This window comes from Amycolatopsis pithecellobii (assembly GCF_009707865.1).
Taxonomy (GTDB): Bacteria; Actinomycetota; Actinomycetes; order Mycobacteriales; family Pseudonocardiaceae; genus Amycolatopsis_E; species Amycolatopsis_E pithecellobii.
In genome coordinates this window covers 56617-113437 of the sequence record NZ_WMBA01000013.1, presented here as the reverse complement: position 1 = coordinate 113437, position 56821 = coordinate 56617, and the positions used below count along the sequence as shown (strand labels likewise).

The 56821-nt window shown below is 69.2% G+C and carries 51 protein-coding genes (2 of these 51 running past the window's edge); 15 read left to right on the top strand and 36 right to left on the bottom strand.

The annotated features are described in order from the left end of the window. The 3 genes from GKO32_RS11620 to GKO32_RS11610 form a co-directional block, all read left to right on the top strand. On the top strand, positions 1 to 664 hold the 3' portion of the coding sequence (locus GKO32_RS11620) for a cyclase family protein (protein WP_154756836.1). The gene continues 107 nt to the left of window position 1, outside the view; 664 of the gene's 771 nt are visible here — the last part of the coding sequence; its start codon lies beyond the left edge, outside the window; its stop codon occupies positions 662 to 664. Between the two features lie 16 nt (positions 665 to 680). After that, positions 681 to 1505 carry a beta-keto acid cleavage family enzyme gene (locus GKO32_RS11615; RefSeq protein ID WP_154756835.1) on the top strand — a complete coding sequence of 275 codons (825 nt, stop codon included), beginning with the start codon at positions 681 to 683 and terminating at the stop codon, positions 1503 to 1505. Positions 1506 to 1628: 123 nt separating this feature from the next. After that, positions 1629 to 2144 carry a putative immunity protein gene (locus GKO32_RS11610; protein WP_154756834.1) on the top strand — a complete coding sequence of 172 codons (516 nt, stop codon included), beginning with the start codon at positions 1629 to 1631 and terminating at the stop codon, positions 2142 to 2144. A 126-nt stretch (positions 2145 to 2270) separates the two neighbouring features. On the opposite strand, the gene GKO32_RS11605 is transcribed toward GKO32_RS11610, so the two are convergent. Further along, positions 2271 to 2897, bottom strand: a complete 627-nt coding sequence (locus tag GKO32_RS11605; protein WP_154756833.1) for a hypothetical protein — start codon at positions 2895 to 2897, stop codon at positions 2271 to 2273. A gap of 278 nt (positions 2898 to 3175) precedes the next feature. On the opposite strand from GKO32_RS11605, the gene GKO32_RS11600 reads away from it, so the two are divergent. Continuing rightward, positions 3176 to 5572 carry an HAD-IC family P-type ATPase gene (locus tag GKO32_RS11600; RefSeq protein ID WP_154756832.1) on the top strand — a complete coding sequence of 799 codons (2397 nt, stop codon included), beginning with the start codon at positions 3176 to 3178 and terminating at the stop codon, positions 5570 to 5572. A gap of 52 nt (positions 5573 to 5624) precedes the next feature. Here the strand turns inward: GKO32_RS11600 and GKO32_RS11595 are convergent, their stop codons facing one another. The 8 genes from GKO32_RS11595 to GKO32_RS11560 form a co-directional block, all read right to left on the bottom strand. Beyond that, the gene (locus GKO32_RS11595; RefSeq protein WP_154756831.1) at positions 5625 to 6455 is read right to left on the bottom strand and encodes a universal stress protein; all 831 of its coding nucleotides are present in this window, start codon (positions 6453 to 6455) and stop codon (positions 5625 to 5627) included. After that, entirely contained in the window at positions 6442 to 7425 is a 984-nt protein-coding gene (locus tag GKO32_RS11590) for an Acg family FMN-binding oxidoreductase (RefSeq protein WP_154756830.1), read from the bottom strand. The genes GKO32_RS11595 and GKO32_RS11590 overlap by 14 nt, the downstream gene beginning before the upstream one ends. A gap of 162 nt (positions 7426 to 7587) precedes the next feature. Next, positions 7588 to 7902, bottom strand: coding sequence for a cupin domain-containing protein (locus tag GKO32_RS11585; RefSeq protein WP_154756829.1), 315 nt, complete (start codon positions 7900 to 7902; stop codon positions 7588 to 7590). A gap of 23 nt (positions 7903 to 7925) precedes the next feature. Next, positions 7926 to 8654: a respiratory nitrate reductase subunit gamma gene (narI, locus tag GKO32_RS11580; protein WP_154756828.1), complete on the bottom strand. Its 729-nt coding sequence runs from the start codon at positions 8652 to 8654 to the stop codon at positions 7926 to 7928. Next, positions 8651 to 9253: a nitrate reductase molybdenum cofactor assembly chaperone gene (narJ, locus tag GKO32_RS11575; RefSeq protein WP_154756827.1), complete on the bottom strand. Its 603-nt coding sequence runs from the start codon at positions 9251 to 9253 to the stop codon at positions 8651 to 8653. The genes narI and narJ overlap by 4 nt, the downstream gene beginning before the upstream one ends. After that, on the bottom strand, positions 9250 to 10932 hold the full coding sequence (narH, locus tag GKO32_RS11570; RefSeq protein WP_312867806.1) for a nitrate reductase subunit beta: 1683 nt from the start codon (positions 10930 to 10932) through the stop codon (positions 9250 to 9252). The genes narJ and narH overlap by 4 nt, the downstream gene beginning before the upstream one ends. Before the next feature lie 145 nt (positions 10933 to 11077). Further along, complete coding sequence (locus GKO32_RS11565; protein ID WP_376765946.1) at positions 11078 to 14788, bottom strand: nitrate reductase subunit alpha; 3711 nt, start codon at positions 14786 to 14788, stop codon at positions 11078 to 11080. A gap of 114 nt (positions 14789 to 14902) precedes the next feature. After that, the gene (locus GKO32_RS11560; protein WP_246243486.1) at positions 14903 to 16132 is read right to left on the bottom strand and encodes an MFS transporter; all 1230 of its coding nucleotides are present in this window, start codon (positions 16130 to 16132) and stop codon (positions 14903 to 14905) included. Between the two features lie 174 nt (positions 16133 to 16306). On the opposite strand from GKO32_RS11560, the gene GKO32_RS11555 reads away from it, so the two are divergent. Continuing rightward, positions 16307 to 16696 carry a DUF302 domain-containing protein gene (locus tag GKO32_RS11555; protein WP_154756825.1) on the top strand — a complete coding sequence of 130 codons (390 nt, stop codon included), beginning with the start codon at positions 16307 to 16309 and terminating at the stop codon, positions 16694 to 16696. 84 nt (positions 16697 to 16780) lie between these two features. Here GKO32_RS11555 and GKO32_RS11550 read toward each other — a convergent pair whose 3' ends face one another. Continuing rightward, a complete protein-coding gene (locus GKO32_RS11550; protein ID WP_154756824.1) occupies positions 16781 to 17875 on the bottom strand; it encodes an acyltransferase family protein in 1095 nt (364 codons plus the stop codon). 37 nt (positions 17876 to 17912) lie between these two features. Here GKO32_RS11550 and GKO32_RS11545 point away from each other — a divergent pair, with 37 nt between their 5' ends. Both GKO32_RS11545 and GKO32_RS11540 read left to right on the top strand, forming a co-directional pair. After that, positions 17913 to 18659 (top strand): CPBP family intramembrane glutamic endopeptidase, encoded by a 747-nt coding sequence (locus GKO32_RS11545; protein WP_154756859.1) that lies wholly within the window; start codon positions 17913 to 17915, stop codon positions 18657 to 18659. A gap of 102 nt (positions 18660 to 18761) precedes the next feature. Continuing rightward, positions 18762 to 19751 carry an Acg family FMN-binding oxidoreductase gene (locus GKO32_RS11540; protein WP_154756823.1) on the top strand — a complete coding sequence of 330 codons (990 nt, stop codon included), beginning with the start codon at positions 18762 to 18764 and terminating at the stop codon, positions 19749 to 19751. 2 nt (positions 19752 to 19753) lie between these two features. Here the strand turns inward: GKO32_RS11540 and GKO32_RS11535 are convergent, their stop codons facing one another. Next, entirely contained in the window at positions 19754 to 20401 is a 648-nt protein-coding gene (locus GKO32_RS11535) for a CBS domain-containing protein (protein ID WP_166459495.1), read from the bottom strand. A 159-nt stretch (positions 20402 to 20560) separates the two neighbouring features. On the opposite strand from GKO32_RS11535, the gene ftsH reads away from it, so the two are divergent. After that, the gene (gene ftsH, locus GKO32_RS11530; protein ID WP_154756822.1) at positions 20561 to 22447 is read left to right on the top strand and encodes an ATP-dependent zinc metalloprotease FtsH; all 1887 of its coding nucleotides are present in this window, start codon (positions 20561 to 20563) and stop codon (positions 22445 to 22447) included. Positions 22448 to 22593: 146 nt separating this feature from the next. Continuing rightward, positions 22594 to 24012: a wax ester/triacylglycerol synthase family O-acyltransferase gene (locus GKO32_RS11525; protein WP_154756821.1), complete on the top strand. Its 1419-nt coding sequence runs from the start codon at positions 22594 to 22596 to the stop codon at positions 24010 to 24012. Here the strand turns inward: GKO32_RS11525 and GKO32_RS11520 are convergent. Beyond that, positions 24009 to 26264 carry a heavy metal translocating P-type ATPase gene (locus GKO32_RS11520; RefSeq protein WP_154756820.1) on the bottom strand — a complete coding sequence of 752 codons (2256 nt, stop codon included), beginning with the start codon at positions 26262 to 26264 and terminating at the stop codon, positions 24009 to 24011. The genes GKO32_RS11525 and GKO32_RS11520 overlap by 4 nt on opposite strands. Beyond that, a complete protein-coding gene (locus GKO32_RS39725) occupies positions 26261 to 26383 on the bottom strand; it encodes a hypothetical protein (RefSeq protein WP_281353818.1) in 123 nt (40 codons plus the stop codon). The genes GKO32_RS11520 and GKO32_RS39725 overlap by 4 nt, the downstream gene beginning before the upstream one ends. A gap of 155 nt (positions 26384 to 26538) precedes the next feature. Between GKO32_RS39725 and phoU the strand changes: the two genes are divergently transcribed. Then, entirely contained in the window at positions 26539 to 27192 is a 654-nt protein-coding gene (gene phoU, locus GKO32_RS11515) for a phosphate signaling complex protein PhoU (protein ID WP_154756819.1), read from the top strand. A gap of 138 nt (positions 27193 to 27330) precedes the next feature. On the opposite strand, the gene GKO32_RS11510 is transcribed toward phoU, so the two are convergent. From GKO32_RS11510 to GKO32_RS11450, 14 genes are all read right to left on the bottom strand, one after another. Then, positions 27331 to 28095, bottom strand: coding sequence for a slipin family protein (locus GKO32_RS11510; protein ID WP_154756818.1), 765 nt, complete (start codon positions 28093 to 28095; stop codon positions 27331 to 27333). A 151-nt stretch (positions 28096 to 28246) separates the two neighbouring features. Continuing rightward, positions 28247 to 28924, bottom strand: coding sequence for a CBS domain-containing protein (locus tag GKO32_RS11505; RefSeq protein WP_154756817.1), 678 nt, complete (start codon positions 28922 to 28924; stop codon positions 28247 to 28249). 4 nt (positions 28925 to 28928) lie between these two features. Next, positions 28929 to 29195, bottom strand: coding sequence for a DUF1876 domain-containing protein (locus tag GKO32_RS11500; protein WP_154756816.1), 267 nt, complete (start codon positions 29193 to 29195; stop codon positions 28929 to 28931). Positions 29196 to 29519: 324 nt separating this feature from the next. Further along, on the bottom strand, positions 29520 to 29789 hold the full coding sequence (locus GKO32_RS11495; RefSeq protein ID WP_154756815.1) for a DUF1918 domain-containing protein: 270 nt from the start codon (positions 29787 to 29789) through the stop codon (positions 29520 to 29522). Between the two features lie 15 nt (positions 29790 to 29804). Beyond that, positions 29805 to 30668, bottom strand: a complete 864-nt coding sequence (locus GKO32_RS11490; protein WP_154756814.1) for a universal stress protein — start codon at positions 30666 to 30668, stop codon at positions 29805 to 29807. Next, complete coding sequence (locus GKO32_RS11485) at positions 30665 to 31258, bottom strand: CBS domain-containing protein (protein ID WP_312867805.1); 594 nt, start codon at positions 31256 to 31258, stop codon at positions 30665 to 30667. Before GKO32_RS11485 ends, GKO32_RS11490 begins: the two co-directional genes overlap by 4 nt. 20 nt (positions 31259 to 31278) lie before the next feature. Continuing rightward, complete coding sequence (locus GKO32_RS11480) at positions 31279 to 31863, bottom strand: Rv1733c family protein (protein WP_154756813.1); 585 nt, start codon at positions 31861 to 31863, stop codon at positions 31279 to 31281. A gap of 173 nt (positions 31864 to 32036) precedes the next feature. Continuing rightward, positions 32037 to 32195: a hypothetical protein gene (locus tag GKO32_RS37950; RefSeq protein ID WP_166459494.1), complete on the bottom strand. Its 159-nt coding sequence runs from the start codon at positions 32193 to 32195 to the stop codon at positions 32037 to 32039. Further along, on the bottom strand, positions 32192 to 33208 hold the full coding sequence (locus tag GKO32_RS11475; protein WP_154756812.1) for an Acg family FMN-binding oxidoreductase: 1017 nt from the start codon (positions 33206 to 33208) through the stop codon (positions 32192 to 32194). The genes GKO32_RS37950 and GKO32_RS11475 overlap by 4 nt, the downstream gene beginning before the upstream one ends. Before the next feature lie 121 nt (positions 33209 to 33329). Further along, positions 33330 to 35966 (bottom strand): bifunctional acetate--CoA ligase family protein/GNAT family N-acetyltransferase, encoded by a 2637-nt coding sequence (locus tag GKO32_RS11470; protein WP_154756811.1) that lies wholly within the window; start codon positions 35964 to 35966, stop codon positions 33330 to 33332. A gap of 24 nt (positions 35967 to 35990) precedes the next feature. Continuing rightward, positions 35991 to 36347 (bottom strand): adenine nucleotide alpha hydrolase family protein, encoded by a 357-nt coding sequence (locus tag GKO32_RS11465; RefSeq protein WP_154756810.1) that lies wholly within the window; start codon positions 36345 to 36347, stop codon positions 35991 to 35993. A gap of 104 nt (positions 36348 to 36451) precedes the next feature. Next, the gene (gene ppsA / locus GKO32_RS11460; protein ID WP_154756809.1) at positions 36452 to 38704 is read right to left on the bottom strand and encodes a phosphoenolpyruvate synthase; all 2253 of its coding nucleotides are present in this window, start codon (positions 38702 to 38704) and stop codon (positions 36452 to 36454) included. Continuing rightward, positions 38701 to 38973: a hypothetical protein gene (locus GKO32_RS11455; protein WP_154756808.1), complete on the bottom strand. Its 273-nt coding sequence runs from the start codon at positions 38971 to 38973 to the stop codon at positions 38701 to 38703. The genes ppsA and GKO32_RS11455 overlap by 4 nt, the downstream gene beginning before the upstream one ends. Positions 38974 to 39083: 110 nt before the next feature. Next, positions 39084 to 39491 (bottom strand): Hsp20/alpha crystallin family protein, encoded by a 408-nt coding sequence (locus GKO32_RS11450; RefSeq protein ID WP_154756807.1) that lies wholly within the window; start codon positions 39489 to 39491, stop codon positions 39084 to 39086. 235 nt (positions 39492 to 39726) lie between these two features. Between GKO32_RS11450 and GKO32_RS11445 the strand changes: the two genes are divergently transcribed. Both GKO32_RS11445 and GKO32_RS11440 read left to right on the top strand, forming a co-directional pair. Continuing rightward, on the top strand, positions 39727 to 40308 hold the full coding sequence (locus GKO32_RS11445; RefSeq protein WP_154756806.1) for a DoxX family membrane protein: 582 nt from the start codon (positions 39727 to 39729) through the stop codon (positions 40306 to 40308). Between the two features lie 110 nt (positions 40309 to 40418). After that, the gene (locus GKO32_RS11440; RefSeq protein ID WP_154756805.1) at positions 40419 to 41474 is read left to right on the top strand and encodes an NAD(P)-dependent alcohol dehydrogenase; all 1056 of its coding nucleotides are present in this window, start codon (positions 40419 to 40421) and stop codon (positions 41472 to 41474) included. Positions 41475 to 41504: 30 nt separating this feature from the next. Here the strand turns inward: GKO32_RS11440 and GKO32_RS11435 are convergent, their stop codons facing one another. Next, positions 41505 to 41669 (bottom strand): hypothetical protein, encoded by a 165-nt coding sequence (locus tag GKO32_RS11435; RefSeq protein WP_154756804.1) that lies wholly within the window; start codon positions 41667 to 41669, stop codon positions 41505 to 41507. A 175-nt stretch (positions 41670 to 41844) separates the two neighbouring features. On the opposite strand from GKO32_RS11435, the gene GKO32_RS11430 reads away from it, so the two are divergent. Next, positions 41845 to 42444, top strand: a complete 600-nt coding sequence (locus GKO32_RS11430) for a hypothetical protein (protein ID WP_154756803.1) — start codon at positions 41845 to 41847, stop codon at positions 42442 to 42444. 53 nt (positions 42445 to 42497) lie between these two features. Here the strand turns inward: GKO32_RS11430 and GKO32_RS11425 are convergent, their stop codons facing one another. The 4 genes from GKO32_RS11425 to GKO32_RS11410 form a co-directional block, all read right to left on the bottom strand. After that, positions 42498 to 44054: an FAD-dependent monooxygenase gene (locus GKO32_RS11425; RefSeq protein ID WP_154756802.1), complete on the bottom strand. Its 1557-nt coding sequence runs from the start codon at positions 44052 to 44054 to the stop codon at positions 42498 to 42500. Next, the gene (locus tag GKO32_RS11420; protein WP_154756801.1) at positions 44027 to 44608 is read right to left on the bottom strand and encodes a hypothetical protein; all 582 of its coding nucleotides are present in this window, start codon (positions 44606 to 44608) and stop codon (positions 44027 to 44029) included. Before GKO32_RS11420 ends, GKO32_RS11425 begins: the two co-directional genes overlap by 28 nt. Before the next feature lie 271 nt (positions 44609 to 44879). Further along, complete coding sequence (locus GKO32_RS11415; protein ID WP_154756800.1) at positions 44880 to 45872, bottom strand: aldo/keto reductase; 993 nt, start codon at positions 45870 to 45872, stop codon at positions 44880 to 44882. A 348-nt stretch (positions 45873 to 46220) separates the two neighbouring features. Further along, complete coding sequence (locus GKO32_RS11410; protein ID WP_154756799.1) at positions 46221 to 49181, bottom strand: AfsR/SARP family transcriptional regulator; 2961 nt, start codon at positions 49179 to 49181, stop codon at positions 46221 to 46223. A gap of 167 nt (positions 49182 to 49348) precedes the next feature. Between GKO32_RS11410 and GKO32_RS11405 the strand changes: the two genes are divergently transcribed. Beyond that, positions 49349 to 50695, top strand: a complete 1347-nt coding sequence (locus GKO32_RS11405) for an outer membrane protein assembly factor BamB family protein (protein ID WP_166459493.1) — start codon at positions 49349 to 49351, stop codon at positions 50693 to 50695. Positions 50696 to 50715: 20 nt separating this feature from the next. After that, positions 50716 to 51267, top strand: coding sequence for a DUF3558 family protein (locus tag GKO32_RS11400; RefSeq protein WP_154756797.1), 552 nt, complete (start codon positions 50716 to 50718; stop codon positions 51265 to 51267). Here GKO32_RS11400 and GKO32_RS11395 read toward each other — a convergent pair. From GKO32_RS11395 to GKO32_RS11380, 4 genes are all read right to left on the bottom strand, one after another. Then, on the bottom strand, positions 51251 to 53452 hold the full coding sequence (locus tag GKO32_RS11395; protein WP_154756796.1) for a protein kinase domain-containing protein: 2202 nt from the start codon (positions 53450 to 53452) through the stop codon (positions 51251 to 51253). The genes GKO32_RS11400 and GKO32_RS11395 overlap by 17 nt on opposite strands. A gap of 135 nt (positions 53453 to 53587) precedes the next feature. Continuing rightward, positions 53588 to 54793, bottom strand: coding sequence for a CaiB/BaiF CoA transferase family protein (locus GKO32_RS11390; protein ID WP_154756795.1), 1206 nt, complete (start codon positions 54791 to 54793; stop codon positions 53588 to 53590). Further along, positions 54790 to 55698 carry a hydroxymethylglutaryl-CoA lyase gene (locus GKO32_RS11385; protein ID WP_154756794.1) on the bottom strand — a complete coding sequence of 303 codons (909 nt, stop codon included), beginning with the start codon at positions 55696 to 55698 and terminating at the stop codon, positions 54790 to 54792. The genes GKO32_RS11390 and GKO32_RS11385 overlap by 4 nt, the downstream gene beginning before the upstream one ends. 47 nt (positions 55699 to 55745) lie before the next feature. Beyond that, on the bottom strand, positions 55746 to 56821 hold the 3' portion of the coding sequence (locus GKO32_RS11380; protein ID WP_154756793.1) for an MFS transporter. It continues 298 nt past the right edge of the window; only the last 1076 of its 1374 coding nucleotides appear in the window; its start codon lies beyond the right edge, outside the window — the gene reads right to left on this strand; its stop codon occupies positions 55746 to 55748.

The following is a 56821-nucleotide window of genomic DNA, read 5'->3' as shown; positions in this document are numbered from 1 at the left end:
GGAGGTGATCTCCTACTTTCCGGGCGCCACGGTGGATGACCTGCCGGACGGCGAAGGCTGGGCGATCGAGCGAGTGCGGATCACCACGCACAACGGCACCCACCTCGACGCGCCCTATCATTTCTCGTCCACTATGGACGGTGGTGCGCGGGCGATCACCATCGACGAGGTGCCATTGGACTGGTGCCTGCGACCCGCGGTGAAGCTCGACTTCCGGCACCTACCGGACGGCTACGTGGCCACGCCGGCCGATGTCGAGGCAGAGCTGAACCGCATCGGGCACGAGCTGCGGCCGCTGGAAATCGTGGTCGTCAACACCGCAGCCGGGACCCGCTACGGGCAGGACGACTATGTCTCCTCGGGGTGCGGCATGGGCCGGGAGGCGACCCTCTACCTGCTGGAACGAGGGATCAGGCTGACGGGCACGGACGCCTGGAGCTGGGACGCACCGTTCGTCCACACCGCGCGGCGCTACGCCACCGACCGCGATCCGTCGGTCATCTGGGAAGGACATCGGGCGGGACGCGACATCGGCTACTGCCATCTCGAGAAGCTGCACGGCCTGGAAACCCTGCCTGCCGACGGGTTCCGGATCGCGTGTTTCCCGGTGAAGATCCACGCCGCGTCCGCGGGCTGGACGCGGGCCGTCGCCATTTTCGACTAGCTGAAGGTAGGAAACCATGAGCGTCGTGATCACCGTGGCCCCGACCGGACCGATCGCCACGAAAGCCGACAACCCGCATTTGCCCACCAGGCCCGAAGAAATCGCGGACGCCGTCGCCGCGGCCTATCAGGCGGGGGCTGCGGTGGCGCATATCCACGTGCGTGACGCCGAAGGGCGGCCGACCGCCGACCTGTCGATCGCGCGACGCGCGATGGAACTCATCGCGGAGCGGTGCCCGATTCTCATCCAGCTGTCCACGGGCGTGGGGTTGTCGGTGCCGTTCGAGGAGCGCGCCGCTCTCGTCGAGCTGCGCCCCCGGATGGCGACGCTGAACCCGTGCAGTATGAGCTTCGGCACCGGCGAGTTCCGCAACCCACCTGTGGAGGTCCGGCGGCTCGCGGCGCGCATGAAGGACCTGGGAGTCAAGCCAGAGCTGGAGATCTACGACACCGGACACCTCGACGCTTGCCTGCGGTTGCGCGACGAAGGACTGCTTGGCCACGGACCCCTCCAGTTCTCCCTCGTGCTCGGCGTTGCCGGCGGCATGGCCGCCACACCCGAGAACCTGATCACCATGGTCCGCCGGCTGCCCGAAGGGGCGGTATGGCAGGTCATCGCGATCGGCCGAGCGAACCTCAGGCTCACCGCCATGGGCCTGGCACTGGGCGGCAACGCCCGGGCGGGCCTCGAGGACACGCTGTACCTGCGCAAAGGCGAGCTCAGCCCGGGAAACCTCCCGCTGGTCCGGCGCACCGTCCAGCTCGCGCGCGACCTGGACCTGACAACAGCCGGGGTCGAGGAAACCGAGAAACTGCTCCAGCTTCCCCTTGCGGGGAATTGACGCTGTCGCCGAAGTCGCGCCGTCAGTGACCGCGAAGGGTCTCGAACGGTGAGGGGATCTCCCGGGTCAGGGACGACGCTACGGTTGAAGATCCGGCCCGCACCTGAAAAGGAGCGCCCAACTATGATCCTCCCGAAGGTTCGGGACCCTCGCTTCATCACCCTTCGTCGCGGTGGGACCCTCACTGATTCGGATCATCATCTCCTCGCTCTTTGGGCGGCGTCTTGCGCGGAGCACGTCCTCCACCTGTTCGAGTCGGTTCAGCCTGAAGATCCACGACCGCGTGAAGCGATCGAGCACGCCCGCGCGTGGGTGCGTGGTGAGGTCACGATGATGCAGGCTCGTGCGGCGGGCGGCCACGCAATGGGTGCGGCCAGACACCTGCGTGGGGCAGCAAGGCATGCCGCATACGCTGCTGGCCAAGCGGGCGCCGTGGCACACGTCGCCGCGCACGAACTCGGTGCGGCCGCGTATGCGATCAAGGCCGCATGTGCTGCTGCGCCGGAAGGCGAGAGCGATGCCGCAGCGCGACTCGAGTGCCGGTGGCAGCGTGACCAACTCCCGGAGGCGATTCGCGAACTCGTGCTCGACGACCAGCGGTTGCGCAATGAAATCTGTTGGTCGGTGTTCGACTGCTGAGCGGACCTGCGGCCAAGTCTCGCCACAGGGCTACGGGGCGAAAGGTTCACTCACCGGCCGGACTCGTGCCCATACCCTATGCGGGTATCCAGTATGGGAACTGTCCGGCGGGCGGCCGGTGTGCTGTCACCGATCCGAGGCGGCCCGGACGGTCTCGACCGGACCGGGTGTCGCGTCAGCGGTCCCTGCCACGCGCTCGACAGCCAGCCTCCGCGCGGTTCGGTGGTAGGTCGTTACGGTGTCGGCGAACGCTGCGACGAACGCTTCGTCGGGAGAGTCGAGCATGGCCCGGATCAGGACCGGTACACGTACGCGGTCGTGCGTACGGAACCAGAGATCAGTTGCGCGCAGCCAATAGCGTCGCCACCAGCCGCCGGATTCCCACCACGCGATCCGGCTGCGGGCGCGACGGGCCGCCCAGTGCAGGCCCGCTTCGTCCGGCCGCGCTGCGAGCCCATGCCGCGCCAGGACCGCCACCAGCTCCGCGGTGATCAGCGGGTGGCGCTTGTTTGTGCCGATCACTTCGGGAATCCAAGGCACCAGCCGGCGACGCGAATCGTCCCCGATCTGGTCGTTGATGAGGCGGGCAGCCTCGGCCAGCATCGGATGCGTACAGTCCGGGTGATCACTCCAGCGCTCCCCCGCGAGCACCGACGCGACCTCCATGAAACAGCCACCCGTCCCGGGCGCGAAATGGCGGCCACGGCCGAGCACCGGGATTCCGTCGGGCAGCAGCGTCTTGTCACGGCCCACGACGATTCACCTCTTCCCGCGTCGACGTCCTGGTCAGCAGCCGGGCTACCTCGTCATCGCCGACCATGCTCCTCGCCCGCGGACGGCGGGCGCAAGACGCTTGCCCGTCCTGGGCGGCGACTGGGGACCTTCGTCCCGGACCGGCAGTGACATCCGGCCGCATCGGATACCGAACCGTGTCTGTGTACTGGTCCCCGAAACGCGAACCGCCACCGCCTGGCTCGATGAGCTCGATCGGGAAATCGCAGGAGGAGCGCATTCGGTGAATCGGCAACCGTATGGCTGAGTATGTCGAGGCCGCGACCGACGACGAACGCATTGCCGCGGACGATCAGCGCGGGCTGAGCACGGCCGAAGTCGCCGCACGAGTCGAGCAGGGCCGCGTCAACGATGTCCCGGCGCGCGCGAGCCGCAGCGCGTGGGAGATCGTGCGCTCGAACGTGTTCACCCGGATCAACGCGATCTTCGCGGTACTCGCCGTGATCATCTTCAGCACCGGCTACCTGCTTGACGGGCTGTTCGCGGTGTTGATCGTGGCGAACAGCGTCGTCGGCATCGTGCAGGAGCTGCGCGCGAAGCGCACACTGGACCGGCTTGCGATCGTCAGCCAGGCCCGCCCGCGGGTTCGCCGCGACGGCAGGACCGCCGAGCTGGACCCCGCCAAAATCGTCGCCGACGACGTGATCGAGATAGGTCAAGGCGACCAGATCATCGTCGATGGACAGGTGCTGACCGTGGGCTCGCTGGAGGTGGACGAATCACTGCTGACCGGCGAGTCGGACTCCGTCCTGAAGCACCCCGGGGACCCGATGCTGTCCGGCAGTTTCGTGGTCGCCGGCGCGGGCACGTACCGGGCGACCAGGGTCGGGCGCGAAGCGTACGCGGCCCGGCTGGCCCAAGAAGCCAGCCGGTTCACGCTGGTCAACTCGGAGCTGCGCAACGGGATCAACACCATCCTCAAGGTCATCACCTACCTCATGGTCCCGGCCGGGGCGCTGTCGATCTACAACCAGCTCTCCGGCGACCAGCCGCTGCCGGATGCGTTGCGTGGCATGGTCGCTGCGCTGGTGCCGATGGTGCCGGAGGGCCTGATCCTGATGACCTCGATCGCCTTCGCGGTCGGGGTCATCAGGTTGGGCAGGCGCCAGTGCCTGGTCAACGAACTGCCCGCGATCGAGGGACTCGCCCGGGTCGACGTGGTGTGCGCCGACAAGACCGGCACGCTGACCGAGAACACCCTCCGGCTGTCCACGATCCGCCCTTTCGGCGACGCCGCCGAGTCCGGCCTGGCGCTGGCCGCGCTCGCGGCCACGGATCCACGCCCGAACCCCAGCCTCCAGGCCATCGCCCGCGGCACCCCCGAAAACCCGGCCTGGCACGCCGACCAGGTCGTCCCGTTCTCCTCAGCACGCAAGTGGAGCGGCGCGCATTTCGCCGAACACGGCAGCTGGGTGCTTGGCGCTCCCGACGTGCTACTCGCCGAAGGCAGGCCGGAACGCGCCGAGGCCGAAGGTCTCGCCGACGCCGGGCTGCGGGTACTCCTGCTGGGCCGTGCCCGGGCACTCGAACCTCTGCGCGCCGTCGCCCCGGCCGCGCTCATCGTGCTCGAACAGCGGATCCGCGACGACGCACAATCCACTGTGGACTACTTCGGCAGCGAGCAGGTAGCGGTGAAGGTGATCTCCGGCGACAACGCCGCGTCGGTCGGCGCCGTCGCCCGCTCCCTCACGCTGCCGGGAGCGGGCACCCCGCTGGACGCGCGCACGCTGCCCGAGGACCGCGAAGAACTGGCCACGGTCATGGAAAAAGCGACGGTCTTCGGGCGCGTCACGCCGGACCAGAAGCGCACCATGGTTGCCGCGCTGCGGTCGCGCGGGCACACCGTGGCGATGACCGGGGACGGGGTCAACGACGTGCTCGCGCTCAAGGACGCCGATATCGGGGTCGCGATGGGATCGGGCAGTCCCGCGAGCCGCTCCGTCGCGCAGATTGTGTTGCTCGACAACGCGTTCGCCACGCTCCCCCAGGTCGTGGCCGAAGGCAGGCGGGTGATCGGCAACATCGAACGGGTCGCCACCCTGTTCCTCACCAAGACCGTCTACTCCGTCCTGCTTGCGCTGATGGTCGGCGTACCCGGGCTGATCGGCTTCGACGCGCTGCCCTACCCTTTCCTGCCCCGGCACGTCACGATCACCGGCTGGTTCACCATCGGGCTGCCCGCGTTCGTGCTCTCCCTGGCCCCCAACGCCGAGCGCGCCCGCCCGGGATTCGTCGGCCGGGTCCTGCGCCTGTCCGTGCCGGCAGGAATCGTCATCGCCGCGGCGTGCTTCACCTCCTACGTTCTCGTCTACCCCGGCACCGGCGGCCAGACTGCGCAGGTACAAGCCAGCACCACCGCCCTGATCACCCTGATCAGCATGGCCCTGTGGGTGCTCGGCATCGTGGCGCGCCCGTACACCTGGTGGAAGGCCGGCCTGATCACGGTGATGACCGCCACGTCGGTGCTGATGTTCGTGCTCCCGCTGCCCCAGCGGCTGTTCCTGCTCGACCCGTCTCAGGTAGGCCACACGCTGACTGCCTTCGCGGTCTCCGCGGCGGGCATCGTGCTACTGGAGATCGTATGGTGGGTCGCCCCTCGCGTTCTCGGGCCACGCTGGGCCGGGCCCCATCGTTGAGGGCCTTCTCCTCGCGGAGCGACGACGCGCACGTTGGAGTACTGGCGAGGGTTCAGGCGATCCGGGGCCGGACGATCAGCAGCGGGCACTGCGCGTGGTGAACCAGTGCGTGACCGACGGAGCCCAGCATCAGCCCGGGGAATCCGCCACGCCCGCGGCTGCCGATCACGATGAGCTGGGCCTGCTCCGTCCAGTGCAGCAACTGCTGCCGTGGCCGGTCCCGCGCCACGACCCGGTCGACCGGCACGTCGGGGTACTTTTCCGCCCAGCCCGCCAGGCATTCGGCGAGCATCCGCCACGGCTCGTCGCCCGTGTCGCGCCAGGCGTGCACCGCCACCAGCGGCACGTTCCGCCAAGACGCCTCCTCGAACGCGACGCCGAGCGCGCTTTCGCTGTCCGGGCTGCCATCCACACCGGCCACCACTGGCGACGCCGCATCCATCTCGCGGCCGCGAACCACCAGCACGGGGCAGTGTGCGTGACCGGCGACGGCGACGGCGGTCGATCCCGCGAGCATGCCGGCGAAACCACCGCTGCCCGAGGCACCGACAACGACCGTCCGCGCGGTGCGCGACAGCTCGATCAGCATCGGGGACGGCAGTTCGTTCGGCATTTCCGAGGTCACCACCACATCGCCTGCCACGGCGTGCGCCGTCTCGGCGGCGTCACGCAGCAGCTCGTGGCCGGCATGCACAAAGTCGGCGTAGACCTGCCGGGGCACGGACAGCCCGGCACCGCAGACGCCTCCCGGGGGCGCGAAAGCGAAAACGACATGCAGTCGGAGGTTGCGCAGCGCCGCTTCCCCCGCGGCCCATCGAAGCGCGCGGGTGGCCTGCTCCGATCCGTCCACGCCCACCACGATCGCGTCGTCAGCGCTTGTCATGAGCTCCCCCCACGTTCACGGTCGCGCCCCACCAACCGTCCTTTTCGGACAGTCCAGCCACGGTCGGCACCGGCGGCGTGGCGGTGACGGGGTAGCCGAGCCGGAGGATTGCCTGCGGGTGGCCGGGCAGGTCCAGGTGTTCGATCAGCCCGGCGCGGACCTCGTTCAGGTGCAGGGGCTGGGTCAGCACCGAGCCCGCCAGGCCGTGGTTGACGGCGTTGAGCCAGACTTGTTGCAGCGCAGTCCCGGCACGCAGCTGGTCGCGGCGCGTGTCATCCGGAGTGAACACCACCAGCAGGCCCTCCGCGAGGAGCCGCTCGGTCAGCGTGACGGTGTCGGGCAGGTGGCTGTCGGCGCGCACCAGGCCGCTCCAGGGCAGCGTGGTCACCGCAGGCAGCGGTTCGCGGAACTGCGCTGACCAGGCTTGCAGTTCGCGCTGGTAGGCATGGTCGGCACGCAGTACCCGCGCGGCATAGCCGAGCAGTTCGGCGAGCGCGGTGGCTTGAGCCGCACCATGCACGACACGCACCTCGGCGCCGTCGGCAGCTGCGCTCGCAGCCAGCATCGCCAGATTGTGCTCCCCGATTCGGTGCAGGCTGAACGGCGCGCGGTAGCTGCGGCGCCGGAAGATTGCGGAATACAGGTCGACGTCGGCGGCAGTGGCTCTGCGGCGGCCGTCCGCGAGGACACGGGCGACCAGGTCAGGACGATCGGGGTCGGGCAGCAGCGTGGTCTGCGCGTCCCAGCCCAGGGTTCGGACCGCCAGGTCGAGGTTGGCCAGCGCGGCACCGCAGGAGATCACCCGGTCGCGGCCGGCCGGATCGTGCTTCGGCAGCCAGGACTCGAACCGCTCGTAGAGATCCGCGGCGTCCCGCTCCGCTTGCAGGACCCACGGTTGCGTGTTGTGAACGGAGGGGGCGCGGCTGACCGCGCGGGCAAGTACGTCCACCTCACCATGTGACCAGATCATCGCACGCCCTTTTCCTCGATAGCGTGCTTCCCACAATCGGCCGGCTACCAAGCGGCGGGTAGAGAACGGCGTCCCCGCTTCGGAGGTCTTTCGGCCACCCCGGCAAAGCGGACATCGCCGGTTCTTCGTTGTGGATCTGAGCAAAGAAAGGCCCTGCCCTGATCACCTCAGGGCGACGGTGAGCAGGACCGCGCTGTCGACGACCGCGTCCAGGCCGTGCCGTTGCGGTGGGAGCGGCAGAAGCTCGCCGGTATCCAGGAGCCATTCACGGTCGTCGGTGTGCACGCGGACCCGGCCGGTCAACACGTGCAGCGTCGCGGCGGCAGGGGCGTCGTGCTCGGCGACCTGGGCACCCGCCGCGAGGGCGATGACCGTGGCGCGCATCGACGTGCTGGAGGCGATCGTCCGGGCAGCGCGCTGTGAGTGGTGGTCGCGGGCTTGTTCGAGCAGTTCCGCGGCCAGGGCACTCAGTGGCATAACCGCGTGGTGACCGGTTTCCTTCATGGCACTTGCTCCCATCCGCGCCGGGGCGCTCGCGCACCGAGCCGGGTGTCGCGGGTGCGGTACACGATGTAGGGCCGGGTCAGGTAGCCCAGCGGCATCGAGAACACATGGACGAGCCGGCTGAACGGCCAGAACGCGAACAGCACCCAGGCGGCGAGGACATGGGCCTGGAAGCCCCACGGGGCGGCCTTGATCAGCGCACTGTCGGGCTGGAAATAGAAGATCGAACGGAACCACGGCGCGACGGTTTCCCGGTAGTCATGGGGATGGCCGGTGAGGTTTCCGAGGACCGTCGTGCCCAGTCCGAGAGCGATGGTGCCGATCAACAGCACATACATGATCTTGTCGTTGCGGGTGGTGGCGGAGAAGACAGGGCCGACGGTGCGGCGGCGGTAAATCAGGATCGCCGCGCCGCCCAGCGTGCCTACTCCCGCGATCGTGCCGAGCGTGACGGCACCGATGTGGTAGGCGGTTTCGCTGATGCCGATGGCCCCGGTCCACGATTTCGGGATCAGCAGGCCACCGATGTGCCCGAGGGCGACGACGAGGATGCCGAAGTGGAACAGCGGGCTGCCCAGCCGCAGCAGCCGGCTTTCGTACAGCTGCGAGGAGCGGGTGGTCCAGCCGAACTTGTCGTAGCGGTATCGCCAGAAGTGGCCGGCGATGAAGATCGCGATCGACACATACGGCACGGCGACCCACAGCAGGGCGTCCACGATGGTCATCGCAGTCCTCCGAACGGCTGGAGCCCCACTTCTTCCTCGGGCGGCCCCTGCGCGATCAGGCGAGCGAGGACGTCCTCGTCGCTGCCGCGCAACCGCGGCAACGTGGCGGAGATCGAGTCGAGCACCGAGGCCCACGGTGAGTTCGTCTCGTGCAGACCGAGCCGCAGCAGTTCGAGCCCGGCGCGGTGCTCGCTCAGCAGGCGCAGCCCCAGGCCCGGGTGTCCGGCCGCGAATTCGAGCACGACGGCGAGGTGGTCGGGCAACTCCTCCGAGGACAGAACGAGCCCTTCGGCCCGGTAGGCATGGGTGAACCGCAGCAGCGCCATGCCGCGTTTGCGCGTGTCGCCGTAGGTGTAGTAGGTGAGGTACAGGCTGCCGCGCTTGCGGTGGTCGAACGTGGCGACGTAATCGGCGGCCAGATCGGGCAGCGGGGTGCGCTCGACGTGGTCGAGAATCTGCGCCAGCGGATCGCCGACCGGGCCGGGCACGGCGCGGGTGACCTCGCGCAGCAGCGAAAGCCTGTCGAGAAGTGCGGCGCTCGGATAGTCCAGCAGCAGCGACTGAGCCTGCCAGGCCATCGTGTGCTCGGAAGCGGTCATGGCTTGGGCTCCGTGCCGTGCTCGCCGGAGTCGCGCGGTGGTGGGAAGAGGCCGTCGGGCCTGCCTTTGCCATCCCAGTTGAGCAGGTTGACGCGGCTGCCCTTGTCCACGGGGGCGGCGATGGTGTCCGCGGTCTGCCGGTCGCGCAGCATACGGTAGTTCTCGACGGCGAGCGGCGGGATGCCACCCGACGCTTCGCCGAAGGGGCCGGAGCCGACCATGCCGGGCCCGCCCTCGTAGTCGAGGCTGCATTCGGTGGCCAGTTCCTCCAGGCCGTGGGCCTGTTCCGCATGTGCTGGCGGGATGACGTACCGCTCGTCGTACTTGGCCAGCGCCAGCAGCCGGTACATGTTATAGACCGCTTCACTGCTCAGGCCGGCCCTGGCGGGAATCTCCTCGCATGGCTCCCGGCCGAGGTTGATGTCCCGCATGAAGGACCGCATCGCCGCCAGCCGCCGCAGGACGGCCTCGACCGGTGCGACGTCGCCGGCGGTGAACAGTTGGGCCAGGTACTCGACGGGAATACGCAGCGCCTCGATCGCGGCGAAGAGATTGCCGTGGTCCTCGGCGTCGTGCCCGGTGTCCCGCACCACGTCCACGACAGGCGAGAGCGGCGGGATATACCAGACCATCGGCATCGTGCGGTATTCCGGATGCAGGGGCAGCGCCACGCGGTAGGTGTTGATCAGTGCGTACACCGGCGAGCGCTGGGCCGCGTCGATCCAGTCGCGCGGGATCCCGGCATGTTCGGCTTCGCGGATGACCGCCGGATCGTGCGGGTCGAGAAAGACCTGCCGCTGTGCTTCATACAGGTCCCTTTCGTCTCTTGTGGACGCCGCCGCGAGGACCTTGTCCGCGTCGTAGAGCATGAGCCCGATGTAGCGCAGACGGCCCACACAGGTTTCCGCGCACACCGTCGGGATGCCGACCTCGACGCGCGGGAAGCAGAACGTGCACTTCTCGGCCTTGCCGGTGCGGTGGTTGAAGTACACCTTCTTGTAGGGGCAGCCGGTCACGCACATGCGCCAGCCGCGGCAGCGGTCCTGGTCGACCAGCACGATGCCGTCCTCACTGCGCTTGTACAGCGCGCCGGACGGGCACGAGGCGACGCAGGAGGGGTTGAGGCAATGCTCGCAAATCCGCGGGAGGTAGAACATGAAGGTGCGCTCGAACTCGAACCGCACCTTGTCGGCGATGTCACGCAGCAGCGGGTCCTTCTCGCCGTGGTCCGGGGCACCACCGAGGTCGTCGTCCCAGTTGGCCGACCAGGATATCTTCGTGTCCTTGCCGGAGATCAGCGAGCGGGGCCTGGCGACTGGCGTGTGCTCCTGCACGGGGGCGCTGGTGAGCGTCTCGTAGTCGTAGGTCCAGGGTTCGTAGTAGTCGTCGATGCCGGGCATCTTGGGGTTGGCGAAAATGGTCAGCAACTTGCGCAGCCGCCCGCCGGCCCTCAGCGCCAGCCGTCCACGCTTGTTCAGTATCCAGCCGCCGCGCCACCGTTGCTGATCCTCATACCTGCGCGGATATCCTTGTCCGGGACGGGTTTCGACGTTGTTGAACCACACGTACTCGACGCCGCTGCGGTTGGTCCAGGCCTGTTTGCACGTGACCGAACAGGTGTGGCAGCCGATGCACTTGTCGAGGTTCATCACCATCGCCATCTGCGCCATCACCCGCACTGTGCCGCCTCACTCCCCCGCCTCTCCGCGTTTTTTCCGTCGTTGCGTAACGAGTAATCTGCGGTTCGGAGCGCTCCGTGGTTCAGTACCGTCACGGTCCCCTTGGGTGCGGTGGGGTGCCGGGTACTTGATGAGATTCTTTCCATCAGTACTCAACCTCCTGCGAGCGGCGGCGGATGACGGTGACCTCGTCGCGCTGGTTGCCCGTCGGGCCGAGGTAGTTGAACGCGAACGAAAGCTGGGCGTAGGCGCCGATCAGGTGGCTGGGTTTGATGAGCAGCCGGGTCAGCGAGTTGTGGATCCCCCCACGCCGGCCGGAGGTCTCACTACGCGGGACGTCGATGAGCCGGTCTTGCGCGTGGTACATGTACACCGTGCCTTCGGGCATCCGGTGGGAGACCACGGCCCGCGCCACGACTACACCGTTGCGGTTGACCGCCTCGATCCAGTCGTTGTCCGAAACCCCGACCTTCAATGCGTCCTGTTTGGACATCCAGATCGTGGGGCCGCCCCGGGACAGGCTGAGCATGAACAGGTTGTCCTGGTACTCGGAATGGATCGACCACTTCGAGTGCGGAGTCAGATAACGGACCGTCACCCCGAGTTCGCCCCGGTCGCCGACCGCCGGTTCACCGAAGAGCTCATCCATCCGCAGCGGCGGGCGGAACACCGGCAACGTCTCCCCCAGTTCGGCCATCCAGTCGTGGTCCAGGAAGAAGTGCTGCCTGCCGGTCAGCGTGTGCCAGGGCTTACGCCGTTCGACGTTGATGACGAACGGCGAGTAGCGGCGGCCCCCGGCCTCCGATCCGGACCATTCGGGTGAGGTGATGACCGGGGTCGGCGCCGCCTGCGTGTCGGCGAAGGTGATCTGCTTTCCTTCGTGTTCGGCGGCCAAGTCCGCCAGCGGCAGGCCGGTGCGCTGTTCCAGCGTACGGAAACCTTGCGTGGCCAGATGTCCGTTCGTGGTGCCGGACAGCGCCAGAATCGCTTCGCACGCGTGGCGATCGCTGACCAGCGATGGACGGCCGGCCGCGGGTCCACCGCGAACGATGCCGTTCTTGTGGCGCAGGTACTCCACACCCGGACTCAGGTCGAACGTGACGCCTTTGGTGGTGGCGCCCAGCGAATCGGCCAGCGGGCCGAGCGCGGCCATCTTCGCGGCCACAGCCGGATAGTCGCGCTCCACGACGACGAGCTTGGGCATCGTCTTGCCCGGCACCGGCTCGCACTCCCCGGCCTTCCAGTCGGCGACCCGGCCGTGCGGGGTGGCCAGTTCGTCCGGGCTGTCGTGCAGCAACGGCGCCGCGACCACGTCCTTGCGGACGCCGAGGTGGGTTTCGGCCAGGCGGCTGAAAGCATGCGCGATGGTGTGGAAGGCGTCCCAGTCCGTGCGGGTCTGCCACGGCGGAGCGATGGCCGGATTGAACGAATGCACGAAGGGGTGCATGTCGGTGCTCGACAAGTCGTACTTCTCGTACCAGGTCGCCGCCGGCAGCACGATGTCGGAGTAGATCGTGGTGCTGGTCATCCGGAAGTCCATCGTCAGTAACAGATCCAGCTTCCCGGTCGGCGCCTCCTCCCGCCACACGACTTCTCGCGGCCGGGCGCCGGGCGGCGCCTCCTGGGCGCGCACCGACGAGTCGGTCCCGAGCAGGTGCTTGAGGAAGTATTCGTTGCCCTTGGCCGAGGAACCAAGCAGATTCGCCCGCCACACGGTCAGCACCCGGGGGAAGTTCTCCGGCGCGTCCGGGTCCTCCCCGGCGAACCGCAGCCGCCCGGCCCGCAGCTCGGACACCACGTGGTCGCCGACCGGCGTTTCGCCGGCCTCGTCCGCGAGGTCCAGCGGGTTGCGATCGAAGGTCGGGTAGGACGGCATCCAGCCCAGCCGCGACGACAGCGCGAGCAGGTCGGCGGTGGTCTTACCCGCCATGCGTCCCGTCGCCGCGGCGAAACGGTCCGCATCGAGCGGAGCGAGATGGGGGTCCCCCCGGCTGGAGGCCGGGGGAGGGTCGTAGCGGAACTGGTCGGTGTGCAGATACCAATAGGCCGTCTGGATCATCTGCCGCGCGGGCCGCTGCCAGTCCGCCGCGGTGGCCAGCAGCGAGTATCCGGCGAGGGGGCGCACCTTCTCCTGCCCCACGTAATGCGCCCAGCCACCCCCGTTGACCCCCTGGCAGCCCGTCAATGTCGTCAGCACGAGGAAAGCGCGGTAGATCGTGTCCGAGTGAAACCAGTGGTTGGTACCGGCCCCCATGATGATCATCGACCGGCCCTGGGATTCTTCGGCGTTGGCGGCGAACTCACGCCCGATCCGGGCCGCCGCGGCCGCCGGGACACCGGTGATCGCTTCCTGCCACGCAGGGGTATACGGCTCGGCGGCATCGTCGTAATCCGTGGGCCACGACCCGGGAAGCCCCTCACGCCATACCCCGTACTGGGCCAGCACCAGGTCGAACACCGTCGTCACCAGGTGGTCGCCGAGCCTGCGCACCGGCACCCCGCGACGCAGCACCGCGGCCGAGCCGTCCGGGGTGTCGAAACGCGGCAGCTCCACCTCGACCGCATCGCCACCCGTCGCCGACAGCAGCGGGTCGACGCCGCCCAGGTCGAGGTTCCATCGGCCCGCGCCCTGCTCGCCGTATCGGAAGCCCACGGAACCACCAGGCACCACCGGCTGATCGGTCACCGCATCGAAAAGCACCGGCTTGAACGCGGCGTTCTCGGCCTCCTCCCCCAGATCCTCCGCCGTGACGAACTTCCCCGGTACACAGCGGTCTCCGTGGCGCTCGACGTGCACCAGGAACGGCAGGTCCGTGAAGCGCTTCACGTAATCGAGGAAGTAGGGCACCTGGCGGCGCACGAAGAACTCGGTCAGGACGACGTGGCCCATCGCCATCGCCAGCGCACCGTCGGTACCGGGCTGCGCCGCAAGCCATTCGTCCGCGAACTTCACGTTGTCGGCGTAGTCCGGCGATACCGCGACGACCTTCTGCCCGCGGTAGCGCGCCTCGACCATCCAGTGGGCATCCGGGGTGCGGGTCACCGGCAGGTTCGAACCCCACATGATCAGGTATCCGGCGTCCCACCAGTCGCCCGACTCGGGAACATCGGTCTGGTCGCCGAACACTTGCGGCGAGGCGACCGGAAGATCGGCATACCAGTCGTAGAACGACAGCATGGCGCCTCCCAGCAGCGAGTAGAAGCGCGCACCCGCGGCGTGCGACACCATCGACATCGCCGGGATCGGCGAGAACCCGGCCAGCCGATCCGGGCCGTACTCGCGAATGGTGTGCACATGCGCGGCGGCGATCATCTCCACCGCCTCGTCCCAGCCGGCCCGGACCAGGCCGCCCTTGCCGCGCGCAGTCTTGTATCGCCGTGCGCGCTCCGGGTCCGACACGATCTGCGCCCACGCCGCCACCGGATCCCCGGTGCGCCGCCGCGCCTCCCGGAACATCTCCAGCAGCACACCTCGCACATAGGGGTAGCGCACCCTGGTGGGCGAGTACGTGTACCACGAAAAGGCCGCGCCACGAGGACAGCCACGCGGCTCGTACTCCGGCCGATCCGGCCCTACCGACGGATAGTCCGTCTGCTGGGACTCCCAGGTAATGATCCCGTCTTTGACGTAGACCTTCCACGAGCAGGATCCGGTGCAGTTCACCCCGTGAGTCGAGCGGACGACCTTGTCATGGCTCCAGCGATCCCGGTAGAACTCGTCCGCCTGCCGCCCGCCCTTCCGGTGCAACGCCCGCCGATCCGGCGATACCTCATCCCGGGTGAAGAATCTTCGCGTGCCCACGAGGGCGTCCGCCAGGGGAGAGTCCATCCCCGGCTGTCGCGTCATGTCAGCCATCGCGCTGTCCCTCCGCCACCAGATGTGATCGCGAGAGCGGCTACGACGTTAACAGCCCAGGCCGGCACCCGCAGGGCCCTACGGCTCACGACTGGCAGCCGCAGTACTCGCACATCACACGACTCCCTCGCGCACCCGGGTCACGTGCCGGACACCGGTCACCGTGAACAGCATCGCCGCCGCAGCCACGAGCGCGAGCGCCGCCAGGCCAAGCGCGTAGGACGAGAACGCGCTGTAGAGGGCGCCCATGACCAGCGGCGGCACAAACCCGCCGAGCCCGCCGGCCGCGCCCACGACCCCCGTGACCGAACCGACCTTGTCCGCCGGCGCAAGCAGCGCCACCAGCGCGAACACGGCACCGCTGGCCGCGCCCAGCGCCGCCGCCATTGCCAGGAACGCCACCGTCGCCCATGGCATCAACGCGGGTGTGCCCGCCTGCACCGCGGCTCCGGCAGTAACCACGGCCAATGCCCCGGCCAGTACCCGGACGGGCCCGAACCGGTCCGAAAGCCAGCCACCTACTGGCCGCAGCAGCACCGCCAACAGCACGAACCCGGCCATCCGGTTCGCCGCATCCGTCTGTGCCAGCCCATAGGCCGTCTTCAGGTATGCCGGCAGGTACACCGAAAACGCGACGTATCCACCGAATGCGACGGCATATAACGCCGACGCCTGCCAGGTAATCGGCAACTGCGCCACAGCGCGCAGACGCCGGCCCAGTGAATACCGGGGAACCGCGCGACCGGGCGCGTCCCGCAACACGAGCGCCGCCACGACCGCATACAGCGCGAGCACTACCGCTGTCACCACGAAGGGCGCCGCGAAGGTCCATGCCTTGACCAGGTTCACCGTGGTCAAGGCACTGATCGCGGTACCTCCCATGCCCGCGCCGAAGATCCCGATCGCCAGCCCACGACGCCGCGGCGGGAACCACGCGGACACGAACGGCACCCCGACCGCGAACGCCGTACCACCCATGCCCAGCACGAACCCACCGACCAGCAACGACGCCAGCGACGAATGGCCTACCAGACCGAGATAGAGCACCGGCACGATCGTCGTTGCCGAGATCACCGGGAACATCACGCGTCCCCCGTACCGGTCGCTCAATGCGCCCACCGGGATCCGCCCCACCGAGCCGACCACGACGGGAACCGCGACCACCAAAGCCTGGGAAAACGCGTCAAGTGCCAGCGCATCCTTCAACAGCGGCCCCAGCGGGCTCAGCAGCGCCCACGCCCAGAAATTCACCGCGAACCCCACCGTCGCCAGCGCCAGCATCACGCCACGCTGCCGCGCACGCTCCCGAGTCGCAGCCACCTCAGCCGCTGGCCGTGTCAGCATCGATATGCCACCTACTCGTCCGCCGCTGTCCGAGCGATCATTACCACCACGAGGGTCCCCGCGGACGGGCTCCGCGGACAGGGGAGCAACGGCCCTTCAAGATGGACTTTCGTCCATCATGTGCGAAGTTCGGGTTGTCACCAGCAGATTCCCGCCAGAGGAAGGGATTATTCGATGAATATCGGTATCACGGTGCGCTTGAACCTGCCCTTCGAGGAGACGGTCGGGCGCATCCGCGCGGCACTCAAGGAGCAGGGATTCGGTGTGCTGACCGAGATCGACGTGCAGGCCACGTTGCGCGAAAAACTCGGCGAGCAGATGGAGCGCTACCTCATCCTCGGCGCGTGCAGCCCGCCGCTCGCGCACCGTGCCCTCGGCGTCGACCGCCGGATCGGGCTGCTCCTGCCATGCAACGTCGTCGTGCGTGAAGACGACGACGCCACATTGGTGGAGGCGCTCGACCCGGAGATCATGGTGGAGGCCACCGGCGAACCTGGATTTGCTCCGGTCGCCGAGGAGGCAGCCGCCCGGCTGCGCAAGGCGTTGGACATGCTCGGCTCCTGAAGCCGGGAAGTCGATCAGACCTTGGATGCCGTGGAGGCGGGCCGCCACGCTGCCTCAGCAGATTCGGCGGTGGACCGAGTGCGGCTATTTCGGTGCCCCGGTGCGCCGGGTCCACCGCCGTCCGAAGATCGCGATTACCGGGATGGTGAACAGCAGCGGCCCCAGTACCGCCAGCGGGCGTTCGGCCCACCAGATCCAGTCCGGCGCCCGGTCGTCGGAGATGTGCCGGTCGTACGCGAAGTACACGACCGCCCGCGCGAGAGCCATGCCGGTGGTGTGAAACAGGAACAGCGGCAGGGCGAACCGGGTGAGCACGCCGGTCGCGCGCTGCCAGCGCGGCCGGGTCAACCTGCGCTCGACCGCCGGGCGCAGGACTTCGGCGACGCCGATCTGGAAGGTCAGCAGCGCCACGATGACGAACGTCGGCGGCGCCATGTTCGACAGGCGCTGACCCGGTACTCCCACCATCGAGCCGGGATACAGCCCGGAGAACACCAGGCCCATCAATGCGAACAGGCCCGCCCACAGCAACGCGAGGTCCACCCGCCGCGGCGCGTCAACGATCCGGCGGTAGAAGAACCCGGCCTGATACGCCAGGCCCCACACAGCCGCCATGTTGATCCAGCCCACCCACTCGTAGCCGTAACGCAGCCGCAGCACGTCGACGAGCATCGCGATCCCGCCGAGCCATACCAGCACGAGCACGTCGAATCGTTCGTGCAGCCACGACATCACCGGCAGCAGGACCAGCAAACCGAGATAGACCGCGAGGAACCACAGTGGACTGATGATCAGCAACACGGTGCTGCGGATCCAGCGCGGATCGAAGACCGTCGCAAGCACAAGCCCCAGCACGGCCCAGGTCAGGATCAGCCCGCAGGCAGGCAACAGCAGCTGTTTCACGTGACGCCAGACGTAGTGCCGCATCCGGTCACCACGCGCACGGGCCTGGTGCCAGGACGCCAGATGCACGTATCCGCCGACATAGAAGAACACCGGCAGCACCTGCAGCAACCACGTGAAGATCCACAGTCCACTGAAGAAACCCAGCGGGTTCGTGGGCTGCGGGCCGGCCGGCGTCCAATACAGGATGGTGAACGCCCAGTGCCACACCACGACGACAAGCAGGCTCACCGCGCGCAGGAAGTCCACATACGGTTCGCGCTCGGTGATCGTCATCGCCGCTTTCCCTTTCCGCGGGCACAATGGCGTCACGATGTCCCTCGCCACCATTGCTCTGCCACGGCCGGAAGTCCTCAGTTTCCGGCGTCGTGCCCTCGCTGTGCTCGCTGCGGTGCTGCTGCTCGCCGCGGCGACCGTGCTGGCCAACCGGGTTCTTCCCGGCTGGGCCTATCCCGTCTGCGGCACCGTCACCGCCGTCGCATTGCTGACCCTCGCGCGGCTCTCCGGCCTGCGCTGGGCCGAAATCGGTCTGGACCGCCGGCACGCCCGCCGCGCACTGCGGTTCGGACTCGGCGGTTTCGCGGTGGTGCTGATCGCTTTCGGTGCGGCTATTGCGATTCCGCCGCTGCGCGTGCTGTTCCACGACGGCCGGATCGGCTCGCCCGGATTCGGTCAGCTGCTCCTGCTCGCTCTCGTGCGGATTCCGTTGGGCACCGTGCTGCTGGAGGAGATCGCGTTCCGGGGCGTGCTTCCGGCGCTGCTGGGCGCGGGCGAGCGCTGGCGCTGGTGGCCCGTGCTCGGCGCGTCCGCGTTGTTCGGGCTGTGGCATCTGCTGCCGTCGCTCGCCCTGACCGAGAACGCGGCCGTGGGCGCGACATTCGGCGGCTTCCCACTGCCGGTCGTGTCGCTGCTGGCGATGCTTGCCGCCGCCGGCGCCGGCGTGTTCCTGTGCTGGTGGCGCTACACCGGTCGCGGCCTCCTCGCACCGATGCTGGTGCACCTGGCCACCAATTCGGGCGGGCTAATGCTGGCGTGGGCGCTGGTCGCGCAACCGCACTAGAACGAAGGTCCCTGGTGTTCGGGTATTCCGGCTCTGCTCACGGTGACCACCCGAGTGCCAGATTCGGGGTCGTCAACCAACGCTTCGCAAGGCAGGTTTGCCATGGACCGTGGACTCCCCGACGACCTCACCGTCGATGCGGCGGTCGCGCTCGCCGTCCGGGCGCCGTCGGTGCACAACTCGCAGCCATGGCGGTGGCGCATCGGTGATCGCACGGTGCACCTCTACGCCGATCCGGGCCGCCACCTGACCGAAACCGATCCTGACGGGCGGGATCTGCTGATGAGCTGCGGCGCGGCACTGCACCACCTGCGCGTCGGGTTCGCCGCACTGGGCTGGCGGGCGCAGGTACACCGGCTGCCCAACCCGGCCGAGCCGGATCATCTGGCGGCGGTCGAACTGCACCGGCATGAGCCGGCGCCGGAGGAGATCGAGCTCGCCGCGGCGATTCCGCGGCGCCGGACCGACCGGCGACGGCACAGCTCGTGGCCCGTACCGGCCGAGCACATCGAGCTGATGGCTCGCCGGGCGGCGCACGAGGGAACCCTGCTGCGCCGCGCCGACGGGACAGCGCGCTACCACCTCGCTCGCGCGATCTTCGAAGCCGCCCGCCAGCACGCCGCCGACCCGGCCTACCGCACCGAACTGGCGGCTTGGAGCGGCAGGCGTGCCTCGTCCGAAGGGGTGCCCAGCCGTAACGCTCCGGCACCCGATCCCACCCCGGGCGCACTACCCGGCCGCCCGTTCGCCGACCCCCGACTGACGCAGCCCGAGGGTGCCCGCGGCGAGGACGACGAGACCGTGCTGATCGTCCTCGGCACCACATCGGACGACCGGATGTCCCGCCTGCGCGCCGGGGAGGCGACCAGCGCCGCTCTGCTCACCGCGACCGCACTCGGCCTGGCCAGCTGCCCGCTCACCGAACCACTCGAGATCGCCGGTACGCGGGAGACCGTGCGCGACAAGGTCAGCGAGGGCACGTATCCACAGATGGTGCTGCGCATCGGGTGGGCACCGATCAACGCCGACCCGCTGCCGGCGACCCCGCGCCGCGACCTGGCCGATGTGCTGGAACCACTCGGCCTTTCCTGAACCTAGGCGCGCTCGTCGTCCCAGACGTAGTCGAGGCGGTTGCAGATATCGACGACGCCGGGCACGAGTGCGGCCAGCTCACCGGCGGCGGTCACCGCACTGCGGCGTTCGAGCCGGCCGAGCAAGGTCACCACGCCGCTCGCGACGGTGACGCTGTAGCAGCCGGGATCCGCGAGCAGCGCGCGTTCGAACACCTCGCTGCGGATCTCCTCGCACAGGTCTTGGTCCGGGCGCAGAAACACACCGAGCAGGTCTCGGCGCGCGACGACGCCAACGAGCTTTCCCTCGTCCAGGACGAACAGCCGGCGCATGCCCCCGCGCACGAGCTCGCGCGCAACGTCCGGAAGCGGCGTGCCGATGTCGACGGTCCAGACCGGCGCCGTCATCAGGTCCCGGGCCCGCAAAGCGTCTGCCTTGTGTGCCCGTTTCCGGGAGAACCGGGACGGCCGGTGCGGAGCACCGACGTATTCCTCTTTGGGGAGCAGATCGGCCTCCGATACGACGCCCCGAAGCGTCCCCTCGGCGTCCACGACCGGCACGGCACTGATCGCTTCGCGAGTCAGCAGCGCGGCGATGTCCTTGAACTCCGTGACCGGCGCGACCGTGCACAAGTCCCGGGTCATCACGGCACCGACGGTGAGCGTGCGCATAACCACCTCCTGAGTTTCGTCCCGGCCGACGCTAGAGCGGGCACGGCCGGTCGAGCAGGGCCTTCGGGCATCGCCGCTGAGGACTTTTGACGGTCGCGACCACCGTCGCGCGCACAGTTGTCTGTAGCCAGTTGCCCAGGTGCGGGAAGGACGCTCGTCATGTCACGTACGGCGAAACCAGGGCCGCCGCCGGATCCGGTGCCCAAGCCCGAGCCGCCGAAACCGCCGGGCTGGCGTGCCTGGCTCATGCCGCTGGCGCTGCTGGCCACGATGGCGCTGCTGTTCCTGCCCACCATCCTGTCCGGCACGACCAGCACCGCGGCGGTGTCCTACAGCGACCTCCTGACCAAAGTGGACGCCGGACAGGTCAAGTCGGTGGAGATCGATGACAAGGGCTCGCTGACCGGCACCTTGCGGGACGGCTCCGAGTTCACCAGCCAGGTCCCCACGGCGCTGGGCGACGCCCAGCTGGACCAGCAGCTGCGCGCCAAGAACGTGCAGATCACCGGGAAAGTCAGCTCGTCGGGCACGTCGTGGTCGAGCATCCTGATCTTCCTGCTCCCCGTGGTGCTGATCATCGGATTCCTCGCCTGGACCGGCCGCAACGCCCAGCGCTCACTGGCCGGCGGCCTCGGCGGGTTCGGGCGCTCGAAAGCCAAGATCATCGAAGCCGAACGACCGACCACCCGGTTCGCCGATGTGGCCGGCTACGAAGGCGTCAAGCGCGAGGTCATGGAGGTCGTGGACTTCCTGCGCGACCCGGGCCGCTATGCCGCCGCCGGCGCGAAGGGGCCGCGCGGGGTCATCATGGTCGGCCCGCCGGGCACCGGAAAGACACTGCTGGCCCGCGCAGTGGCCGGAGAGGCCAGTGTGCCGTTCCTGTCGGTGACCGGATCGGCGTTCGTCGAGATGTTCGTCGGTGTCGGCGCCTCGCGCGTGCGGGACCTGTTCACCGAGGCCCGCGACCGCGCGCCGTCGATCATTTTCATCGACGAGATCGACGCGGTGGGCAGCCGCCGCGGGCCGGGTAACGCCGGTGGCAACGACGAGCGCGAGCAGACGCTGAACCAGTTGTTGTCCGAACTGGACGGCTTCGACCAGAGCAGCGGGATCGTCGTGCTCGCCGCCACGAACCGGCCCGAGACACTCGACGCCGCACTGCTGCGGCCCGGTCGCTTCGACCGCCAGGTTACGGTGCCCCTGCCGAACCAGGCCGAACGCGAGGCGATCCTCGAGGTCCACACGGCGGGCAAACACCTCGCACCAGACGTCGACCTGGTGCGGATTTCCCGTGCCACGCCTGGATTCTCGGGCGCGGACCTGGCCAACCTCGGCAACGAGGGCGCGATCAACGCCGTCCGCGACGACCGCACCACGATCACCGCCGCCGACCTCGACGCCGCCAGGGACCGAATACTGCTCGGCCGCCGCGAAACCTCCAACGCACTGCTGCCCGAGGAACGCCACTCGGTGGCGGTGCACGAATCCGGGCACGCGCTCATGGCCGCACTGTGCGAGCACGCCGACCCCGTGGACCGGGTCACCATCCTTCCCGCCGGCCTGGCGCTCGGCGCCACCGAACAATTACCCGAAGCCGAGCGGCACCTCTACAGCGAGGCATACCTGCGCGACATGCTCGCCGTCCGGCTCGGCGGCCGCGCCGCCGAACTCGTCGTGTTCGGCCAAGGATCCACCGGCGCCGCCAACGACCTCTCCGGCGCCACCGAAGTCGCCACCAAGATGGTCACCGAGTTCGGGCTCTCCCCCGCGCTCGGCCCGGTCGGCTACCCGGCGGCCGAGCCCGCCTACCTGCCGGGAACACCCGCCGCCGCGGCACACCGCTACTCCGAGGCGACACAGCGGCTGGTGGACCAGGAGGTTGCCCGTCTGCTGCGGGAGGCCGAGGAACACGCGGTGCGGACACTCGGCGAGCACCGCGACGCACTGGACCGGCTGGCCGGCCAGCTGATGGAGCTCGAAACCGTCGACGGGAGCCTCGTCAAGGCCGCCCTCCGCGCCGAAATCGTGCACGTCCCGGCCCACTGAAGACGCCGGCAAGGAGACCCGCCATGCGTATCGCGTTGAGAGTCGCCACCGCGGCCGTCGTGCTTAGCCCGGGCGCCGCCGAGGCGTCCGGCCGGCCGCTCCCGGTGCCGGGCGGCGTGGTCGACATCGCGCACTGAGGAGGACCGATGGAACGGCTGAGTCCACTCGATGCCGCGTTCCTGGAGATCGAGGACGAGGATCCGGCTGCCGCGCTCGCGATCGGCTCGATCGCGGTCGTCCGTGGTCCCGTGCCCGCGCACGACGAGTTGGTCGCCGCGTTCACCGCGCTGCTGCCGTTGGTTCCCCGCTGGCGGCAGAAGGTCCGGCACGTGCCCTTCGACCTCGGCCCGCCCGTCTGGGTCGACGCCACGACATTCGATCCCGCCCGTCATTTCCACCGCCTCGCGTTGCCTGCACCAGGTGACGAGGACGCGTTGTGCGACCTGATCGCGCTGATCATGTCCGAACGTCTGGACCGCAGCCGGCCGCTCTGGGAATGCTGGGTGGTCGAGGGGCTCGAGGGCGGCCGCTGGGCGATCGTGTCGAAAGTGCACCACTGCATGACGGATGGCGTCTCGGGTAATCGCCTGCACGACGTGTTCTTCCGGGAGCACGAGACCGCGCCGCCACCCGGCGAACCCGAACCCGAGCCCAGCGCCGCACAGCTGCTGATGCGGTCACTGCGCGGGCTGGTGACCGGTCCGCTTAGCGAGCTGGGGCTCATGGCGGGCGGTCTGCTCGCGCCCCGCAAACTGGCCCGGCGTGCCGCCGAGGCGGTGCGTGGCCTCGGTGCGCTGGCGCCGGCGCTCATCCCGGTCACCCCATCGTCCCTGTCCGGCCCGATCGGCAGGCAACGGCGATACGAGCTCGCGCACGTGTCCCTTCCGGAGATCGTCGCGATCGCCAAGACCTTCGGTGTGACGGTGAACGATGTCGTGCTCGCGGCCATGAGCGGCGCGTTCCGCGAGGTGCTGCTCACCCGTGGGGAGAAACCCGCACCCGACACGCTCCGGGCCCTCGTGCCGGTGTCGGTCCGGGCCGGCGCCGGAGCGACCACAATGGACAACCAGATATCGCTGATGCTGCCGCTGCTGCCGGTGGACCTTGCCGATCCGATGCGGCGGCTGGTGGCGGTGCACGAGCGGGTCGCCGAGCTCAAGGGGCGCAAGGAGGCGCAGGCGGGGCTCGCGGTCACCACGTCGGCGCAGCACGGGCCGTTCGCGCCGATCGCGTGGGCGGTGCGGGCCGGGGCGAAGCTGCCACAGCGCAGCATTGTCACCGTCGCCACGAACGTGCCCGGACCGCGGCACCGGCTCGCCGTGCTGAGCCGGGAGATCGAGGAACTCTACCCCTACGTGCCGATCGCATTGCGGCTTCGCACCGGCGTCGCCGTGCTCAGCTACGGCGAGCGCATGTCGTTCGGCGTGACCGCGGATCTCGACAGCGCGCCGCAGGCGCACCTGCTCGCCGACACCATCGAACGCGACATCGCGTGGCTCGCCGAGCAGGTCAGGTTGCAGGCGGTCAAGCGGAACTCGGTGCCGTCAGCAGTCCCGGACTCTTAGCCGGTGGCGAGGGTGAAGTACGCCTCTTCCTCCTGCGCGAAATGCAGGGTCAGGATCGCGTCGAGACCGTAGAGGGTCGCCCGGAGATCGTCGACCTGGTCCGGCTGGATGGTGTCCGGGGACTCGCTCAGATGCCTGCCGAGACGGCGGATCAGTCGCTGGATCTCGGCATGTTCCCGGCTCATCGTGACCGTCCCTTCCGCACTGCCCAGCACGACACCGAGCGCCGGGTACAGTTCGGTCTCTTCCGCCAGTTCGTGGGGCAGCACGCGTTCGGTCAGCAGCCGGTACGCGCGCCGGACCGCGGCGTCGGCGGCCAGGCTCGCCCCACCCGTGAGCGCGTCAGCGGCCTGCCGCACCGCGGCACGCGCGGGCATGAGTTCCTCATGCTCGCGAGAGAAACGCCGCAGGAGCGGATCCACGCTCGACGATGGCCGGTGGCGACGGAGCGCACGCAGCGCGTTGAGGATCACCGCGACATCGATCGCCTCCTGCACCACCGCGCCGATCACCGGAACCAGCCACCCCAGCGCCGCAGCCGTCATCGCGCACAGCGACAGCACCGTGCCGATCCCGGCGCTCTGCACGGCGATGCGGTGCGCACGGCGGGCGATCTCGACCGCATCGGCGAGCCGGTCGATCCGGTCGTCCAGGATCACCGCGTCACCCGCCTGTGCCGCCGCGGTCGACCCCCGCGATCCCAGCGCGATACCCACGTCGGCGGCCGCGAGGGCCGGCGCGTCGTTGACCCCGTCGCCCACCATCACCGTGACGTCACTCCGCTGTTCAGCGCGCACCCGTTCGATCTTGTCCGCCGGGGTGGCCTCGGCCTGCACCTCGTCGACCCCGATCAGGTCCGCGACCTCGGTGGCGTTGTCGACCCGGTCGCCGGTCAGCAGCACCACCTTGCGAAGCCCGGAGGCACGCAGGCGCCGCATCGTGCGGGAGGCGTCCGCACGGATCCGGTCCCGCACCAGCAACGCCGCGATCGGCCTGCCCTCGCGCTGTACCCAGACGATCGACGCGAGATCCAGCCGGCCCCGCCGCGTGGCGCCGGCGACCCAGTCCGGCACGACAGCGCCGGCAGACAGCCGGCCCACGCGCACCTCGCGGCCGTCGACAACACCCGTCGCGCCGCGCCCCGGTTCCTCACCGACCGACCCGGCACCAGGCAGAGTGATCCGGGCCCGGCGTGCCGCGCGCAGGACAGCGCCGGCGAGCACATGCGGCGAATACTGCTCCACGGCGGCGGCCGCGGCGAGCGCGTCTTCCACCGTCGTTCCCGGTGCGCACAGCACGTCGAAGACCTCCGGCCTGCCCTCGGTGACGGTGCCGGTCTTGTCCATCGCCAGGGTGCGGGCGCGGCCCAGCAGTTCGAGTGCGGCACCGCCCTTGACGACGACGCCCGAGCGCGAGGTACGGGACATCCCGCCGGTCACCGCGACCGGGACGGCAAGCAGCAGCGGGCAGGGGGTGGCGGTCACCAGCACGGCGACGGCCCGGTCCGGGTCGCCCGTCAAGGCCCAGGCGACGCCCGCGATCAGGAGTGCGGCGGGCAAGAACCAGGCCGCGATGCGGTCGGCCAGCCGCGCGACCGGCGCACTGCCCGCGGCGGCCTGCTCAGCCAGACGCACCACACCGGCGTACGTGCTGGCCTCGGCCGTGGCAGTGGCTTCCACATCCAGCGCGGCTCCCATGTTGACCACGCCGCTGCGCACCCGTTCCCCCGCATGCCGTTCGACGGCCGCGGACTCCCCGGTCAGCGCCGATTCGTCGAACTGGCCCTCGCCGATCAACAGCCCGTCCACGGGCACGATCTCGCCGGGCAGCACCACAATCCGGTCACCCGCGCCCACCTGCCCCACCTCGACGGCCTCGATCCGGCCGTCGCTGTACACGTGGGCCTTGCTGGGCGCCCGTTCGAGCAGCGCCGACAAGTCGCGTCCGGCGCGACGCTGCGCGGCCGCCTCCAGCAGCCGCCCGGTCGCGACCATGACCGCGATGATCGCGCCCGCGAGGAACTCGCCCACCGCAAGCGTGCTCGCCAGGGCAAGGACCGCCAGCAGATCGGCACCCCAGCGGTGACGACGCAAATCCGCGACAACCCACACCAGGGTCGGCACCAGGGCCGTGACGTCCGCGACGGCCCACAGGACGTGAGCGGCGAACGCCGCAAATGGCCACGCTGCCCCGCCCGCCGCCAGCAACAGCGTCACCGCCACCAGCAGCAGCGACTCCCGCGGCCACCTCATGATGCGCGGACGCGCACGTCGCCGACGTCGATCACCCCGGTCATCAGCCCGACCGCGCCCGCCAGCACCGGACGGCGCCGGGCCACGACATGCGCACCACGCCAGTCGATCCTGCTCATGATCCCACTTTTGCGCTCTCCCACGAGCAAAGACAGGGCACGATGTCCCCACCGGGTACGACGTTTGCGGCACCGGCTCCGGTGACCAAAGTCCCTGTGGTGGAGCGCAAGGCCCGTCCTACGTTGTGCTCGATCCGAGGACGAGGAGATGGGCCATGCGCACCGCATACCACCAGGAACTCGCATATTTCCAGGACCGGCTCGGCGATCTCGCCCAGCTCGCGGAGACCGCGATCCAGGAGGCGACGAAAGCCCTGCTGGACAACGACATCGAGGCGGCACGGGGACTGACCGCGCAAGGCGAGACGATCGCCCGGCTGCACCGCCTCGTCGACGCCGACGCCGTGACACTGATCGCGCGGCAGCAACCGGTCGCCTCCGACCTGCGCATGATCGTCGCGGGCCTGCGCATGAGCGGGGACCTGGACCGCATGGGCGCGCTGGCCCGGCACATCGCGGAAATCGTCGAACGGCGCCATCCCACCCCCGCGGTGCCGGAAGCCCTGCGCTCCACCATCGCCGAGATGGGCGAACTGGCGCAACGAATGGCAGCGAAGACCCGCGAGGCGTTGGCGAACCAGGACCCGGCCGCCGCCCGCAAACTCGATGCGCAGGACAATGCGATGGACCGCCTCACGACCGCACTCGAGCCATTGATCCTTGCGTGCGAGCCGCCGGTGACCCTCACCGAAGCGATGGACCTCGCCCTCCTCGGCCGGTTCTATGAGCGATTCGCCGACCACACGGTCGCGCTCGCCACACGCGTCGCCTATCTGACTGGCGCGCCACAAGAGGACCTCAGTGTCTGAGGCACGGCCTCGCCGAGGGCACAGTCACCTTCGCCCGCGCACCACGCCCGGCGCCGGGCAAAGACGTGGACGCGACCATCGTCATGGGGATCAACGACGGCTCGCTCACCGACCTGACAGCCGGTGGCGCCTTGGTGCTCATTCAGCCGCATACGCCGCCGGCACGATCCCATCCGCCCGCGCGCCCGTCTCCCGGTCCACGAAGGAGTTCAAGGCGCGGAAACTGTCCATCAGCTGTGCGGGGAACACGATCGTCGAGTTCCGCTCGATGGCGATCTCCCCCAGCACCTGCAAATTCCGCAGCTGCAACGCAACCGGGTGCCGCTGGATGACGTCGGCCGCCTCGGCGAGCTTCCCGGCCGACAACGCCTCACCCTCCGCCGCGATGATCTTGCCGCGCTTCTCCCGCTCAGCCTCGGCCTCCCGTGCCATCGCCCGCTGCATCGACTGCGGCAGCTCGATGTCCTTCAGCTCCACCAACTCGACGAGCACTCCCCACCGTTCGGTGGTGATGTCGAGGATATCCTTGATCGACTCGTTCAGCTTTTCCGTCTCCGACAGCACATCGTCGAGATTCGACCTGCCCACGACGTTGCGCACGGTGGTCTGCGCGATCTGGCTGATTGCGTCCTCCACGTTCTCGATCGCGACGATCGACTGGATCGGGTCCACCCGGCGGAAATACGCCACCGCGGCCACTCCGATCGACACGTTGTCCTTGGTGATGACCTGCTGGGACGGGATCGGCATGGTCACCGTCCGCAGGCTCACCTTCCGCATCCGGTCGGCCAACGGGATCATGAACTGGATACCGGGCTCCCGCACCGGACGGATCTGCCCGAACCGAAACACCACGCCACGCTGGTACTGGCGAACGATCGCCACGCCAAGACTGCTCACCATTGCCTCCCTTGGTTGTCTCGGTGCTGATCGTGGGCAAGCGGGGATATCGCCGACAGGGCACGAGGGCATTCATCCGAGTGGCCAAAGGCCACCCGCATGCGGGCGTTGCGCACTACGCCGCGCGGCGCCGGTCAGCTCCGGCACCGCGGGGTCACCAGCCCAGAATGCCGCGGTTGTCCGCCTCGGCGGGCTTGAGGTGCGTGTCGTCGAACGCGAACGTCAAACGGTCGACCACGTCGACGACACCGGGGACTCGGCGCGTCAGCGAGACGGCCAGGCGCACAGAGCTTTTGCGGTCCAGCTCGCCGGTCAGCGTCACCACGCCGTTCTCGACCGAGACCGCCGCCTCCGCCTGCTTCCCGGATACCAGCAGTATCTCCTCGAACACGTCCAGCACGATCTCCGCGCGCAGCGCCTCGTCCCCGCGGGCGAACAAGGCGACGAGGTCCGCGCGGCTGACGATGCCGACGAGCTTGCCGTGGCGATCGATCACGGGAAAGCGCTTCACACGTTCGTTCGTCATCCGGCGTGCGCCCTCCACAATGGATTTGCCGGCCTCGATAGTGCGCGCAGGCTTGGTCATGACCTGCTCAGCCGTCCGCGCGGCGTAACGCGCCTTATCCCGGCGCGACCAACGGCCGGGCGGGACCTCCTTCGGCAGGAGGTCGGCCTCGGATACCACGCCGACCACGGTGCACTCGTCATCCACGACCGGAACGGCGCTGACCCGATGTTCGGCCAGAATGGTCGCGACCTCCTTGACCGGCGTCGTCCGGTGCACGGAACGGACATCGGTGGTCATCACATCCTGGATCTGTAAGGGTTTCATCGCTTCACCGTTCCAAGTGGGCTTCCCGGTGGGTGATGGCCTCGATGTCTTCGGCTGTCGCGTCGAGCAGCCGGTGCGCCAAGTCGGCCAGCGCGCGTGACACGGCAAGTTCGTCGCCGATCTCGGGTACGTCGGCGTCGCGCGGGTTCAAGCGCGCGACGCCGGTGCCGACGAACCCCGTCTCGTCCGGGTTGTGCAACCGGGCCTGCGCACGGGTGCGATTCTCGTGTTCGTCGATGAAAATCTCGACTCGCCACTGCTTCTCACGCATGATCTGCCTCCTCTGGTGTCACAGGGTTTGCGTCCCCACCCGCAAATCGGTCTCGACCTCTACCCCGGCGGCAGCCTCCCGGGCCGCCCAACCCACAACGCCCACCAGAATCAGGTGCCGCGCCCCCGTATCAACCATGAAACGAGCATGCTGCGAAGCCGCGGCGTTCGGGCAGGGCCTCGCGTCCCCCACCGGCAGGGACCAAGGACCTCGTCATCGGGCGCGGTCCCGGATTGGTAACGAACGGCACGGTCTTCGTGGTCACGGCCACCGGAAGCCGGCCCCGGCCGGCGTGCACCCCGACGACGAGGCTCTTCGTGGTCTTCAGGGTTTCCTCCTCGACCCCACGATTTCGTGCTGGATGGCCTGGAACCGGATGCGCTGCCGCGCCTCGGCGGCGGCGAGTTCGTCCGGGGTGAGCACCTGGGCGTCGGTGCCCGGGAAGAAGGTCGAAACACGGTCGTCCTGCATCCAGTGGACGACGTAAGGTGGCGCGCCCTCGGGCGAACCCACTTCCATGATCCGGCCTCGTTGTTCGGCACCGCCGACCGTACGACTCTTGACGACGATCCAGTCGCCTGCATGTGCCCGCATCGCGCGCTCCTTTGCCTACCGGCGGATGACCAGCACGGGGCAGCCCGCGTGCTGGATGAGTGCCTGGCTCGTCGAACCCAGCAGCAGGCCGGTGAATCCGCCGCGGCCCCGGCTGCCGACGACGACCATCCGGGCCCGTCTGCTCCACTCGAGCAAGCGCTGTCGCGGGCTGTCCTGCTCCACCACGGGCCGGACCTCGACGTCGGGGAACTTCTCCTGCCAGCCCGCGAGCGCCTCGGCCAGCACGCGGGTCTCCGCCTGCCGTACCGGCTCGACGTCGAACGGCGCCAACGCCCCGGCGAAAATCCGCGCCGCATTCAGATCCGCCCACACGTGCAACGCGACCAGGGGTGCGCCGTGCACCGACGCCTCCTCGAAAGCCAGCGCCAGCACCGCTTCCGAGGCGGGCCCACCGTCCACTCCGGCCACGACCGGCGCCTCGCCGCCGCGCTCCTCGCCGCGGATCACGGCGACCGGACACCGGGCATGCGTGGCGAGCGCCGTGACGACAGACCCGACGACAAGGTCGCCGAGCACACCGCGCCCTGCCGAACCGACGACCATCATCCGCGTGCCTTCGGACCGGCGCAGCAGCAGCGGCACCGCAGCCTCGTAAACGGACTCCTGCTCGGTCACCAGCCGCGGATGCCGGCGCTCGGCGCCCTCGACGGCCGCCCGCACGATGCTCTCCGACTCGCGGCGGTGCGGATCCAGCCAGTCGCCGGGCGGCTTCGTCTCGCCGTCGAAGGCCCCGGGAATACCGAATGCGTTCACGATGTGCAGAGGGGCGTGCCGCAGTGCGGCTTCAGCGGCCGCCCATGCGGCGGCCCGGAGCGACTGCCTGCTCCCGTCGACGCCGACCACGATCGGGGTGTTCATGCCTGCTCTTCCTGGTGTTCGATCTCGCCGACGTAGCACCGCGCACTGATCACGCCCGGCACCCCTTCCGCAAGCAGGACCGCGGCCTCACGGTCGGCTTCGCTGTCGAACCGGTCCACGATCGTCACCGCACCGTCGTGCACATCCACCAGCCACCGGTCTTTGCTGCCGAACACGGCGAGCCGGGTTTGCACGTCGTAGGCGAGCACCTGGTCCGGCCTTGCGAGCACCCGCAGGAAATCCCGCCGTGTCACCACGCCGGCGAGCCGGCCCCGGTCGATCACGGGGAGGCAGCGGAGGTGCTCATCGATCATCAGCCGAGCCAGCACTGCCGCGTTGTCGTTGACATCGACCGACCTCGCCGGGGCCGTCATGACTTCGTCGACCGTGCGGGCCACTCGGTGCGGCTCGCCGGGGAAGCGGTCGGCCACGAAATCGGCCTCGGTCACGATCCCCACCACCCGGTCATCCTCGTCCACCACCGGCAGCGCGGTGAACCCACGCTGTGCCAACGTGTGCTCAACGGCCTTGACCGGCTCACCGGGATGCGTGACCACCGCCGGTGAGCTCATGATGTCGCGCGCCCTCACGATGTCCTCCTCGTCTTTGGTCAGGAATGGCTGTGCCCGATGCGCAGCGCCATCCACTCGCGCTCCCACTGCTGCCGCCTTCGGCGATCCAGCAACGCCCGCGCCACACCGAAAGCACCGCCGGCAAGCGCGGCGAAACCCAGCCAGGTCACCACTCCGGTCGAGACGCCCACCGTGAGCGCATCGCCTGGCTGCGGTGGCGGCGCCACCGCGTTGCCCGCCCGGTCCAGCCAGATCGGGACCCGGGTGCCCTTCGCGGCGCCGCGGTCGGTTGGCGCCAGGCCCGTGCGTTCGGTGCCGTCGGGGAGCCACCAGGTCGCCTCGGCAGCCGCCAGGCTGTTCGTCGGAACGCCTTGCGGTGTCACGATTTGCGGAGGCGCGTCCGCCAGCAGCACGGCGGTCGCGGGGTGCCGCTCGGCGACCGCTGAGTCGGCGACCGCACGCTGCGCCTGATAGGTGTGGGAACCCAGCGCCCAGGCGAAGGGAACCGCCAGGACGATCAACAGCACCGCCAGGACGAGCAGGGCGTTCTCCAGCCGATCGACCGACCGCACGAGCGGATTCCGGCCCAGCTGAGCCAGCCGCCACCATCGCTGTCCGTTCACGTCACCGCCCCCTTCCGGTTTCGAGCCTTCCCCGCGACGCGCACCGGGCGAAGGGTCCTTCGGCCTTTCCGGGAATGCCCGAGGCCCCGTTCTGGTCGGGGTTTCCCACGGCCTTCGCCTCGATGGCCGCGCCCCGTGGTGTCCGCGGACACCGAGCTGGGGACTTGACCCGCCTACTGTTTCACCCTCCGGCGGCCGCGCGAGGCGATCGCGCCGATCAGGTCGATGGCGAGGCACACGAACAACGCGACACCCCAGTTGTTCCACGGACCCCACGCCGCGACGTCGGGCGTGTGGTAGATCAGCCAGACAATCAGCCAGATCACGGTCATCGATCCTCGCCTCCGTCCATCCCGGACGTGGGCACCGACCCGCACTCGGTCCGGCGCGTCACGGCCTCCGCGGGCCTGCGCCCGGTCGGCGGACTGGGATAGCCGTACCCCAGGCGCAGCATGGCCTGCGGGTAGGTGTGCCCGCCCACCAGCTCGCGCAGGGCTGTTCTGGTCGCGGGCATCTCGATCGGCTGTGACAGGAACGAGGCGCTCACGCCCATGGACGCGGCCGTCAGCAGAACCCGCTGCAGCGCCTGGCCGGTCCGCACGTGCGCCAGCGGTGTGTCCGTGAAGGACCCGAGGACCACCACCAGCGGCTCGGGCTCGTACGGCCGCTCCATGCGTTGCCGCGGATTCCCGTACTGGCGCAGCGACAGCAACGTTCCGGCCGGCGGCCGCGGACCACCGGCATGCACCGGCACTCCCTCGTCGCTTTCGTGGCTGTCGGTGGTCCAACTGCTCAACTCGTCTTGAAAGGCCGGGTCCTCGCTCTGCAGGTGCTCGGCCCGCCGCAGCAGCGCCGCCGCCTCGTCGAGCGATGCGGGTTCGTTCAGCAGGACCAAGTCGGCGCCCTCCTTCCGCGCCGCCTGGATCAGCGCTTCCCGCACTCCAGGCGGAACCGCCTGGTCGGCGAAGGGGCGGCGGTTGCTGCGCCGCCGGACGATCGCGCGGGCCAACTCCGCATCAACCGGCGTCGGCCGGTACAGGGCGCCGGCCTGCACGACCGCGAGACACTCCGGCGCCGCCCGATCCGGAAGCAGATGAACGACCGGTCGCCGTCCGGCGGCGCGCAACGCGACCCGCATGTTCAGGATCGCCGCGCCGCACGACAGGCGCGCTTCCCGGCCCTCCGGGTCGACGATCGCGAGCACCCGCCGGGGATCGAGGAACACCGCGACCCGATCCCCGTCGACCTCGAAATACCACGGCTGAGTGTTGTGCGGCGACGGCGCCCATACCGCCGCTTCCAGCGCCGTCACAAGGGGACCCCGGGCGAGACCAGTACCGGACATCGCAACACTCCTCACGGTTCACCAGTGCACGATTCCCGCCACGGCCACACTCCCCAGAGAGGATGACGTCCCCGCCCCACGGGACTTCGGTCCTCGGCGCATTCGTACTTGGTGAACCTCCTCAGGTCCGCAGTCGCCGCAGAAACGGGTCGGCGGGTGTGCGGGGTTCGATGCGGATGCGCGCGTCGAGCGCAAGGCATCCGCTCCCAGTCACCACGAGCGGGTTGAGGTCCAGTTCCGCGACCTCCGGCAACAGCTCCGCGAGCCGGCTCACCCGCAGGAGCACCTCCCGCACCGCGGTCCGGTCGAGATCTCCGAACAGCATCGCCGACGACCGCAACCCATCCAGCAACCGGTCGGCGTCGGTGCCGGTCAGCGGGGCGAGCCGAGCTGCCCGGTCGGCGACCAGATCCGTGTCCGTGCCGCCGAGCCCGAACACGACCAGCGAGCCGAACACCGCGTCGGAGCTGATGCCCACGAGCAGCTCCCGGCCGCGCGCGGCCATCGGTTGCAGGACCGCGCCATGCCACGCGGCGCCGAACTTCCGACGCCACTCGCGGACGACCTCCCGCACCGTGGCCTCGTCGGTGACGTCGAGGACAACGCCGCCCTGGGCGCTCTTGTGCACCACGCCCTCGACATCGGCCTTCAGTACCACCGGCGGCTGCAGGGTCCCGAGGACGGCGACAGCCTCGTCCTCGTCCACCGCGTACCGGGTCTCGACGGTTGGAACACCGAAGCAGCGCAACAGTTCCGCGACCTCCAGGGGCGCGAGCCAGCGGCGACCGCGTGCGAGGCACCGGCGCACCAGCGCCTCCGCACGAGATGCGTCCACAGTGGCCGGCTCCGGAGCCGGATCGTCCGGCGCCGCCCGCCACCGGGCGTACCGGGTCACGTTGCCGAGCGCCGCTGCGGCGTCGGCCGGATCCGCATAGCTTGCCGTCGCAGGTCCCTGCTCGTCCGGGAGCGGTTCGACGTGGCCGAGCTGCCCGAGGCGGACGGCCAGCACCGGTTTGCCCGAGCCGCGAGCCCGCCGCGGCACGGCGACCGTCGGGTCGCCGAGCGCTGTCGGCACCGTCGCGGCGAGCACGGCGTCCACGCCCGGGTCGGCGAGGACGGCGTCGAGGCAGGCGCCGAACGTCTCCGCGTCCACGCCGGCAGTGGTGTCGATGGGGTTGCGCAGCGAGGCCTGGCCGGGCAGCAGCGCACGCAGCGCGGCCTCGGTTTCGTCTCGCACGTCGGGCAGGGTCAATCCGTGGCGGGCGCAGGCATCCGCGGCAAGGACCCCAGCGCCACCCGCGTTGCTGACGACGGCAACCCGGTTGCCGGCGGGCAGCGGCTGCCAGGACAGCGCCGCCACCGTCTCGACCAACTCGCTGACGGTGTCGACGGCGATGACCCCGGCCTGCTCGTAGAGCGCGTCCCTGGTGACCGCCGGCGTGGCCGCGGCCGAGGTGTGCGACGCGGCCGCGCGCTGGGCCACTTCGGTGCCGCCGGTGCGGATCGCGACAACCGGCTTGGTCCGCGCCAGCGAGCGGGCCAGCCGCCCGAACTTGCGCGGGTTGCCGAACGACTCCAGGTACAGCACCGCGATTTCGGTCGCCGTATCACGCTGCCACCACAGCAGCAGGTCGTTGCCACTGACGTCGTACTTGTCGCCGGTGGACACCAGACTCGACACGCCGATCCCCAGCCGCCGCAACGATTCCAGCAACGCGATGCCGAACCCGCCGGACTGAGTCACCACGCCCACCGGCCCCGCCGGAACCGTACCGGGCACGAACGTCGCGTTCAGTGCCGCGCCCGGATTCGCCACGCCGACGCAGTTCGGCCCGACCAGCCGCATCCCGTAGGTCCGGGCGGCGGCCACGACACGCGGGCCAAGCTCGCTGCCGGTCAGCCCGGCCGAGATCACCACCACCGCGCGCACACCGCGTTTCCCGCACTCCTCGACCGTCTCGGGCACCGCCCCGGCGGGCACGCACACGACCGCCAGCTCGGGACACTGCGGTAACTCCAGCACCGAAGCGGCACAAGGCACCCCAGAAATCTCGGTGGCGTGCGGATTCACCGCGAACAACGGCCCGGCAAACCCGCCGTCGAGCAGATTGCGCAACACCGCATGCCCGACCGAGCCGGCTCGGCGGCTTGCCCCGATCACCGCGACCGAGGCCGGCCGCAACACCGCCCGCAGGCTCGCCACATCCGCAACCCGTTCCCGCTCGGCGAGCGCCGACCAGTAATCCTCTCCCGGTTCCAGCACCAGCACGAACTGCCGCTCCGGCCCATCCGGCGTCATCCGGTATGGCAACCCCAGGTCGGCGAAGACGCGGACCATCTTGCTGTTCCCGGCCAGCACCTCCCCGGTGAACCGGCGGATGCCCTGGGCGCGCGCCAGCGACACGAGGTGCTCCAGCAACACCGTCCCGACGCCGTGCGCCTGGGCACGACCGTCCACCGCAAGCGCCACCTCCGCCTCGGTCGGATCCGCGGACACCTCGAAATGCGCCACCCCGACCAGACGGTTCTGGCGGAAAGCGCCGACGGCCCCGTGCCGCGGCCCCGGCTCGCCCGCGATGCGCGCGCTGAGCTGGTCGAGCCGGCCCGGTGCGCCAAAGAAACGCAGGTAGCGATCGTGTTCGTCCAGGCCCTGATGCAGGGCGAGCACGGCGGCGGTGTCCGATGGACGCAATGGCCGGACGAGGACGACCTCACCGTCGGCCAGTACCACGCTCGAACCGGGCTGAGTACGTTCCATGGGGCCTCTCTCGGTCTTCCCGGCTCAGGCCCAGGTCCAGTTGCGGACTTCGGGAAGGTCTTCGCCGTGTTCGCGGATCCAGTGGTGGTGTCGTTGCCGGGTTCCGGCCATGACCTGACGGACACCGCCGCCACGTCCGGAGGGGCCGAGCACGATCATGCGCGCCCGCCTCGATTCCTCGACCAGCAACGGGATCGGCGGAAACCGCTCGCGCACGGTCTGCACCCCGGCCCCTGCGGCAACAACCTCCTGCGCCACCCCCGCGGCCCGCGCCAGATCTTCGTGCGCTGCCGCCTCGAGCACCTCGAACGCGTCGGCCGGAAAGGGCAGCCCGGGACCATGGAAGCCGAAGGCCGCGTCATAGCCAGGGAAGTCCGTCATGATGCCTCTCTTCCCACCGCAGGGAACGCTGGAGAAGTCCCACCGGGAAGACAGCAGCCGAGCGTCCCGAGGTTCGAGGACTTCCGGCCCGCACCCCAACGCTGTCACGTGTGCTGGTGCGCGTGTTCGAGCAGCAGGCGACGTTCGGAGGAGGCGATGACCGCGCGAGCGGGGCCGACGGCGTCGGGGTTGACCGAGATCGAGGTGATGCCCAGGCGCACCAGGTGATCGGCGAACTCCGGCCGGTTGGACGGCGCCTGCCCGCACAGCGACGACGGGATGCCCAGCGACCGTGCCTTGCGCACGATCGTGCCGATCGCGTCAAGGACGGCCGGATCGGCCTCATCGAACAACTCCGCGCACTCGGCCGAGTCCCGGTCGACGCCGAGCATCAATTGGGTGAGGTCGTTACTGCCGATGGAAACCCCGTCGATACCCAGCCCCACATACTCGGGCAGCCAGTACATCACCGACGGCACCTCGGCCATGACCCACCGGTGCAGTCCGCGCTGCCGCCCGAGCGGGCTCTGCTCGACCAACCGCAGGCACTCCTCCAGCTCCCACTTCGTGCGCACAAACGGGATCATCAGATGCAGGTTCGGCGTCTGCTCCCGCACCCGCGCCAGCACCTCGAGCTCGAGCGCGAACAGGTCGGGCTGCCGGATGTACCGGTAGCAGCCGCGGTAGCCGATCATCGGGTTGTCCTCGTGCGGCTCATAGTCCGCGCCGCCGGTCAGGCCGCGGAACTCGTTGCTGCGCAAGTCGGTCGCCCGGTAGACCACGGGCCGCGGCGCGAATGGCCCGGTGATGCGTAACAGATTCTCCGTCATCGCGTCTACAAAGGACTTCTGCTCGCCATGAGCAAGCAGGTCCCGCGGGTGCCGCCCGCCCAGCGCCTCGGTCAGCATGAACTCCGCCCGCAGCAGCCCCACGCCATCGACCGGCAGGGCGGCCGCGTGCTCGGCCTGCTCGGGCATCGCGAGGTTGACGTAAAGCCGCGTCGCGATCGGCTCCAGCGCGACCTGGCCCGGCGTGGCGATCGGCTCGGTGCGGGTCGCCGTGGCCTTGGCGCCGAGCGTGATCTCACCAGCGCCCCCGTCAACGGTGACGATTTGACCGTTGCGCAGGACACTGGTGGCGTGCTCGGTCCCGACGACGCACGGCACGCCCAGCTCACGCGCGACGATCGCGGCGTGGCAGGTCATCCCGCCGCCGTCGGTGACCAGCGCCGCGGCACGCCGGATCGTGGGCACCCAGTCAGGGTTGGTCATCGGCGCGACCAGTACCTCGCCGGGCCGCAGCTGCTTGCCCTGCTGCGGTGCGGTCAGCACGCGCACGGCACCGCTCGCTGTTCCCGGAGAAGCGGCGAGGCCCTGCAGGAGCGACTTCTTGTCCGAAGTGGACTCGGTCAGGGTGGTGACAGGCCGGGTCTGCACCAGGAAGATCGCACCGTCCGGGTCGATCGCCCATTCCATGTCCTGCGGGCGCCCATAATGCTCCTCAACTCGCACTGCCAGCAGCGCCAGCTCCCGCACGGTTGTGGTGTCCAGCACGCGGCGCCGCGCAGCCTGCGGCGGCAGCTCGATCCGCTCATCCCCGCCCTCGCCGCGCACGATCTTGTACTTCTGCTCGCCGATCCGCGCCGACTCCACGTGGAGGCTTTTCTTGTCCACCACATAGGAATCCGGCTCCACCGCGCCGGACACCAGCGTTTCCCCCTGCCCGAACACCGCCTCCACGACCAGGCGTGCCCGGTCCGCGGTACGCGGATCGGCGGTGAAGATCACACCGGCCCGGTCGGCCTCGACCATCCGCTGCACCACCACCGCGATCGCCGGCTCGCCCGTGAAACCCCGCTCCGCGCGGTAGGCGACCACCCGCGGGGAAAACGCCGAAGCCCAGCAACCGAGCAGTGCCTCCACCACCGCGTCGTCGCCCCGAATGTTGGTGAACGTGGCATTCATCCCGGCGAAAGACGCGTCCGCGCTGTCCTCGCCCGTAGCCGACGAGCGCACGGCAACCCGGGTGTCCGGGCCCAGGCGGCGGTAGGCGGCCAGCACCTCCGCCCGGACCTCCGGGGCGAGCTTCGCCGTCCGTACCAAATCCCGCATTCGCGCGCAATTCCCGGCGAGCGTGTCCGGGTCGTCCGCGGCGGCCAGAGTCTCGGCATGCAACCGCGCGAGTTGCTCCCGCACCCCCGCGAAGTCCATACCTGCCCAGTAGGCATCGCGAAGGACGACAAAACCCGGCGGCACCGGAAACCCGGCGGCCGTCATCTCCCCCAGGTTCGCACCCTTGCCCCCAGCGGCGACCTCGTCGGCCGCTTGGATCTCCGTCAGGTCCTTGACGACGGTCATGCTGTGCCTCCCGTGGGTGCGAGGTTCGTCGCGGCGACGGCGACTTCGACGAGTGGTGGAACGCGCAGCGTGTTGTGCACGGCGCAACGGCGTGCGTGGCAACGGTTACGTGCTGCTCGGGGTCTGCCTACTTTTGGCCGGATTAGTAACTCGACCGGCGTGGGGCCGATGCCGCCGTCGTCGCCGGGCTGGTCTACCAGCACGACATGATCGCGGGTCTCGACCCGGAACTCGTCGCCCGCCCGATGGGTGACCGAAACCGTTGCCATCATGCACTCCCTCGTTCCGGCGCCCAGTCTTTCGACGTCACACCCCCGTTTCGAGAGCCTGAAGTCACCACCGGCCGAGGCCGCCGCCTCGACCGGGTCACTGTCCGGCGCTACTTCTTGCCGATTTCGATCTCGACGTGCTTGCCGGGCTTGGTCTCCCGATAAGGCACGGTGACCTCGAGGATCCCGTCGCGGTAGTTCGCGGTGATCTTCTCGGTGTCGGCGCCCGCAGGCAGCGACACGGTCCGGCGGAACGAGCCGTAGTGGAACTCACTGCGGCCCTTCTCTTCTGTCTTTCCCTCGCGTTGTGCCGAGATGGTGAGCAGCCCACCCTCGGCCATGACATGGATGTTCTTCTCGGGGTCGAACCCGGGGAGCTCCGCACGCACCGTGTACTTGCCGCCTTCCGCGGACTCCTCGATGCGGACCAGGTTGTGCTCGGCAAAGGGCCACGCCGCATCCAGCCACTCCGTCAGACCCGGAAACATGCTCCTGGTACGAGGAATCAAGGACGACATAGCCACTCTCCTCTCGTGTGGAAAATGCTGACAACACCCAGCAAACCGCCGGCACTCATAGTTTCGACGCGGTAATCCGACCCCTGATCCGGTGACCAACGGCCTTCCACGGTCATGCTTCGTGCTCACGGCGGGCATACGTCCCCAGGGCAGAGGACTTTGTCCCCCAGACGCTTCGCGTTGCAGGACAACAGACTCAAGACCGAATCAGGAACCACTGGGAAAAGGAGACGCCATGTCCATCCGTCAAGAACCGAGACTGGCCACGCCGGCACAGATCCCCGTCGCGCACGGGGCCCACATGACCACCTCCGGCGCCAGGGCGGTCGCCATCCTGCGCATCGCTACCGCTTTCCTGTTCCTGTGGGCGTTTCTGGACAAGACGTTCGGACTCGGCTACTCGACCACCAGCCAGGCCGCGTGGATCAACGGCGGTTCACCGACCCAGGGGTTCCTCAGCACCGTGCACGCCGGGCCGATGGCCGCCACCCTGCGCTCCTGGGCCGGCGCACCCTGGGCGGACTGGCTGTTCATGATCGGTCTCGTCGCCATCGGGCTCGCCGTGCTGCTGGGCGTGGTCCTGCGGATTTCGGCTGTCGCCGGGACGCTCATGATGGCGTTGATGTGGATCGCGGAATGGCCGCTGGCCAAGGCGAACGACGCCGGACAGGCGACGCATTCGACCAACCCGATCGTCGACTACCACTTCATGTACGCACTTGTGCTGATCGTGCTGGCCTTCGTCTTCGCCGGTGACACCTGGGGCCTGGGCAGGCAGTGGGCCCGGCTGGTGCGCCACAACCCCTGGCTGCTCTGAGCGTTATGAACGAGTACTGACTTCCGCCTCGACGACAATGGCCTTTGGCCCCTGACCGACCCGTCGCGGTAGCCGCGAACATGGAGGTGGCCAACGACGGAAGGACACCGATGAAAGCCCTGCGCCTGACCCAGTGGAAAAGCGAGCCGGTGCTCACCGACGTGCCGGAACCACACCCCGGACCCGGCGAAGCCGTCGTGCGGATCGGTGGCGCCGGTGCCTGTCACTCCGATCTGCATCTGATGCACGATTTCGGCCCGGGTCAGCTCCCGTGGGGACCGCCGTTCACGCTCGGCCACGAAAACGCGGGCTGGATCCACGAACTCGGCCCCGGCACAAGCGGCCTCGAGATCGGCCAGGCCGTGGCCGTCTACGGTCCGTGGGGTTGTGGCACCTGCGCCCGCTGCCGGCTCGGCATCGAAACCTACTGCGAAAACCCCGCCCAGGCGCCGGTGCCCAGCGGGGGTGGCGGGCTCGGCCTCGACGGTGGCGCGGCCGAACTGATGCTCGTGCCGAGCACCCGCCACCTGGTCCCGCTGCCCGACGGCCTGGACCCCGCGACGGCGGCGCCGCTGACAGACGCGGCCCTCACGCCGTATCACGCCATCCGTCGCTCCTGGCCCAAACTCGCCCCCGGCACCACAGCCGTCGTCATCGGCATCGGCGGCCTCGGCCACCTCGCCGTGCAGATCCTGCGCGCCACCACCGCGACCCGCATCGTCGCGGTCGACACCCGCAAAGACGCGCTCACCCTCGCCGAGGAATCGGGCGCCGACCATGCTTTGCCTGCCGAGGCCGAGACCAGCCAGAAGATCCGCGACCTCACCGGGGGCAAGGGCGCCGACGCCATATTCGATTGCGTCGGCAACGACCGCACGCTGGCCCTCGCCGCGGAAAGCGCCCGCACGCTCGGGGATCTCACCATCATCGGCCTCGGTGGCGGCACCCTCCCCATCGGATTCTTCACGCTGCCCTACGAATTGTCGGTCCAGACCACCTACTGGGGCAGTCGCCCGGAGCTGATCGAGGTCCTCGACCTCGCCGCCCGCGGACACCTCCGCGCCGCCACCACCACGTTCCCCCTCGATGAGGCGATCGAGGCCTACCACAGGCTGGAAGCGGGCGACCTCACCGGTCGCGCCGTCATCGTTCCCAGCCGGATGTGAAGCCCTGTTCGCGAAAGGGCCGCAGATCGCTCACTTGTCTTTGTCGTCCTCGACCCGTTGATCGTCGCGTGCCCGGGACAACAGGTACTGCTTGATGGCACGCTCAGCGAGCTGCTCTGCGGTGTGCGACGAAACGCGCTCTGCCGCCGACTCACGCGCCTCCCGTGCCGCCCGGGCGTTCTCCCGATCGTTCATGGCACTCTCCTGTCCATTGTGGATCATCAAGCCCCTCCAGCCTCCCGCCTCACCCGGGCGTGGCGACAGAGCCGAATGTCAGCCGGAGTCCGGGGACCTTCGGCTCTTTCCCTCACGGTCGCCACGAGCGACGGTCGGAGAAACGGGGAAACGCGACAGGAAGGCGGTGCTGCACATGACCACCACCGAAACCCGCGGCGAGTTGCTCATCGACCAGCTCGCCCCGCACCACAACGTCATGCAAACCCGGCACCTCGTGGTGGCCGCGCCGGTCGCACGCGCCTACCGCGCGCTGCGAGAGATCGATTTCACGGAAGTCGGCGGTGGCGTCGTGAACGCCGCCTTCTGGGTACGGGAGCTTCCCGAGCGCTGGCACAACCGCCATCACAAGCCACCACGCATGCCGACCAGGCTGACGTTCCAAGACCTGGCCGCCGGCTCGGAATGGCTCATCCTGGGCGAACGACCCGGCGCGGAAATCACAGCCGGCGTGGTCGGCAAATTCTGGCAACCCGTCATCGAATGGCGACACGTCGAACCAGGAGAATTCACTGCCTTCGACGAGCCGGGCTACGGCAAAATCGTCTTCTCCCTTTCCGCCGCGCCTTACGGTGAATCACGATCACTGTCCACATACGACATCCGCGTCACACTCACCGACCGCGCCAGCCGTGCCAAGTTCCGCGCCTACTGGACCGTCGTCGCCCCGTTCGTCGGCGCCGTGCAAGCGGCAACACTGCGGGCCGCCGCCCGCCACGCCGAACAGCCGGAGTGAGCCCATACCCGATGTGAAACACCGGCGATCCCATACCGGAGGCCCGCGAAATGTCAGCGGGCGGCGATCACATCGAGCCACGAAGTGAGCCGGCGGATGTCACTGGCGCCGCAGCGGAACCCGACGTAACCGTCCGGCCGGACGGCGACCAGTCCGTGGCCGGTCCAGCTGCTGACCCGGTGCACGGTGACATGCCTGCCGAGCGGGGCGTCGTCGAGGACCAGGCTGCCGCGCTCGAGCAAGAGCTGCACGCCCGGGCGGGCGGTCAGGTCATGCAGCCGCGCCGTTCGGCCGTCGCACTCCACCTCGGCGTCAGGCAGGCGATCACCGGGCCGCGGGCCAGGACCACCTGGTCTGCCGGCCGTTGACAGGGTGCTGTGCCGGTAGCGCACCCAACTTTGCGACAGAAACCGGACCACCTGCGCCATCAGGTGCGGCTCGTTGAGCAACGGCGGGAGCGCCGGGGCCAACAGCGGGACCAGCGTCCCCCGTACGAGCGCGGGTAGTGGGTGGGTTGACGCCTCGGCGAAGAACACCAGGTGAGTGAGCGCGAGTACCTGCCGGGCGACGGGGCGCCGCTCGGCCTGGTAGGAATCGAGCAGGGCGGTGTGTTGCCCGTCGTCATTGGCGAACGCCAGTTTCCAGCCCAGGTTCACCGCGTCCAGGATTCCGGTGTTCATTCCTTGGGCCGCCGCCGGGGAATGCGTGTGTGCGGCGTCGCCGGCGAGGAAAAGCCGACCGTCGCGAAACGACTGTGCCAGCCGGTGCTGGAGGCGCACCTGGCTGGACCAGCGCAGGTGCCGGACGAGGACAGGCAACTGTGCGTCATCGAGAATTCGTTGTACGTCGGCGGCCGGGACCTCCTCCCCAGGCTGCCCGGACGGCACGTCGTGCTGCCGCGGGCGAGTCGCGAGGATCCGCCAGGTCGCACCCTCGCCGAGGGCGAAGACGAAGACCAGTCCCTGCCGTGCCGCGACGACATGCATGACACCCGGCGTCAGTTCGCCGTCGAGTTCCGCGTCAGCGAGGATGACCTGCTCGCGGTAGGGTGCGCCCTGCCAGCCGATGCCGGCGATACGGCGGCCGGTGCTGCCGGCGCCATCGCAGGCGGCGACGAAGCGGCAGGTCGTCTGCTCGGACTGGCCGCCATGGCGGAGTACCACATGTGCTGCCGCGGCGTCCTGGCTCAGGTCGACGAACTCGACACCGCGCTCCACCTCGACGCCTCGCGCCTTGAGCGCGTCGGTCAGGACTTCCTCGACATCCATCTGCCGCAGCAGCGTGAGGTGCGGAAACGCGGTGTCCCGCAGCCCCACATCGGCGAGCCGAGCGGACACCCGCCTTGGCCCCAGGTGCAGCTCAGCTCGCGGAGCCCGGTCGCCTCGGTCGAGCAGGCCGGCGGTGACGCCCAAGGGGCGCAGGCTCTCCAGGGCGCGCGAGTGCATGATCATTGCCCGTGATGGGCGGAACGCCACCGGCCTGCGCTCCACGATGCGCACCGTGGCTCCGTTCTCGTGTGCCTGCAATGCGGTCGTCAGCCCGGTGGGCCCTGCCCCGACAACGAGGACATCCGGCCCCGCGCTCACCGCGTGCCACCCACCCGCCACCATGCCCGCTCCCCGGGCTGCGCGTGTCCGGTCAGCGCGTCCGGGCCAGCGAGCATGTCGTCGCGTCGCACGCCCGGGACCACCCGGTAGTCGATCGAGCCGCGGACGCAGACCAGTTCCAGCACTCGCCACAGCGAGCGGGCATACCGCTCCGCGGCGCCGGCGCCGTCCCACTCGTAAAGGCCGCGGTAGGTGCCGTTGCTGTCGTGGGCGAGCCACAGCTTCGAGACGAATCCCGGAAAACCAATGAACAGTGGCGTGTTGAGCAAGCTCTCCCATCGGAACAGCGCATGTCCTTGCCCGCGCACTCCGATGAGCCGGAACGAGACAGCCAGGAAGCAGGGGTCACGAGGCACCCGGTCCGCGACGGTCTCCCGGTACACCCGCGCCTCGGTGCCGTCGGCGAACCGGATCACCCTGCCCACGTTGCCCCTCGGCAGCTGAACCTCCCGCCGCAGCAGCATCACGAAACTCGCCATGACGCACCGCACAACCGACAACCACGCGGTACCGATCGGCAGCGGTGCCTGACGCGCGGAACCCGGTGCCTCTCCCATGACAGCCTCCTGGCGATCGGCCGCAACCCGGCGCGAGGACTGATGTGCACACCGGGTGCGCTCGTGCGCGTCGGAGTTTTGTCGTGACTTCGACTCTTCCTATTCGCCTCGCTACCCGCAAAGACACGAAGGTCCCCAACCCGAGAGCATTCGGTCCCCGGCACCAGGTCGGCAGGATTTCCTTGGTAGGTCAGCAGATAAGCCGGGCTGCCCGACCCCATGGCCACACCAGTATCGGCGTCCTTGAGCGCCAGACCACCGTCCCGGCCGGCTAACCCCGAGCGACCTCAGCGGCGTACACGGGGGTGTAGCGCTCGCCGATCACCTGGTCGCTCAGCGGGTCCAGCGCGGCCAGCGCCTCGGCGTCCAGGGTGAGCTCCAGGGCGGCCGCGTTCTGCTCCAGCCGGGCCGGGCTGCGGGTGCCCGGAATAGTCGCCACCGCCACCCCGAGCCGCTCGGCCTGGGCGTACACCCAGGCCAGCGCCACCTGGGCCGGGGTCGCGCCCAGCCGGTCGGCCACCTGGCGCACGGTCTGCGCGATCTTCTCGTTGGCCTCGCCTGCCTCGCCGGCGAAGCGGGGGTTGGTGCGCCGGAAGTCCTTCTCGCCCAGCGTGGAGCGGTCCAGGGTGCCGGTCAGGAACCCCCGCCCCAGTGGCGAGTACGGCACCAGCCCGACCCCCAGCTCGGCCATCACCGGGGTGACCGCCTCGACGTCGCGGGTCCACAGCGAGTACTCGCTCTGCACCGCGGTGATCGGGTGCACCGCGTGCGCCCGGCGCAGCAGCTCGCCGTCGACCTCGGACAGGCCCAGATGGCGGACCTTGCCCGCCTCGACCAGCTCGGCCATCGCCCCGACAGTCTCCTCGATCTCCACGTCCTGGGGTGGGCGGTGGGCGTAGTACAGGTCGATCACCTCGACTCCCAGCCGCAGCAGCGAGGCGTCGCAGGCGCGCAGCACGTAGTCCCGGGCACCGCGGATGCGGCGTGCCCGGTCGCCGGCGCTGCGGTCGACGCCGAACTTGGTGGCCAGCTGCACCTGGTCCCGGCGGCCGTGGATGGCCCGGCCCACCAGCACCTCGTTGTGCCCGGTGCCGTAGGCGTCGGCGGTGTCCAGGAACGTGATGCCCAGCTCCAGAGCCCGGTCGATGGTGGCCAGGCCGCCCTCCCAGTCGGCGGCGCCGTAGCTCTCGCTCATCCCCATGCACCCCAGGCCCATTGCGCTGACGGTGAGACCGGGCGAGCCGAGCGTGGTTCCGGTGATCATGCGCGGATACTCCTCCTGCCCGGCGGACCCGGGCGGTACCTCGAGGGCTGACGAACGCCGCCGACACTAGGACCTGGAGCGCGCTCCAGGTCAAGCCGGAGGACCGACGCGTCCCCGGCCAGCAGCTTCGAGGAGTTCACGGCGAAAGATGCCGCGGCGTTGAGAGGTGGCGGTGGAACTGCTCCAGGTCGCAGAACGTCCAGGCCCGTGATTCCGTCCACTGCCAAGTGCTTGGCGAGGTGCCTGGTTATCGTGTGGAGGCCGCAGCCAACAAAGCCGTCGCGTATATGTCGTTATACAACGGCCTCGGTGCCCGGACCACTTCCACCTGTGCGAGAAGCGTCCTGCTCACTTGTCCAGCAAGGCACGTACCGTCGCACTTTCGTGAGCGCCGATCCGGGACAGGTCCGCCCACGCCTTTTCCCACGCCACGCGGGCGCCCGGATGGTCGCCGGCCGCGGCCAGGTGGCGGCCCAGGCTGAGCATGGACTTTCCACGCCACCGGGGATCGCCGGAGGTGTCGAGGTAGGCCACTCCCCGGTCCAGATGGGCACGCCCGGTCTCCGCATCGCCCAGTGCGAGATGGATGTCGCCCAGCAGTACCTCCGCGCAGGCCAGGCCGTGAGTGTCCCGCGTTCGACTGAGAGTTTCCCGGGCTTGCCCGGCATACGCGAGGGCTTCGGGAAGGTTGCCCGCTTCCAGCGCCACCCAGCCGAGGCAACGGAGCGTGGCGGCTTCTCGCCTGCCGTCGCCGACGCCCCGGAGAGCTTCGCGGCTGGCCGTCAACTGTTCGACCGCCGCCGCGTGATTCCCTTCGTCCTGATGGACAATCCCGAGCTCGCGCCCACTGGCCGCCTCCCACCTCACATCGCCGAGCGCGCGGTACGTCGCGATGGCTTCGGTCAAAAACTCCTTCGCCTTCGCCCACTGGCCCCGGTAACGGTGCAGCACGCCGTACTCCCGCAGGGTATAGGCTCGCCACCGTGGCGCGGCCAGGGAGTCCAATCTGGACAGGCACCCGGCGAAATGTGACGCCGCCTCGTCCCACCGCCCCTGCAACCGGTGGGATACGCCCACCGACAACAGGATGACGACCTCCAGCAAGGGGTCGCCCGCGCGCGGCAGGACCGCCAGCCCATCTTTGAAGGAACGCTCCGAAGTCACGAAATCCCGCGTTTCCCTGGCCGCCAGGCCGAGCGCGAACAGGGCGTAGGCAGTCCAGTATGGACTGTCCATTCTGGTTGCCGCGGCGTGGCTGAGTTCCGCCACGCGCTTCAGGTCGCTCCACTGGGCGCGCAGTTCCAGGAAGGCCGCCACGGTCGCCGAGAGCCGGCAGGTCGTCGCATCGTCGCCGGCCGCCGCCGACAGTTCCACGGCGTGGACGATCGAGGCGTGCTCGTCCGCCAGCCACGCCGGCGCATTCCGGTCCACGTCCGCCAGCAGCCGGGGCGCGTCCAGCGCCAGCGGCGGCGGGGTGAACCGGTGCAGGCCGCCGAACTCCAGCCGGGCGTCCGCGCGTTTCCCCAGGTACAGGTAGACGTCAGTGAGCCTCGACCAGACCGCCGCGCGATCCGGCGGCGAGAGCTTTTCCCTGGCGTACAAGCGGATCAGGTCATGGAAGTGGTACCTGGTCGCGGTGAACTCACCGCGCCCGCACTCCAGCAGGTTCACGTCCACGAGGCTTTCCAGCAGCCGTTCCGTGGTACGGAGGTCCCCGCCAAGCGCCACGGCCGCCGCCCAGGCCGCGAAACCGGTGTCCGGCAAGGCCGCCAGCAGCCGGAAAGCACGCTGCTGGTCGGCTTCCAGGCCGGCGTAGCTGAGCAGGAAGCTGGCCCGGACCTCCCGGTCGCCGCCGACGAGCTCGTCCAGACGATCGCGTTCGTCTGCCATGCGCGCGGCCAGGTCGGCAACCGTCTGGTGCGGGCGGGACCGCAGCTTCGCGCCCACGATCCGCAGAGCCAAGGGCAAACCGCCGCAGAGCCGGACGATCTCCCCGGCGGCCTCGCGCGGCGCGTCAGCGACCCAGGGCGCCAGGCCGGTCAGCAACGCGAGGGCGTCGGCGTCGGCCAAGCCGTCGAGATCGATCAGGCCACGCAGGTCCAGCCCGGTCAGGCGGCGACGGCTGGTGATCAGCACACCGCACTCAGGGTTCCCCGGAATCAGCGGGCGCAGCTGCTCCTCGTCGGCCGCATTGTCCAGGACGACGAGGATGTGGCGGGTCGCGGAGCGGTCCCGGAACATCCCGATCCGTTCCTCCAGAGATGCCGGAAGGTCGGTGCTCGCGACCCCGAGGTCGCGGAGGAACCGGGCCAGGACCTCGGCCGGGTCACGCGGCCGGGCACCGGCGCCGTGCAGGTCGACGAACAGTTGCCCGTCCGGGAACCGCGAAGCCAGGCGGTGGGCCGCGCGGATCGCGAGCGCGGTCTTGCCGAGCCCGGGCTTGCCCGTGATCGCGACCACGGCCGGCACCCGGTCGCCGGTGCCGAACAGCCCGGCGAGGGTGTCCAGGTGCTCGTGGCGGCCGGTGTAGTGGTCGACGTCCGGCGGCAGCTGGCGGGGTCCGGTGAACGGCATGAGCGACGGGTCGTCGCGCAGGATCCGCAACTGGAGCTGGCGCACCGCGGGCGCCGGTTCGATGCCCAGTTCCTCGTCGAGGTGCTGGTAGAGCCGCTGGTACGTCGCCAGCGCCTCGGGCGTGCGATCCAGGCGGTGCAGGGCGAGCATCAGCTTGGCCACCAGCTGCTGGCGCAGCGGGTGCTCGGTGGCTGCCTCGGCGAGCTCGTGGATGATCTCGATCTCGCGGCCGCGCCGGAGGTACGCCTCGAACCGGTCGTCCAGCGCGCCCAGCCGCGCCTCTTCCAGTGGCGCGGCCACCCGGAGCCGGATTTCCTCGGTGGCCACCGAACTGAGCGCCGGTCCCTCCCACAGCGCCAGCGCCTCCTCCAGAAGCTCGATCCGGCGTTCGTCAGTGGCGGCCCGTGCCCGCGCGCACAGGGCGTGAAACCGGAACACGTCAACCCGCATGGGGTCGAGGCGCAGCTGATAGCCGGATCCCTCGCGCACCAGCGTGACGTCCTCGCTCCCGGCGAAAGTCGCGCGCAGGCGGCTGATCTGGGTGTGGATCACGGCCCGGGCGGTGTCCGGTGCCTCGCCCTCCGGCCAGGCCAGCCCGATCAGCCGGTCCGCCGGCACGTGCTTGTTGGCTTCCAGCAGCAGCACCGCGAGGACGAACCGCTGCTTGCGAACGCCGATGTCGACGGGGCGCCCGTCCAAGAACGCTCGTACCGGCCCGAGCAGTGAGAAGTCCATAACCGGGTCGTACCTTACGCGACGGTACGAAACCGGCAGGCCGATCCGGCGGCCGAGTGTTAGAAACCTGTTTGACCCCGCTACGTACCGTGATGTCGATCTGTGCGATCCGTCCCGATAGGACCCGCACAGGCGTCGTCGGAGCAACACCAGGGGAGAGAACACAGATGCGGCGAGTACTGGCCACCATGGCCTGCTTGGTGGCAGCGATCACAGTCGGTGGCTGCAGCGGCGGGTCCACCCCGCAGTCAGCACAGTCCGGTGTGGACACCGGTGCCGGGACACAGAGCACCACGACCGCCACGACCCCGGCGGCCAAGACAGCCGACCCGCCCACCGCGTTCGACGCCGAAGCGGGCGTTCCGCTGCCCACCGGGGCGTTCAGCACCAATGTCGGCGGCAGCATTACCACGAAGTTCCTCACCCTGCGCGATCGCACTGCGTACATCGTCGCGCCCACCGGGATGACCGCGGTGGACGTGCTCACCGGGAAGCAGCAGTGGGTGGCGCCGATCGAGGGCAAACCCGGCGACCCGAACAACCAGAGCGGCCCGTTCGTCAACACCACCGGGCCGCGGCCACCGGTCGTCACCGACAAGCTCGCCGTCGCGGCCGTCCCGGTCAAGGTGCCCGAACAGGGCACCACACCCGGCTACATCGCGCTCACGGTGCTCGCCGCCGACGTCACCACCGGCAAGAAGGCGTGGCAGACCGACACCAAGATCGTCTCTTCTGACGAGTACGCCGATGCCAGTGACGCCATCACCAAGGTCGTCGGCGTCACCGACAAGGCCGTCATCGCCAGCTACGACAAGAACGGCGGGTACCCCGGGGCCAGCGGGGAGCACATCACCGTCGCGCTGGACCCGGCCACCGGCAAGACACTCTGGACACACCAGGAGTACAGCGGCGGCAGCGTTCACGGAGACACCCTGGTCGGCATCGACTACACCACGATCAGCAGTTACAAGGTCCAGGCCGGCGCCCTCGACATCGCGACTGGGCAGCAGAAATGGGTCGCCGAGTCCTCCCGCTCGCTCGCCTTCGTCGCCTCCAACCCCGCCCTGGTCGTGCTCGACCAGAACGACAACAACCATGGCGACGCGTTCCTGCTGTTCCTCGACCCCGCCACCGGCACTGAGAAAGCCAAACTCGTCGGCCCGGAGAGCGTCTTCGGTTCCGCCCCTGACTACGGTGACTGCTATTACGACCAGCAGTCCGTGCTGATCTGCAGCTCGGACGGCGTGCTGACCGGCTACGACGCAGCGACCGCACAGAAGCTCTGGAGCCTGCCCGACAAGACCGCCAACCGTGTCGCGCCCGGCGTCCTCGTCGCCTGGCATGGCGTCCTCTACGGCGACACCCAGGGCGGCAAGCCGATAGCGCTCGACGCCAAGACCGGCAAGGACCTCTCCACCGAGGTCGGCGTCGAACCGTACTGGGTGAGCAAGTACGCGGCCATCGGCGTCGGCGAGGACGGCCGCACCCCCATGGCATACCCGGTCAAGAAGTAACTGGAATCGAGGGAAACTCAATGCGACGCGCGATGCTGACCGCCGCGATCTTGGCCTGCGTACTGGGGCTGTCGGCCTGCAACGACGACCCGCCGGGCTCCGGCAACCCGAAGACCGGGGGCAGCGGCGACACGGCGGCACCCAAGGGTGGGTCGGGCAAGACCGGGACGCCGCTCGCCGCCACCGACCCGTGCACCCTGCTCGAACCCGCCGACGTGCCGGAACTCGAGCAGCGCTACGACGTCTACCCGGAGAGGGGCTCGAGCGAACACCCGTCGTGCGCGGGCTACGGCTTCGCCGTCACGATCATCGACAACGACCAGCTCGGCCACGAGATGGACTTCGAGGGCTCGCAGGCGCAGCCGGTGCCCGATATCGCCGGGCACCATGCGGCGGCCGCGCGCATGCAGGTCTCCAGCGAGACGAGCTGTTTGGTGTCCATGGACGTGACCGCCGACGAGTATGTGCGGGTCGGGGTCACGCCGCACGACGATCCGTCCAGGGCGTGCGACCTCGCCGTGCGGGCGGCCACGGTCGTCGCGGCCCGGATACCGGTCAATGGGGCCGGGTGAGGTCTCCCGGGTGGAAGGCGTTGACGGTGGTTTCGACCGGCGTGTCGAGGTCGGCCTTGTGCGCTCGTGGATAGCCCCAGCGGATGGCGGCGAGTGAAGCCGGCCCGGTGTAACCGCGTTCGTAGAAGATCTGACCGTCGGCGTCGTAGCCGGAGATGGTGTACGCGGTGCCGTCGGCCTGCTGATGTGTCACCTGGCCGCCCTCGGCCACCGTCTCCTTGGCCCGCTCGCTCAGGATTTCCTGAGCGGCCCGGGCGTCGTTGGCGCCCCACACGGTGAGCGTCGCACCCAAGGAAGCGTTGGTGTACTGCATTCCGTCGCCGTTCGCCGGTTCGTACGGGCTCGCGGCGTAGTCCTCGGGCACGATCGTGCTGAAACCGAATCGGGCATTGGTATACATCTTCCCGCTCGGCCGGGCCGAGGGCGGCGGCTGCCGGCCGAGCATCGTCAGCAGTTGCGGTCGCAGGAGGTCCTCGGCTTCGGCGTAGGGCAACGTGAGCGTTTCCTGCCCGGTGGCCATGTCGCATCCCAGGTCGTACCACTTGAGCAGGAAATCGACCCCGGTCGCGGTGAACCCGATGTCCGCGGCCGGCACATGGTCACCGCCGCCCGGCCTGTCTGCCGCGTCGATGGACACCTGCTCGCCCCCGTAGTCGCCGATTTCCGGAGTGCGGCAGAAGCCGTTCCTGGTGTGTGGGCTCAGCCGGGCGGTCAGCGTGTCCATCCCGGCCGCGGTGAGGATCTCGGACCGGAACATGTCCCGCGGCCCGGTCACCTGGCCGGTGGTCAGGTCGAGGTTGACTGTCTCGGGGAACTGCCAGCTCGAATGGGCGAGCACGTCCGAGTCGAGCGTGTGGTCATAGCGGACGGACAACAGGCCCGCGGTCTGGAGCAGCACCTTCGCCGTCGTGTGCGCCTTGAGCACGTCACCGCGTGCCCGCACCATGTTCAGGATGTCCGGGTCCGCCAGTTCCTGACGCAGGCTCCGCAGCCGCTCGTCGATGGGCGCGCGCAGTGCGTCGTTGATGCGCTGCTGCATGGCGGCATCCGCGTGCCCGGACACCTGGGGATACTGCAGCGAATACATGATGGGCAGCGCGGAATCCTGCCCGGTCGCGGTTTGCACCGTCACGGACAGCGCCGCCTGCCGCGGCGCGTCGCCGAGGCGGGAGTAGATCCACACCCCGCCGGCGACGAGCGCTCCGACCGCGAGGACTGCGACGACGATCTTGCCCACCGTCGCCGCAACCACGCCCGTTCCCGCGCCGCCCGCCGCGGTGACCGGTGCGGCGGCGACGCCCCCTGTTGCCAGCAACGCGAGCGGGGTCAGGGCGGTCAGCGCGGCGACGGAGGTGGCGAGCCGTTTCCAGCCGCGCCGCTCCCAGTTCTTGCCGTAGGCCGCGCGGGCGACCACCTCGAGTTCGGCCACGAACGCCTCGGCGCTCGCCGGCCGCCACGCCGGATCCTTGGCCATGCCCCGTGCGATCAGCGCGCGCAGTTTCCCGGGCACAGCGTCGAGCGGCACGGAAGCACGCTCGTGCAGGGACCGGAGCTGCTCGGTGGTGTCGGCTTCGAAGGGGCGGTGGCCGGTGATACACCGGAAGAACACGGCCGTCGCCGCATACACATCGGTTGCGGGAATACCCGGCCTGCCTGCCCACTGCTCCGGGGCCATGTAGGACGGTGATCCCGCCACCAGTCCACTGTGTCCGTCCAATGTGGCCAGCCCGAAGTCCACCAGCTTCGACTTGCCCTCGCGGGAGACCAGCACGTTGCCCGGTTTGTAGTCGCGGTGCACGACACCGGCCGCGTGCGCCGCGGCGAGCCCGAGGAGCGAACCCTTCAGGATGGCCAGCGCCGACTCCGGCGCGAGCGTCTTCTCGGCGGCCAGCAGAGCCCGCAGCGACACCCCAGGGACGGCCTCCATCACCAGTGCCGCGCCCCGCGGCGACTCGACGAACTCGAACAGGCGTACCACGTGCGGGCTGTGGACACCGCGCAGCAGCCACGCCTCCCGCCGGAACCCGTCGGCGACCCCCGGTTCGCTCCCGAGCTCACCGCGCAGGTACTTGATCGCGACAAACTGCCCCGAAGCCTCGTGCTTCGCGAGCACGACCCGGCCGAACCCACCCGCACCGAGTACGTCCACCTCGGCAAACCCCGGCACCTGCCACGTTTCGGTCACAGCGCATCATCAGATCATTAACCGAGGGACGCGTGCCACCGAGAGGTGCGATTTCGCCTGACAACCGTCTCACGCTCGCTTGCTCCGGATTGTGAGTGCCGCTACGCCGCCGCGGCATCTCTACCCGGCACGCGTTCAGATCACCCCTGTTTCCTGGAGAGCGGCGATCCGGTCGTCGGGCAACCGGAGCAACTCACCCAGGATTTCCTGGTTGTGCTCCCCCGGATGAGCAGGCGCGAGGCGCCGCACCACGGCTGGGGTGCGGGAGAAACGCGGCGCCACATTCTGCATCATGATCGGGCCCAGTTTGGGGTGATCGAGGGTGACGATCGACTGGCGTGCGGCGAAATGCGGGTCGCTGACCATCTCGCGCGCGGTGTAGGAACGCCCGCCGGGCACGCGGTGCGACACCATCAGTTCATCGATTTCGCCGACCGTGTGCCCGCGCGTCCACGCCGAGATGAGTTCGTCCAGTTCCGCCTGATGCCGGCCCCTGGCCACGTGGTCACCGAAACGGGGATCGCGGGCCAGTTCGGGCTGGTCCATCGCCGCGCAAAGCCGCGCGAAGACGGCGTCCTGGTTGGCGCCGATCAGGTACTGACCGTCGCGGCACGGATAGCCATTGGACGGGGCGATGCCAGGAAGTATGGCTCCGCTTCTCTCCCGCACGATCCCGTGCACGGAATAGTCGGCGACGAGGCTTTCCATGACTTGGAGAACCGACTCGTAGAGGGAGCTGTCGATCACTTGCCCCCGGCCGGAGCACTGCCTTTCGGTAACCGCCGCGAGTATGCCGAGTGCCGTGTATGTGCCGCACAGCGAATCACCGATCGAGATGCCGACCCGCGACGGCGGCCGGTCAGGAGAACCCACGATGTGGCGGAGCCCGCCCATGGCCTCGCCGACCAGACCGAATCCCGTGCGCTGCGCGTAGGGTCCGTCCTGGCCGTAGCCGGACAGGCGAGCCACGATCAGCCGGGGGTTGCCGGTCCTGAGCTTCTCCGGCGCCAAATCCCATTTCTCCAAGGTGCCCGGCCTGAAGTTCTCGATCAGAACATCAGCGGTCATGATGAGCCGGCGGGCGAGCTCCTGTCCCTCTGGCCTCCGCAAGTCGATCGACACCGAGCGCTTGTTGCGGGCGATGACCTCCCACCACACCGGAGGATCGCCGCGGCCCCACCGTCGCATCGGATCACCGGCGCCAGGCGGCTCGATCTTGATGACGTCCGCGCCAAGGTCACCCAGTAACTGCCCGCAAAAGGGGCCGGCGATCAACTGCCCCATCTCGACAACACGCAATCCGTGGAGCGGGCCTGCCGACGACACGCTGTGCACAGTCATACGGAGTCCACCGGGGGAAACGACGCGGCACGGGCCACCATTCCCGGGGTTCGATGCCCGACGACGTCACCCAGCCAGTGCGCCGTCTCGATGAGCTGATCGAGCGACATCGACGTTCCGATACCGGACCTCTCGAGCAGATAGACAACGTCCTCCGTCGCGACGTTGCCGGCCGCGCCGGGAGAGAACGGGCAGCCGCCGATGCCACCGACGGCGGCGTCGACGGTCTGCGCACCGGCCATGACGGCGGCCCAGACATTCGCCAGGCCGGTGTTACGCGTGTTGTGGAAATGCACGCGCAGCGGGATCGGCGCGATAGCCTCGCGCACCGCGCGAACGAGTTTCCCGACCTGGCCCGGTGCCGCGACGCCGATCGTATCGGCGAGCGCCACTTCACGCGGCTTGCTCTCCGCAACCTGTCGCGCGATAGCGATAACGCGACCGGGCGCGACGTTTCCCTCGAAGGGACAACCGAAAGCCGCCGCGATGGTGATTTGCGCTGCACGGCCCTGGGCGTGGGCGAATTCGACGATTTCACCGGCCACGGCAACCGACTCGGCGCTGCTCTGGCCTTGGTTACGGCGGCCCAGCCCGTCGGATGCCACGGCGACGGCACCCAGCTCGTCCATTCCCGCATCCACCGCGCGGATCGCGCCGCGCTTGTTGAGGACCAGACCGACGAACGTGACGCCTCGTTCGCGAGGCAGTGCTGCCGCCACGGCCTCCGCATCGGCCATCTGGGGAATTCGTGCCGGATTGACGAAGCTGGTCGCTTCGATGCGCTTCGCGCCTGCTTCGATCGCGCGCTCGATCAGCTTCAGTTTGTCCGATGTGGACAGCACGACCTCTTCGTTCTGCAGGCCGTCGCGCGGCGCGACCTCCACGATTTCAATGCTCCCGGTCATAAAACCTCACAACACCTTGGTATTCACGAACAGGGGACAATCCGGACCTACGACACAACATCGGTCGCCTTGTCCGGGTCGAGCGCCGGTTTGCGGGAACGTGCGAGCCGCCTCCCGCCAAGACCGAGGGTCGCCAGTGCCGCCACGGCCATCGGGGGTGCGAACACACCGAAAATCTGCTGGGTCGACCACTTCTGGTCGACGAGCAAGCCCGCGAGCACCGGCGAAACGATCGCCCCGATCCTGCCGATCGCGACGGCCCATCCGACCGCGGTACTCCGGACGGCCGCCGGATAGAGATCGGGCGCGATCGCGAACAACCCGGCGGCGACCGCGTTGCCGAAAATGCCCATCGCCGCCGCGACGAGGAGAATCAGCACCGGGCTGCCGGCCGATATCGAGATGGCCACGAACGTCAATCCCAGACCGACGAAACACGCGACCGTCAGCATCCGGGCCGACCAAACCAGCGCGAGCCCGCCGAACAACAGGATGCCGGCCACTCCCCCGGCGCTCATCAGCGTGCCGCCGTTGATGCTCTGGTGCGAGCTGAATCCACTCCGCTGCAGCAGCAGCGGCATCCAGCTCGCCGCGAACAAGTAACACCCGTACGCCACGAAATAGCTGATCCAGAGCAGCACGGAGCGAATCCCGTTCCGCCCGCTCAGCACCGCCGCCCCGACCCGGTCCTCACGGACCCGGACCGCCACCGGCAACTCCTCGACGAGGTTCCGGCCCATCCGTGCGAGCAGCGCGTTCACTCGCTCGAGCGCCCGCTTCGGCCGCCGGACGAGGAGAAAATCGAGCGATTCCGGCAGCGCCGCCACCGCGACCAGCAGGAGCAGCAACGTCAGCCCGGCACCGACGGCGAAACTCGCCCTCCAGCCCAGTTCCGTCGTGACGAAGGTCGCCACGAACCCGCCTATGATCCCCCCGAACGGCAGTCCCGCCGCGTACAGCGCGATCAGCGCACCGCGCCGGCGCCGTGGCGAGTATTCGGCGATGATCACGGGCAGGCTCGCGACGAGCCCGCCGATGCCCAAACCGGTCAAGATGCGACACAGCGCGAGCCCGGCGAACCCGGTGGTGAGAATCGCGAGACCCATGCCGGCGACCGACAGCG

Bases quoted from the DNA above. Each gene is read 5' to 3' on its own strand.
- GKO32_RS11615 (WP_154756835.1), top strand. From the start codon at position 681: ATGAGCGTCGTGATCACCGTGGCCCCGACCGGACCGATCGCCACGAAA.
- GKO32_RS11610 (WP_154756834.1), top strand. From the start codon at position 1,629: ATGATCCTCCCGAAGGTTCGGGACCCTCGCTTCATCACCCTTCGTCGC.
- GKO32_RS11600 (WP_154756832.1), top strand. From the start codon at position 3,176: ATGGCTGAGTATGTCGAGGCCGCGACCGACGACGAACGCATTGCCGCG.
- GKO32_RS11595 (WP_154756831.1), bottom strand. From the start codon at position 6,455: ATGACAAGCGCTGACGACGCGATCGTGGTGGGCGTGGACGGATCGGAG.
- GKO32_RS11590 (WP_154756830.1), bottom strand. From the start codon at position 7,425: ATGATCTGGTCACATGGTGAGGTGGACGTACTTGCCCGCGCGGTCAGC.
- GKO32_RS11585 (WP_154756829.1), bottom strand. From the start codon at position 7,902: ATGCCACTGAGTGCCCTGGCCGCGGAACTGCTCGAACAAGCCCGCGAC.
- narI (WP_154756828.1), bottom strand. From the start codon at position 8,654: ATGACCATCGTGGACGCCCTGCTGTGGGTCGCCGTGCCGTATGTGTCG.
- narJ (WP_154756827.1), bottom strand. From the start codon at position 9,253: ATGACCGCTTCCGAGCACACGATGGCCTGGCAGGCTCAGTCGCTGCTG.
- GKO32_RS11565 (WP_376765946.1), bottom strand. From the start codon at position 14,788: ATGGCTGACATGACGCGACAGCCGGGGATGGACTCTCCCCTGGCGGAC.
- GKO32_RS11560 (WP_246243486.1), bottom strand. From the start codon at position 16,132: ATGCTGACACGGCCAGCGGCTGAGGTGGCTGCGACTCGGGAGCGTGCG.
- GKO32_RS11555 (WP_154756825.1), top strand. From the start codon at position 16,307: ATGAATATCGGTATCACGGTGCGCTTGAACCTGCCCTTCGAGGAGACG.
- GKO32_RS11550 (WP_154756824.1), bottom strand. From the start codon at position 17,875: ATGACGATCACCGAGCGCGAACCGTATGTGGACTTCCTGCGCGCGGTG.
- GKO32_RS11545 (WP_154756859.1), top strand. From the start codon at position 17,913: ATGTCCCTCGCCACCATTGCTCTGCCACGGCCGGAAGTCCTCAGTTTC.
- GKO32_RS11540 (WP_154756823.1), top strand. From the start codon at position 18,762: ATGGACCGTGGACTCCCCGACGACCTCACCGTCGATGCGGCGGTCGCG.
- GKO32_RS11535 (WP_166459495.1), bottom strand. From the start codon at position 20,401: ATGCGCACGCTCACCGTCGGTGCCGTGATGACCCGGGACTTGTGCACG.
- ftsH (WP_154756822.1), top strand. From the start codon at position 20,561: ATGTCACGTACGGCGAAACCAGGGCCGCCGCCGGATCCGGTGCCCAAG.
- GKO32_RS11525 (WP_154756821.1), top strand. From the start codon at position 22,594: ATGGAACGGCTGAGTCCACTCGATGCCGCGTTCCTGGAGATCGAGGAC.
- GKO32_RS11520 (WP_154756820.1), bottom strand. From the start codon at position 26,264: ATGAGGTGGCCGCGGGAGTCGCTGCTGCTGGTGGCGGTGACGCTGTTG.
- GKO32_RS39725 (WP_281353818.1), bottom strand. From the start codon at position 26,383: ATGAGCAGGATCGACTGGCGTGGTGCGCATGTCGTGGCCCGGCGCCGT.
- phoU (WP_154756819.1), top strand. From the start codon at position 26,539: ATGCGCACCGCATACCACCAGGAACTCGCATATTTCCAGGACCGGCTC.
- GKO32_RS11510 (WP_154756818.1), bottom strand. From the start codon at position 28,095: ATGGTGAGCAGTCTTGGCGTGGCGATCGTTCGCCAGTACCAGCGTGGC.
- GKO32_RS11505 (WP_154756817.1), bottom strand. From the start codon at position 28,924: ATGAAACCCTTACAGATCCAGGATGTGATGACCACCGATGTCCGTTCC.
- GKO32_RS11500 (WP_154756816.1), bottom strand. From the start codon at position 29,195: ATGCGTGAGAAGCAGTGGCGAGTCGAGATTTTCATCGACGAACACGAG.
- GKO32_RS11495 (WP_154756815.1), bottom strand. From the start codon at position 29,789: ATGCGGGCACATGCAGGCGACTGGATCGTCGTCAAGAGTCGTACGGTC.
- GKO32_RS11490 (WP_154756814.1), bottom strand. From the start codon at position 30,668: ATGAACACCCCGATCGTGGTCGGCGTCGACGGGAGCAGGCAGTCGCTC.
- GKO32_RS37950 (WP_166459494.1), bottom strand. From the start codon at position 32,195: ATGACCGTGATCTGGCTGATTGTCTGGCTGATCTACCACACGCCCGAC.
- GKO32_RS11475 (WP_154756812.1), bottom strand. From the start codon at position 33,208: ATGTCCGGTACTGGTCTCGCCCGGGGTCCCCTTGTGACGGCGCTGGAA.
- GKO32_RS11470 (WP_154756811.1), bottom strand. From the start codon at position 35,966: ATGGAACGTACTCAGCCCGGTTCGAGCGTGGTACTGGCCGACGGTGAG.
- GKO32_RS11465 (WP_154756810.1), bottom strand. From the start codon at position 36,347: ATGACGGACTTCCCTGGCTATGACGCGGCCTTCGGCTTCCATGGTCCC.
- ppsA (WP_154756809.1), bottom strand. From the start codon at position 38,704: ATGACCGTCGTCAAGGACCTGACGGAGATCCAAGCGGCCGACGAGGTC.
- GKO32_RS11455 (WP_154756808.1), bottom strand. From the start codon at position 38,973: ATGGCAACGGTTTCGGTCACCCATCGGGCGGGCGACGAGTTCCGGGTC.
- GKO32_RS11450 (WP_154756807.1), bottom strand. From the start codon at position 39,491: ATGTCGTCCTTGATTCCTCGTACCAGGAGCATGTTTCCGGGTCTGACG.
- GKO32_RS11445 (WP_154756806.1), top strand. From the start codon at position 39,727: ATGTCCATCCGTCAAGAACCGAGACTGGCCACGCCGGCACAGATCCCC.
- GKO32_RS11440 (WP_154756805.1), top strand. From the start codon at position 40,419: ATGAAAGCCCTGCGCCTGACCCAGTGGAAAAGCGAGCCGGTGCTCACC.
- GKO32_RS11435 (WP_154756804.1), bottom strand. From the start codon at position 41,669: ATGAACGATCGGGAGAACGCCCGGGCGGCACGGGAGGCGCGTGAGTCG.
- GKO32_RS11430 (WP_154756803.1), top strand. From the start codon at position 41,845: ATGACCACCACCGAAACCCGCGGCGAGTTGCTCATCGACCAGCTCGCC.
- GKO32_RS11425 (WP_154756802.1), bottom strand. From the start codon at position 44,054: ATGGTGGCGGGTGGGTGGCACGCGGTGAGCGCGGGGCCGGATGTCCTC.
- GKO32_RS11420 (WP_154756801.1), bottom strand. From the start codon at position 44,608: ATGGGAGAGGCACCGGGTTCCGCGCGTCAGGCACCGCTGCCGATCGGT.
- GKO32_RS11415 (WP_154756800.1), bottom strand. From the start codon at position 45,872: ATGATCACCGGAACCACGCTCGGCTCGCCCGGTCTCACCGTCAGCGCA.
- GKO32_RS11410 (WP_154756799.1), bottom strand. From the start codon at position 49,181: ATGGACTTCTCACTGCTCGGGCCGGTACGAGCGTTCTTGGACGGGCGC.
- GKO32_RS11405 (WP_166459493.1), top strand. From the start codon at position 49,349: ATGCGGCGAGTACTGGCCACCATGGCCTGCTTGGTGGCAGCGATCACA.
- GKO32_RS11400 (WP_154756797.1), top strand. From the start codon at position 50,716: ATGCGACGCGCGATGCTGACCGCCGCGATCTTGGCCTGCGTACTGGGG.
- GKO32_RS11390 (WP_154756795.1), bottom strand. From the start codon at position 54,793: ATGACTGTGCACAGCGTGTCGTCGGCAGGCCCGCTCCACGGATTGCGT.
- GKO32_RS11385 (WP_154756794.1), bottom strand. From the start codon at position 55,698: ATGACCGGGAGCATTGAAATCGTGGAGGTCGCGCCGCGCGACGGCCTG.